Source organism: Streptomyces sp. NPDC049954 (genome assembly GCF_040656295.1).
Classification (GTDB): domain Bacteria; phylum Actinomycetota; class Actinomycetes; order Streptomycetales; family Streptomycetaceae; genus Streptomyces.
Window position 1 is genome coordinate 396,456 of the sequence record NZ_JBFALS010000003.1, and the last position, 56,137, is coordinate 452,592.

The 56,137-nt window shown below is 72.1% G+C and carries 53 protein-coding genes and 2 pseudogenes; 26 read left to right on the plus strand and 29 right to left on the minus strand.

Annotated features, from left to right (window positions below; all coding sequences use genetic code 11):
• Nucleotides 1–136: 136 nt before the first annotated feature.
• From AB0J21_RS08175 to AB0J21_RS08190, 4 genes are all read left to right on the plus strand, one after another.
• Complete coding sequence (locus AB0J21_RS08175; RefSeq protein WP_363145018.1) at nt 137–619, plus strand: SRPBCC family protein; 483 nt, start codon at nt 137–139, stop codon at nt 617–619.
• 107 nt (nt 620–726) lie between these two features.
• Nucleotides 727–1,083 (plus strand): histidine triad nucleotide-binding protein, encoded by a 357-nt coding sequence (locus tag AB0J21_RS08180; RefSeq protein ID WP_363145019.1) that lies wholly within the window; start codon nt 727–729, stop codon nt 1,081–1,083.
• Nucleotides 1,084–1,090: 7 nt separating this feature from the next.
• Nucleotides 1,091–1,996: a ribonuclease Z gene (locus tag AB0J21_RS08185; RefSeq protein WP_363145020.1), complete on the plus strand. Its 906-nt coding sequence runs from the start codon at nt 1,091–1,093 to the stop codon at nt 1,994–1,996.
• A gap of 86 nt (nt 1,997–2,082) precedes the next feature.
• A complete protein-coding gene (locus AB0J21_RS08190; protein ID WP_363145021.1) occupies nt 2,083–3,087 on the plus strand; it encodes an adenosine deaminase in 1,005 nt (334 codons plus the stop codon).
• Nucleotides 3,088–3,203: 116 nt separating this feature from the next.
• On the opposite strand, the gene AB0J21_RS08195 is transcribed toward AB0J21_RS08190, so the two are convergent.
• Together AB0J21_RS08195 and AB0J21_RS08200 are read right to left on the minus strand one after the other, a co-directional pair.
• Nucleotides 3,204–4,529, minus strand: a complete 1,326-nt coding sequence (locus tag AB0J21_RS08195; RefSeq protein WP_363145022.1) for an MFS transporter — start codon at nt 4,527–4,529, stop codon at nt 3,204–3,206.
• 502 nt (nt 4,530–5,031) lie between these two features.
• Nucleotides 5,032–6,336, minus strand: coding sequence for a 6-phospho-beta-glucosidase (locus tag AB0J21_RS08200; RefSeq protein ID WP_363145023.1), 1,305 nt, complete (start codon nt 6,334–6,336; stop codon nt 5,032–5,034).
• Between the two features lie 81 nt (nt 6,337–6,417).
• Between AB0J21_RS08200 and AB0J21_RS08205 the strand changes: the two genes are divergently transcribed.
• The 6 genes from AB0J21_RS08205 (at nt 6,418) to AB0J21_RS08230 (ending at nt 12,177) form a co-directional block, all read left to right on the plus strand.
• The gene (locus tag AB0J21_RS08205; RefSeq protein WP_363145024.1) at nt 6,418–7,566 is read left to right on the plus strand and encodes a PfkB family carbohydrate kinase; all 1,149 of its coding nucleotides are present in this window, start codon (nt 6,418–6,420) and stop codon (nt 7,564–7,566) included.
• Between the two features lie 216 nt (nt 7,567–7,782).
• Nucleotides 7,783–8,574 carry an alpha/beta hydrolase gene (locus AB0J21_RS08210; protein ID WP_363145025.1) on the plus strand — a complete coding sequence of 264 codons (792 nt, stop codon included), beginning with the start codon at nt 7,783–7,785 and terminating at the stop codon, nt 8,572–8,574.
• A gap of 165 nt (nt 8,575–8,739) precedes the next feature.
• Entirely contained in the window at nt 8,740–9,810 is a 1,071-nt protein-coding gene (locus tag AB0J21_RS08215; protein WP_363145026.1) for a PhoH family protein, read from the plus strand.
• A gap of 13 nt (nt 9,811–9,823) precedes the next feature.
• On the plus strand, nt 9,824–10,321 hold the full coding sequence (gene ybeY / locus AB0J21_RS08220) for an rRNA maturation RNase YbeY (protein WP_363145027.1): 498 nt from the start codon (nt 9,824–9,826) through the stop codon (nt 10,319–10,321).
• A gap of 79 nt (nt 10,322–10,400) precedes the next feature.
• The gene (locus AB0J21_RS08225; RefSeq protein ID WP_363145028.1) at nt 10,401–11,753 is read left to right on the plus strand and encodes a hemolysin family protein; all 1,353 of its coding nucleotides are present in this window, start codon (nt 10,401–10,403) and stop codon (nt 11,751–11,753) included.
• A gap of 67 nt (nt 11,754–11,820) precedes the next feature.
• The gene (locus AB0J21_RS08230) at nt 11,821–12,177 is read left to right on the plus strand and encodes an MmcQ/YjbR family DNA-binding protein (RefSeq protein WP_363145218.1); all 357 of its coding nucleotides are present in this window, start codon (nt 11,821–11,823) and stop codon (nt 12,175–12,177) included.
• 43 nt (nt 12,178–12,220) lie between these two features.
• Here the strand turns inward: AB0J21_RS08230 and AB0J21_RS08235 are convergent.
• Nucleotides 12,221–13,705: pseudogene (locus AB0J21_RS08235) on the minus strand (MFS transporter).
• A 229-nt stretch (nt 13,706–13,934) separates the two neighbouring features.
• On the opposite strand from AB0J21_RS08235, the gene AB0J21_RS08240 reads away from it, so the two are divergent.
• The 5 genes from AB0J21_RS08240 to AB0J21_RS08260 all read left to right on the plus strand — a co-directional run bounded on the left by AB0J21_RS08240 (nt 13,935) and on the right by AB0J21_RS08260 (nt 17,141).
• Nucleotides 13,935–14,771, plus strand: coding sequence for a helix-turn-helix transcriptional regulator (locus AB0J21_RS08240; RefSeq protein ID WP_363145219.1), 837 nt, complete (start codon nt 13,935–13,937; stop codon nt 14,769–14,771).
• Between the two features lie 127 nt (nt 14,772–14,898).
• The gene (locus tag AB0J21_RS08245; RefSeq protein ID WP_363145029.1) at nt 14,899–15,312 is read left to right on the plus strand and encodes a hypothetical protein; all 414 of its coding nucleotides are present in this window, start codon (nt 14,899–14,901) and stop codon (nt 15,310–15,312) included.
• 131 nt (nt 15,313–15,443) lie between these two features.
• On the plus strand, nt 15,444–15,809 hold the full coding sequence (locus AB0J21_RS08250) for a cytidine deaminase (protein WP_363145030.1): 366 nt from the start codon (nt 15,444–15,446) through the stop codon (nt 15,807–15,809).
• 139 nt (nt 15,810–15,948) lie between these two features.
• Nucleotides 15,949–16,899 (plus strand): GTPase Era, encoded by a 951-nt coding sequence (gene era, locus AB0J21_RS08255; protein ID WP_363145031.1) that lies wholly within the window; start codon nt 15,949–15,951, stop codon nt 16,897–16,899.
• 107 nt (nt 16,900–17,006) lie between these two features.
• The gene (locus AB0J21_RS08260) at nt 17,007–17,141 is read left to right on the plus strand and encodes a hypothetical protein (protein ID WP_363145032.1); all 135 of its coding nucleotides are present in this window, start codon (nt 17,007–17,009) and stop codon (nt 17,139–17,141) included.
• A gap of 110 nt (nt 17,142–17,251) precedes the next feature.
• Here AB0J21_RS08260 and AB0J21_RS08265 read toward each other — a convergent pair whose 3' ends face one another.
• Nucleotides 17,252–17,971, minus strand: a complete 720-nt coding sequence (locus AB0J21_RS08265; protein ID WP_363145033.1) for an aldo/keto reductase — start codon at nt 17,969–17,971, stop codon at nt 17,252–17,254.
• A 1,397-nt stretch (nt 17,972–19,368) separates the two neighbouring features.
• On the opposite strand from AB0J21_RS08265, the gene AB0J21_RS08270 reads away from it, so the two are divergent.
• A complete protein-coding gene (locus AB0J21_RS08270) occupies nt 19,369–20,367 on the plus strand; it encodes a TauD/TfdA family dioxygenase (RefSeq protein ID WP_363145034.1) in 999 nt (332 codons plus the stop codon).
• Nucleotides 20,368–21,873: 1,506 nt separating this feature from the next.
• A complete protein-coding gene (locus AB0J21_RS08275; RefSeq protein WP_363145035.1) occupies nt 21,874–22,095 on the plus strand; it encodes a methyltransferase domain-containing protein in 222 nt (73 codons plus the stop codon).
• Nucleotides 22,096–22,110: 15 nt separating this feature from the next.
• Here the strand turns inward: AB0J21_RS08275 and AB0J21_RS08280 are convergent, their stop codons facing one another.
• The 4 genes from AB0J21_RS08280 to AB0J21_RS08295 all read right to left on the minus strand — a co-directional run bounded on the left by AB0J21_RS08280 (nt 22,111) and on the right by AB0J21_RS08295 (nt 25,618).
• Complete coding sequence (locus AB0J21_RS08280; protein WP_363145036.1) at nt 22,111–22,254, minus strand: hypothetical protein; 144 nt, start codon at nt 22,252–22,254, stop codon at nt 22,111–22,113.
• Between the two features lie 38 nt (nt 22,255–22,292).
• On the minus strand, nt 22,293–23,132 hold the full coding sequence (locus AB0J21_RS08285) for a hypothetical protein (RefSeq protein WP_363145037.1): 840 nt from the start codon (nt 23,130–23,132) through the stop codon (nt 22,293–22,295).
• 81 nt (nt 23,133–23,213) lie between these two features.
• Entirely contained in the window at nt 23,214–24,473 is a 1,260-nt protein-coding gene (locus AB0J21_RS08290; RefSeq protein WP_363145038.1) for a hypothetical protein, read from the minus strand.
• Nucleotides 24,474–24,484: 11 nt separating this feature from the next.
• The gene (locus tag AB0J21_RS08295) at nt 24,485–25,618 is read right to left on the minus strand and encodes an amidohydrolase family protein (protein WP_363145039.1); all 1,134 of its coding nucleotides are present in this window, start codon (nt 25,616–25,618) and stop codon (nt 24,485–24,487) included.
• Between the two features lie 242 nt (nt 25,619–25,860).
• Between AB0J21_RS08295 and AB0J21_RS08300 the strand changes: the two genes are divergently transcribed.
• Nucleotides 25,861–27,843, plus strand: a complete 1,983-nt coding sequence (locus AB0J21_RS08300) for a radical SAM protein (protein ID WP_363145040.1) — start codon at nt 25,861–25,863, stop codon at nt 27,841–27,843.
• Between the two features lie 14 nt (nt 27,844–27,857).
• On the opposite strand, the gene AB0J21_RS08305 is transcribed toward AB0J21_RS08300, so the two are convergent.
• From AB0J21_RS08305 to AB0J21_RS08320, 4 genes are all read right to left on the minus strand, one after another.
• A complete protein-coding gene (locus AB0J21_RS08305) occupies nt 27,858–28,955 on the minus strand; it encodes an amidinotransferase (RefSeq protein ID WP_363145041.1) in 1,098 nt (365 codons plus the stop codon).
• Nucleotides 28,952–29,857 carry an SDR family oxidoreductase gene (locus tag AB0J21_RS08310; protein WP_363145042.1) on the minus strand — a complete coding sequence of 302 codons (906 nt, stop codon included), beginning with the start codon at nt 29,855–29,857 and terminating at the stop codon, nt 28,952–28,954. Before AB0J21_RS08310 ends, AB0J21_RS08305 begins: the two co-directional genes overlap by 4 nt.
• Before the next feature lie 185 nt (nt 29,858–30,042).
• Nucleotides 30,043–30,996 carry a cupin-like domain-containing protein gene (locus AB0J21_RS08315; RefSeq protein WP_363145043.1) on the minus strand — a complete coding sequence of 318 codons (954 nt, stop codon included), beginning with the start codon at nt 30,994–30,996 and terminating at the stop codon, nt 30,043–30,045.
• A 617-nt stretch (nt 30,997–31,613) separates the two neighbouring features.
• A complete protein-coding gene (locus AB0J21_RS08320; protein ID WP_363145044.1) occupies nt 31,614–33,104 on the minus strand; it encodes an MFS transporter in 1,491 nt (496 codons plus the stop codon).
• Between the two features lie 158 nt (nt 33,105–33,262).
• Between AB0J21_RS08320 and AB0J21_RS08325 the strand changes: the two genes are divergently transcribed.
• Complete coding sequence (locus tag AB0J21_RS08325) at nt 33,263–33,832, plus strand: TetR family transcriptional regulator (RefSeq protein ID WP_363145045.1); 570 nt, start codon at nt 33,263–33,265, stop codon at nt 33,830–33,832.
• 502 nt (nt 33,833–34,334) lie between these two features.
• Here AB0J21_RS08325 and AB0J21_RS08330 read toward each other — a convergent pair.
• Nucleotides 34,335–34,607, minus strand: coding sequence for a protealysin inhibitor emfourin (locus AB0J21_RS08330; protein ID WP_363145046.1), 273 nt, complete (start codon nt 34,605–34,607; stop codon nt 34,335–34,337).
• A gap of 86 nt (nt 34,608–34,693) precedes the next feature.
• Complete coding sequence (locus AB0J21_RS08335; protein ID WP_363145220.1) at nt 34,694–35,725, minus strand: M4 family metallopeptidase; 1,032 nt, start codon at nt 35,723–35,725, stop codon at nt 34,694–34,696.
• Nucleotides 35,726–36,159: 434 nt separating this feature from the next.
• Between AB0J21_RS08335 and leuA the strand changes: the two genes are divergently transcribed.
• A complete protein-coding gene (gene leuA / locus AB0J21_RS08340; protein WP_363145221.1) occupies nt 36,160–37,854 on the plus strand; it encodes a 2-isopropylmalate synthase in 1,695 nt (564 codons plus the stop codon).
• Between the two features lie 499 nt (nt 37,855–38,353).
• Nucleotides 38,354–39,022, plus strand: a complete 669-nt coding sequence (locus AB0J21_RS08345; RefSeq protein ID WP_363145222.1) for a TerB family tellurite resistance protein — start codon at nt 38,354–38,356, stop codon at nt 39,020–39,022.
• An 81-nt stretch (nt 39,023–39,103) separates the two neighbouring features.
• On the opposite strand, the gene AB0J21_RS08350 is transcribed toward AB0J21_RS08345, so the two are convergent.
• Both AB0J21_RS08350 and sigJ read right to left on the minus strand, forming a co-directional pair.
• Nucleotides 39,104–39,292, minus strand: a complete 189-nt coding sequence (locus AB0J21_RS08350) for a hypothetical protein (RefSeq protein ID WP_363145047.1) — start codon at nt 39,290–39,292, stop codon at nt 39,104–39,106.
• A 4-nt stretch (nt 39,293–39,296) separates the two neighbouring features.
• Entirely contained in the window at nt 39,297–40,214 is a 918-nt protein-coding gene (gene sigJ / locus AB0J21_RS08355; RefSeq protein ID WP_363145048.1) for an RNA polymerase sigma factor SigJ, read from the minus strand.
• A gap of 104 nt (nt 40,215–40,318) precedes the next feature.
• Here sigJ and AB0J21_RS08360 point away from each other — a divergent pair, with 104 nt between their 5' ends.
• On the plus strand, nt 40,319–40,684 hold the full coding sequence (locus tag AB0J21_RS08360; RefSeq protein ID WP_363145049.1) for a hypothetical protein: 366 nt from the start codon (nt 40,319–40,321) through the stop codon (nt 40,682–40,684).
• 167 nt (nt 40,685–40,851) lie between these two features.
• On the opposite strand, the gene AB0J21_RS08365 is transcribed toward AB0J21_RS08360, so the two are convergent.
• From AB0J21_RS08365 to AB0J21_RS08415, 11 genes and pseudogenes are all read right to left on the minus strand, one after another.
• Nucleotides 40,852–42,126, minus strand: a complete 1,275-nt coding sequence (locus AB0J21_RS08365; protein WP_363145050.1) for a beta-ketoacyl-[acyl-carrier-protein] synthase family protein — start codon at nt 42,124–42,126, stop codon at nt 40,852–40,854.
• The gene (locus AB0J21_RS08370; RefSeq protein WP_363145051.1) at nt 42,119–43,327 is read right to left on the minus strand and encodes an MFS transporter; all 1,209 of its coding nucleotides are present in this window, start codon (nt 43,325–43,327) and stop codon (nt 42,119–42,121) included. The genes AB0J21_RS08365 and AB0J21_RS08370 overlap by 8 nt, the downstream gene beginning before the upstream one ends.
• A gap of 95 nt (nt 43,328–43,422) precedes the next feature.
• Nucleotides 43,423–44,634, minus strand: coding sequence for a 5-aminolevulinate synthase (hemA, locus tag AB0J21_RS08375; RefSeq protein ID WP_363145052.1), 1,212 nt, complete (start codon nt 44,632–44,634; stop codon nt 43,423–43,425).
• Between the two features lie 30 nt (nt 44,635–44,664).
• Nucleotides 44,665–46,209, minus strand: coding sequence for a 3-hydroxyacyl-CoA dehydrogenase (locus tag AB0J21_RS08380; protein ID WP_363145053.1), 1,545 nt, complete (start codon nt 46,207–46,209; stop codon nt 44,665–44,667).
• A gap of 489 nt (nt 46,210–46,698) precedes the next feature.
• Nucleotides 46,699–47,433, minus strand: a pseudogene (locus tag AB0J21_RS08385) (DinB family protein).
• Nucleotides 47,434–47,530: 97 nt separating this feature from the next.
• Nucleotides 47,531–48,451 carry a DMT family transporter gene (locus AB0J21_RS08390; protein WP_363145054.1) on the minus strand — a complete coding sequence of 307 codons (921 nt, stop codon included), beginning with the start codon at nt 48,449–48,451 and terminating at the stop codon, nt 47,531–47,533.
• 61 nt (nt 48,452–48,512) lie between these two features.
• Nucleotides 48,513–49,415, minus strand: a complete 903-nt coding sequence (locus AB0J21_RS08395; protein ID WP_363145055.1) for an NADP-dependent oxidoreductase — start codon at nt 49,413–49,415, stop codon at nt 48,513–48,515.
• Nucleotides 49,416–49,542: 127 nt separating this feature from the next.
• The gene (locus tag AB0J21_RS08400; RefSeq protein WP_363145056.1) at nt 49,543–50,016 is read right to left on the minus strand and encodes an alpha/beta hydrolase; all 474 of its coding nucleotides are present in this window, start codon (nt 50,014–50,016) and stop codon (nt 49,543–49,545) included.
• 76 nt (nt 50,017–50,092) lie between these two features.
• Nucleotides 50,093–50,293 carry a DUF397 domain-containing protein gene (locus AB0J21_RS08405; RefSeq protein WP_363145057.1) on the minus strand — a complete coding sequence of 67 codons (201 nt, stop codon included), beginning with the start codon at nt 50,291–50,293 and terminating at the stop codon, nt 50,093–50,095.
• Between the two features lie 89 nt (nt 50,294–50,382).
• Nucleotides 50,383–50,592, minus strand: coding sequence for a DUF397 domain-containing protein (locus tag AB0J21_RS08410; RefSeq protein WP_363145058.1), 210 nt, complete (start codon nt 50,590–50,592; stop codon nt 50,383–50,385).
• A complete protein-coding gene (locus tag AB0J21_RS08415; RefSeq protein ID WP_363145059.1) occupies nt 50,589–51,413 on the minus strand; it encodes a helix-turn-helix transcriptional regulator in 825 nt (274 codons plus the stop codon). Before AB0J21_RS08415 ends, AB0J21_RS08410 begins: the two co-directional genes overlap by 4 nt.
• A 116-nt stretch (nt 51,414–51,529) precedes the next feature.
• On the opposite strand from AB0J21_RS08415, the gene AB0J21_RS08420 reads away from it, so the two are divergent.
• Both AB0J21_RS08420 and AB0J21_RS08425 read left to right on the plus strand, forming a co-directional pair.
• Complete coding sequence (locus tag AB0J21_RS08420) at nt 51,530–51,760, plus strand: hypothetical protein (protein WP_363145223.1); 231 nt, start codon at nt 51,530–51,532, stop codon at nt 51,758–51,760.
• A complete protein-coding gene (locus AB0J21_RS08425) occupies nt 51,757–51,972 on the plus strand; it encodes a hypothetical protein (RefSeq protein WP_363145060.1) in 216 nt (71 codons plus the stop codon). Before AB0J21_RS08420 ends, AB0J21_RS08425 begins: the two co-directional genes overlap by 4 nt.
• Before the next feature lie 66 nt (nt 51,973–52,038).
• On the opposite strand, the gene AB0J21_RS08430 is transcribed toward AB0J21_RS08425, so the two are convergent.
• Complete coding sequence (locus AB0J21_RS08430) at nt 52,039–53,001, minus strand: aldo/keto reductase (RefSeq protein WP_363145061.1); 963 nt, start codon at nt 52,999–53,001, stop codon at nt 52,039–52,041.
• A 145-nt stretch (nt 53,002–53,146) separates the two neighbouring features.
• Here AB0J21_RS08430 and recO point away from each other — a divergent pair, with 145 nt between their 5' ends.
• The gene (recO, locus tag AB0J21_RS08435) at nt 53,147–53,893 is read left to right on the plus strand and encodes a DNA repair protein RecO (RefSeq protein ID WP_363145062.1); all 747 of its coding nucleotides are present in this window, start codon (nt 53,147–53,149) and stop codon (nt 53,891–53,893) included.
• 79 nt (nt 53,894–53,972) lie between these two features.
• Entirely contained in the window at nt 53,973–54,848 is an 876-nt protein-coding gene (locus tag AB0J21_RS08440; RefSeq protein WP_363145063.1) for an isoprenyl transferase, read from the plus strand.
• Between the two features lie 78 nt (nt 54,849–54,926).
• Here the strand turns inward: AB0J21_RS08440 and AB0J21_RS08445 are convergent, their stop codons facing one another.
• Complete coding sequence (locus tag AB0J21_RS08445) at nt 54,927–55,901, minus strand: VOC family protein (RefSeq protein WP_363145064.1); 975 nt, start codon at nt 55,899–55,901, stop codon at nt 54,927–54,929.
• Between the last annotated feature and the right edge of the window lie 236 nt (nt 55,902–56,137).

The window sequence follows — 56,137 nt, forward strand, 5'->3', positions numbered from 1 at the left end:
CCCCGGCGGGGGGGTGGTTTTTCCTCTTTTGTTGTTGGGCCCCCCCCCACACGACGTGGGGGGGCGGGCCCCGGTCCTTCTCCCGCGCCGGTCGTCCCGGCTGGCCGCTCCCGGTCCGCTGGGGAAGGCTGGGGCCATGGAGAGCGAGACGTTCACGTACACCTCGTACCTGCGTGCGAGCCCCGAGGCGCTGTGGCAGGCCCTCACCGACCCGGCCGAGACCTCCGTCTACTGGGGCGCCGAGCTGATCACCGAGGCCGAGGAGGGCGCCCCCGTCGTGTGGCAGGAGCGCGGGGTGCGCATCTCCCACCCCGAGCAGACCGTCCTCGCCGCCGTGCCCGGACGCGAGTTCGCCTACACCTGGCACACCTTCACCCCGGAATGGGCGGCGGCCGTCGGAGTGGACGAGGCGACGCGCGCCGCCCTCGCCGCCGAACCCCGCTCACGGGTGCGCTGGACGATCGAACCGCTGTACGGGCAGGTGCGGCTGCGTCTCACGCACGAGGGCCTCGCCCCCGGCGGACTGCTGCGCCCCATGATCGAGGAGGGCTGGCCGGTGATCCTCTCCAGCCTCAAGACCCTGCTGGAGACCGGCGAACCGCTCCCCGAGCCGGGCTGAGCGTCCGCACCCGGCTCCGTGCCGCGCGGGCGCGCGCGACTACGATGCACGAAGTGCCCGGGTGGGCACCGAGTGACGTCCGCGAGCCGCGAGGAGGACACCGGACCATGGCGGGTGAACCGCAGGCCGACTGCCTGTTCTGCAAGATCGTCGCCGGGGAGGTGCCCGCGGACATCGTCCTCGACACCGGCACCACCCTCGCCTTCCGCGACATAAACCCGCAGGCGCCCACGCACGTCCTGGTCGTCCCCAAGGCGCACCACCCGAACGCCGCCGCCCTCGCGGCCGACCCGCAACTGAGCGCCGACGTGCTGAGCAGCGCCGGCCAGGTCGCCCGGCAGGAGGGGATCGACGAGTCCGGCTACCGGATCGTCCTCAACACCGGCTCGGGCGCCGGGCAGACCGTGTTCCACGTCCACGCCCACGTCCTCGGGGGCCGCGGCCTCCAGTGGCCGCCCGGCTGAGCCGCCCGTGTCCTCCCGCGAACTGGTCGTGCTCGGCACCGCGAGCCAGTTGCCCACCCGCCGCCGCAACCACAACGGCTACGTCCTGCGCTGGGACGGCGAGGGCATCCTGTTCGACCCGGGCGAGGGCAGCCAGCGGCAGATGTCGTACGCCGGGATCTCCGCGACCGACCTGCACCGGATCTGCGTCACCCACTTCCACGGCGACCACTCGCTGGGCCTGGCCGGGATCATCCAGCGCATCAACCTCGACCGGGTCCCGCACCCCGTCCGCGCCCACTACCCGGCGAGCGGGGAGCGGTTCTTCCGGCGGCTGCGGTACTCCACGGCGTACTACGAGAGCGTCGGCATCACCCCCGAACCCGTCCACGGCGCGGGGGTGATCGCCACGACCGACGCGTACACCCTGGAGGCCCACGCGCTCAGCCACCCCGTCGACTCCTTCGGCTACCGGCTGACCGAACCCGACGGACGCCGCATGCTCCCCGAGGCGCTCGCCGCGCACGGGATCTCCGGGCCCGACATCGGCGTACTCCAGCGCGAGGGCGTCCTGCGCGGCGTCACCCTGGAACAGGTCAGCGAGGTGCGGCGCGGGCAGCGCTTCGCCTTCGTCATGGACACCCGGCTGTGCGAGGGCGCCGAGGCGCTGGCCGAGGGCTGCGACCTCCTGGTCATCGAGTCGACCTTCACCGACGAGGACGCCGCGCTCGCCACCGAGCACGGCCACCTCACCGCCGGGCAGGCCGCCCGCCTCGCGCGCGACGCGGGCGTACGCCACCTCGTGCTCACCCACTTCTCGCAGCGCTACCCCGACCCCGCGGTCTTCGAACGGCAGGCCCGCGCCACCGGCTACGACGGACTGCTCACCGTCGCCGAGGACCTGGAACGGGTACCGGTGCCGCCGCGCCGCTGAACCCGCCGCTCACCCCCCCCCCCCCCGGGCGCGGCACCGGCCGAGGCCCCCGGCCGTGCCGCCTCGCATTCCCGTACGATTCTGGGATGCCCTCTTCCGTACCCGTCCCCAAGGCGGAGCTCCACCTTCATATCGAAGGCACCCTCGAACCCGAGCTGGCCTTCGCCCTCGCCGCGCGCAACGGCGTGACGCTGAGCCACGACGACGAGCTGGCCCTGCGCCACGCCTACGCCTTCGAGGACCTCCAGTCCTTCCTCAACCTCTACTACGAGCTGATGGCGGTCCTGCGCACCGAGCGGGACTTCGAGGAACTGGCGGGGGCCTACCTGGAGCGGGCCGCGGCCCAGGGCGTGCGGCACGCCGAGATCTTCTTCGACCCGCAGGCCCACACCGCGCGCGGCGTGCCCTTCGCCACCGTCGTCCACGGACTGCACCGCGCCCTGGAGAGCGCCCGCGAGCGGTACGGCATGTCGAGCCGGCTCATCATGTGCTTCCTGCGCGACCAGCCCGCCGAGTCGGCGCTCGCCACCCTCGCCGAGGCCGAGCCCTTCCTCGGCCTGATCACCGGGGTCGGACTGGACTCCGCCGAGGTCGGCAACCCCCCGGCGAAGTTCCGCGAGGTCTACGAGAAGGCCGCCGCGCTCGGCCTGCGCCGCGTCGCGCACGCCGGGGAGGAGGGGCCCCCGCAGTACGTCACCGAGGCCCTCGACGTCCTGGGCGTCGAGCGGATCGACCACGGGCTGCGCGCCTTCGAGGACGCCGGGCTGACCGCCCGGCTCGTGCGCGAGGGCGTGCCGCTCACGCTGTGCCCGCTGTCCAACGTGCGGCTGCGCACCGTCGACACCCTCGCCGAGCACCCGCTGCGCGCGATGCTCGCCGCCGGGCTCAAGTGCACCGTCAACTCCGACGACCCCTCGTACTTCGGCGGCTACGTCGAGGACAACTTCCGCGCCGTGCGCGAGACGCTGGGCCTGGGCCCCGAGGAGCTGCGGACCCTGGCCCGCAACTCCTTCGAGGCCGCCTTCCTCGACGACGAGGAGGAGCTGCGGGCCCGCTACCTCGCCGAGGTCGAGGCGCACGACTTCGGCTGAGGGGCCCCGGCCCGCCGTCCGGGACGAACCCCCGGGGGAACCCGTGGCGGGGCTCGCCGGCGAGCCCCCGGCGAACTCCGGGACGAACCGTTTCTCCTGAGTCCGCGGCCGGCCGGTCAGCCGCCGGACGGCCGCGGACCGGCCGGGCCGTACGCGGTGCGCGCCGGGTCGGCGACCGGCACCGCGATCGCGGTGACCGGCTGTTCGGGCGCGCCGAGCTGCGGAACGGTCCCCGAGGGGGCGCCCGCTCCGGCCGCCACGAACGCGGCCGCGGCCCCGCCCCTGCGCCGTACCGCGCCGAACACGAGCGGACGCCCACTGGTGTGCAGCGCGACCGCCGTCAGCGGCACCGCGAGCAGCAGCAGGACCGCGCACAGCACGAGCCCCATCCCCGCGAAGCCGACCGTCTCGACCAGCACACTGCCGCTCAGCGGACCGCAGGCCACGCCCAGCGAGGAGGCCGAGCCGACCAGGACCGCCCAGCGTCCGCGCGGGTCCAGCGAGGCGGCCAGGCCGATGAGGTACGACAGCACCACCGGGTAGCCCGTGTTCCACAGGATCTCGCCGCCCGCGAAACCGCCGAGGCCGTCCGCCGAGGCGCTGACCGCGATACAGCCCGCGATGAACACCGTGCCGGCACCGATCGGCACCGCCCGGCCGAGCCGGGAGCCGAGCACGCCCGCGCCGAGTATCCCGAGCAGCCCCGAGCCGAGCGCCACGGCGAACACCGCGCCCACCGTCACCTCGTCCAGTCCGGCCTGCTCCTGGCCGATCCTGCTGCTCACGCCCCACAGCGCGTTCTGCGCCATGGACCAGCCCACGATCGCCACCGCGAGCACCAGGCCCGAGCGGCGGTAGGGGAGTGGGGCGGACGCCCTTGCGGCGGCCGGGGCCGGGGCCCGGTCCGCCGGGCCCACCGTCGGCAGGGACCGCGTCGCGGGCCAGGCCAGGGCGGCGACCAGCGCGATCGCGGCGAGCGGCAGCCGGTGTCCGCCGCCCAGGTGAGGAAGGGTCAGGTAGAGGGCGCCCGCGACCACCGAGACCGAGAGGAGTCCGGCGGTCGAGGCGCGGTGCGGATCGCGCAGCGCGGCGATCCCGGAGGCCGCGACCGTCGTCGCCGTACCGGAGCCGAAGCCGCCGACGACCGTACCGAGCACGACGAGGGGGACGTCGCTGCCGAGCGCGGCCAGCGCGTAGCCGACCGCCGCGAGCAGGAGGCCCACGCGGGCCGCTCTGCGCGCGCCGACCCGCTCCACGCGGCCCGCGAGGGTGAAACCGGCCGCGGCGGAACTGAGCAGCAGACCGCTGCCCACGACACCCGCCTCGGCCGGGTTCAGTCCGAGACCGGAACCGATGCGGCCGACGATGGTGGGGAGCAGGTACGAGGCGAGGTAGCCGGCGGTGAACAGGGCGACGAGGGGCCGGGCGGGGCGCGGGGACACGGGCTGTTCCAAGGCGTGCGGAGCGACAGGGCGGGGGGCCGGGGCGTGCGGTGCCGGAAGGCAGGGCTGTGCCCGGGAGGGGTACGCGAAAAGGCAACGCGAAGAGGGGGGTTCGCCACCGTGGGCCGGGTTCTGCGGCCGGATCGACGGGTGCGCGAGGCAATTTGTATCAAGCACGCGCCCGGCACGAGAACCCGGGGAGGTGTGATCTGGATCACGTTTTGTTTGGGTGTGAAGTGAGCGGGTAACTCGACCGTTTCCGCAGGTCGAGGACGTGTTCACGAAGTCCTGGAACGGCGGGTGTCTACGCCCTGTCTACGCCGCGCGTACGCCGGTCACGTGAACCTCGGCCACCCCGCCCCGGCGCACGCCAAGCGCACGGACGCACACGCCCGGTCACCGGGCGCACGCCGGACAGCCCCGCGCGTGAACCGGTACGCGCGGGGCTGTGATCCGACCGGAATCCGGCCGGCGGAGGGGGCGACCGCTGCCTGTCGCGGCGCTACCGGGCGACGCGCTCCAGGATGCGGTCCGCGACCGCCGGGGAGTCCACCAGGGGGTGCAGGGCCAGCGCGCGCAGCGCCGCCGTACGGTCCTTGAACACCGCGGCCTCGACCGTCGCCCGCTCCACCGCCTTCAGCTGGAGCATCAGGCCCAGTTCCGCCTCGCCCAGCGGCGCGCACGGCACCGGCCGGGCGCCGCGCGCGTCGACCTCGCACACCGTCTCGATGACCGCGTCGGCCGGCAGCTCGGGCACGGTCGTACCGTTGCGCACGTTCAGGATCAGCCGCGTGCCCCGCACGTCGCCCGCGACGGCCCGCATCAGCGCGAGCGCCACCCGGTCGTAGCCGCCGCCCGCGAGATCCTCCTCCTCGCGCTCCCAGCCCCCGCTCGCGGCACGGCTCTCCGCCATGTACGTCTCCTCGCGCTCCCGCCGGGTCCGCTCCCACAACTCGGCCGCCCGCTCGGGTTCGCGCGCCGCCGCCGCGAAGAACGCCTCCTGCTGCTCGGCCAGGAACTCCCCGCGCGTACGGTCCGCCGCCCGCACCGCGGCCAGCGCCTCCCGCCGGAAGTAGTAGTAGTGCAGGTACTCGTTGGGCAGCGAGCCCAGCGCCCGCAGCCACTCGGCGCCGAACAGCCGCCCCTCCTCGAAGGACTCCAGCGCCGCCCGGTCCGCGAGCAGCCGCGCCAGCAGGTCCGTACCGTCCGCCGCCGTCAACGACCGCAGCCAGCCGAGGTGGTTGAGCCCCACGTAGGCGTAGGCCACGGTGTCCGGATCGGCGCCCGCGGCCCGCGCCGCGCGCCGTACGAGCCCCACCGGCGAATCACAGATACCGATGACCCGGTCGCCCAGCACCTGCGCCATCGCCTCGGTCACCGTGCCGGCCGGGTTGGTGAAGTTGATGACCCAGGCCCCGGGCGCGAGCGCCTTGACGCGCTCCGCGATCCGCAGCGCGACCGGCACCGTCCGCAGCCCGTACAGGATGCCGCCCGCGCCGACCGTCTCCTGGCCCAGCACCCCCTCGTCCAGCGGGACCCGCTCGTCGGCGACCCGGCCCGCCGTACCGCCCACCCGGATCGCGGAGAACACGAAGTCCGCGCCGCGCACCGCGTCGTCGAGATCGGTGGCCGTGCGCACCGGGGGACCGCCAGGGACGGAGTCGACCACCGCGCGTACGACGGACAGCCGCACCGGGTCCGTGTCGTACAGCGTCACCTCGGTGACCTCCGCCGCACGCCCGCCCGCGAGCGCCCCGTACACCAGCGGGACCCGGAACCCACCGCCACCCAGAATCGTCAGCCTCATGCTGGTGGAACGTACCTCACCGCCCGTGCGCACGAGATGTTGCACACTGTCCGGACCCGCACCAGGCAAGGGGAGCGCACCGTGAGCACGTACGAACCGCAGCGAACCGACCGGGCGCGGCGCACCGAACGTCCGCAGTGGACGGAACGGCCCGCCGCCCTCGACCCCCTCGCCGCGATCCGCTCCGCCGACGGCCCCCTGTGCGACGTCTACCTGACCGGCACCGTCTTCCTCGACATCATCTTCACCGGCCTCGACTCGGCCCCCGTGCGCGGCACCGAGTCCTGGGCCCGGGGCATGGGCTCCAGCCCCGGCGGCGTCGCCAACATGGCCACCGCCCTCGCCCGGCTCGGCCTGCGCACCTCGCTCGCCGCCGCGTTCGGCGACGACCACTACGGCGAGTACTGCTGGGACGCGCTCGAACAGGGCGAGGGCATCGACCTGCGGCCCTCCCGCCGGGTCCCCGGCTGGCACTCCCCGGTCACCGTCTCCATGGCCTACGAGGGGGAGCGCACGATGGTCTCGCACGGCCACGTCGACTCCGCCCAGGAACCGGAGTCCGCCCGCGTACCGGACGCGCTCGCCGCCGTCGCCTCCCTCGCGCCGGGCCGCCCCGCGCCCTGGATCGCGCACGCGGCGGCCTGCGGCACCCGCGTCTTCGCCGACATCGGCTGGGACGACACGGGTCGCTGGGACCTCGCCGCCCTCACCGACCTCGCCCACTGCGAAGCGTTCCTGCCGAACGCCGAGGAGGCGATGCGCTACACCGGCACCACCTGCCCGCGCGCCGCCGCCCACGCCCTCACCGAGGTCGTCCCGCTCGCCGTCGTCACCCTCGGCCAGGACGGCGCCTACGCCGTCGACCGGCGCACCGGCGAGAGCGCCGAGGTCCCCGCGATCGAGGTGCCCGCCCTCGACCCGACCGGCGCCGGGGACGTCTTCGTGGCCGGTTTCGTCACCGGCAGCCTGGCCGGCTGGCCGCTCGCCGACCGCCTCGCCTTCGCCGGGCTCACCGCCGCCCTCTCCGTCCAGGAGTTCGGCGGCTCCCTGTCCGCCCCGGGCTGGGCCGAGATCGCGACCTGGTGGCGCCACGTCCAGTCCTACGACGACCAGGACCCGGCCGCCCTGCGCCGCTACGCCTTCCTCGACGCGCTGCTGCCGGACACCCCGGGGCAGTGGCCCAGGCGCCGGGCGGTACCGACGATCGGGTTCGGGGCACGCTCGGCGTGAGTCAGCGGCCCTCGGCGGCCGGGCGGGCGGACTGGGCGCGCAGGTCGTCGAGGCGGGACCGGAGACGAGGGAGCCGAAGAAGGCCCACGCCACATGGTCAACTCCCCCTGTCCTGAACCGGATACGTGCGCTCCCGGTACCCGCGTGCGACCCCGGCAGTGCCGCGGCGCGCGGAAATCGCGCGCGCGTCGTGCCTCCGCCTGCGAGCATCCGCCCATGCCCCTCCGCCAGGACCACCACGCCCCGCTCGTCCACTCCGTGACCGGTGCGGGCCCGCCGCTCGTGCTCGTGCACGCCGGGATCGCCGACAGCACCATGTGGGACGAGGCCGTGCCCGCGCTCGCCGCGCGGTACACCGTCCTCCGGTACGACCTGCGCGGCTTCGGGCGCTCGGCCCCGCCCACCGCCGCGTACAGCGACGTGGAGGACCTGCGGGACCTGCTCGACCACCTCGGGTACGGGCGGGTGCACCTCGTCGGTGCCTCCTGGGGCGGGCGGATCGCCCTCGACTTCGCTCTCGCGCACCCCGGGCGGGTCCGCTCGCTGGCCGCGTTCGCCCCGCCGTGGCCCGGCTGGGACTGGGGCGCCGCGATGGTCGCGTACGACGCGGCGGAGACGGCCGCGCGGGAGGCCGGTGACCTCGACGCCGCCGTCCGCGTCGACCTCGACATGTGGCTGCGCGGGCCGCGGCGCACCGAGGACGAGGTGGACGGCCGCCTCCTCGACCGGATGCGGGGCCCGGTCCGCACCGCCCTCGTCCACCAGGAGGCCTTGGAGCGGTACGCGGCCGGCCCCGGCGAGGGCGACCCCGGCGCGCTCACCGTCCCCGCCCTGATCGGCGTCGGCACGCTCGACGTACCCGACTTCCAGGACATCGCCGCCCGCTACACCCGCGAGATCCCCGGCGCCCGCCTCGTCACCTTCCCCGGCGCGGGCCACCTCCTCACCCTGGAACAGCCCGAGGCCTTCACCCGGACCCTCCTGCCCTTCCTCGCCGAAGCGGACTGACCGGGCCGAAGGAGAGGGCCGCCCGCGCCCGGCGCACAACGGTTCGGACGCGGCGTGTAAAAGCTCTACGGGACCACGCCCGCCGGGTCGTAGGCTGGTCAGCACGAGGTTTTCGACCGGCGAGGACCCGATACAGGAGGTATGCGCAGGCCACAGTGCCGGCCCATGACTCAGACACCGACTGCGAAGCCCCCTGCCGACGGGCAGGCGCGCGCCCACTTCACCGTTCCCGCGAGCCATCCCATGGTCACCGTCCTCGGTTCCGGGGACGCCCTCCTGCGGGTGATCGAGGCGGCCTTCCCCGCGGCCGACATCCATGTGCGGGGAAACGAGATCACCGCGACGGGTGAGGCGGCCGACGTCGCCCTCATCCAGCAGCTTTTCGATCAGATGATGCTGGTGCTGCGGACCGGGCAGCCCATGACGGAGGACGCGGTGGAACGTTCGATCGCCATGCTCAGGGCGAGCGGGAGCGGCGAGGGCGACGGCGAGGAGACCCCCGCCGACGTCCTGACCCAGAACATCCTGTCCAACCGGGGCCGCACCATCCGGCCGAAGACGCTCAACCAGAAGCGCTACGTCGACGCGATCGACAAGAACACGATCGTCTTCGGCATCGGCCCCGCGGGCACCGGCAAGACCTACCTCGCGATGGCGAAGGCCGTACAGGCCCTCCAGTCCAAGCAGGTCAGCCGCATCATCCTGACCCGGCCGGCGGTCGAGGCGGGGGAGCGCCTCGGCTTCCTGCCCGGCACGCTCTTCGAGAAGATCGACCCGTACCTGCGCCCGCTGTACGACGCCCTGCACGACATGCTCGATCCCGACTCCATCCCCCGCCTCATGGCGGCCGGGACCATCGAGGTCGCGCCGCTGGCCTACATGCGGGGCCGCACCCTGAATGAGGCTTTTATCATCCTGGACGAGGCGCAGAACACGAACCCCGAGCAGATGAAGATGTTCCTCACCCGGCTCGGCTTCGACTCGAAGATCGTGATCACCGGGGACGTCACCCAGGTCGACCTGCCCGGCGGCACCAAGAGCGGGCTGCGGCAGGTGCAGGACATCCTGGAGGGGCTGGATGACGTGCACTTCTCGCGGCTGACCTCGCAGGACGTCGTCCGGCACCGCCTGGTGGGCCGTATCGTCGACGCCTACGAGAAGTACGACAGCGAACACCAGCGCGACGAGGACCGCTCGCGCCAGGCCGGCCGTTCACGCGGTCGCGACGGGAAGTAGACCGGACAGCACCATGTCGATCGACGTCAACAACGAGTCCGGGACCGAGGTGGACGAGCAGGCGATCCTGGACGTCGCCCGCTACGCCCTGACCCGCATGCGCATCCACCCCCTGTCCGAGCTGTCGGTGATCGTCGTCGACACCCAGGCGATGGAGCAGCTGCACGTGCAGTGGATGGATCTGCCCGGACCCACCGATGTCATGTCCTTCCCGATGGACGAACTGCGTCCGCCGTCCAAGGACGAGGAGGAGCCCCCGCAGGGGCTGCTCGGTGACATCGTGCTGTGCCCCGAGGTCGCGAAGAAACAGGGGGAGGAGGCGCCGACCCGGCACTCCATGGACGAGGAGCTGCAACTGCTCACCGTCCACGGCGTCCTCCACCTCCTGGGCTACGACCACGAGGAGCCCGACGAGAAGGCCGAGATGTTCGGCCTCCAGCAGGCCATCGTGGACGGCTGGCGCGCCGAGCACGGACTGACGGGGCCCTCACCCGCCCCGACCGTCTCATGAGCGGCGCCCCGGCCCCGGTCCGCGGCGGCAGCCGCGCGGGGACGCCCGTCGTCCCCGCGCGGGGCGCCGGAGCGTCGTCATGAGCGCGACGCTCGTCCTCGGCGCGGTCGCCCTCGTCGTCGTGGCCTGGCTCGCGGCCTGCGCCGAGGCCGGGCTCGCGCGCGTCTCCGGCTTCCGCGCCGAGGAGGCCGCGCGTTCGGGCCGGCGCGGCGGCGCGAAGCTCGCGCAGGTCGCCGCCGACCCGACCCGCTACCTGAACGTCGCGCTCCTGGTGCGGGTGGCCTGCGAGATGGCCGCCGCCGCCCTCGTGACGTACGCCTGCCTCCAGGAGTTCTCCTCGACCTGGGCCGCGCTGCTCGTCGCGATCGGCGTGATGGTGCTGGTCAGCTATGTGGCGGTCGGGGTCTCCCCGCGCACCATCGGCCGTCAGCACCCGCTGAACACGGCGACGGCGGCCGCGTACGTCCTGGTGCCGCTCGCCAAGGTCATGGGCCCCGTCCCGCCGCTGCTCATCCTCATCGGCAACGCCCTCACCCCCGGCAAGGGCTTCCGGCGCGGGCCGTTCGCGAGCGAGGCGGAGCTGCGGGCCCTCGTCGACATCGCGGAACAGCAGTCCCTCATCGAGGACGAGGAGCGCCGCATGGTGCACTCCGTCTTCGAACTCGGCGACACCCTGGTGCGCGAGGTCATGGTGCCGCGCACCGACCTCGTCGTCATCGAGCGGTTCAAGACCGTCCGGCAGGCGCTGACCCTCGCGCTGCGCTCCGGTTTCTCGCGCATCCCGGTGACCGGGGAGAACGAGGACGACGTGGTCGGGATCGTCTACCTCAAGGACCTCGCGCGCAAGACGCACGTCAACCGTGAGGCCGAGTCGGACCTCGTGTCCACCACGATGCGGCCCGCGACCTTCGTGCCCGACACGAAGAACGCGGGGGACCTGCTGCGCGAGATGCAGCAGGAGCGCACGCACTGCGCCGTCGTCATCGACGAGTACGGCGGGACCGCCGGGATAGTCACCATCGAGGACATCCTGGAGGAGATCGTCGGCGAGATCACCGACGAGTACGACCGTGAACTGCCGCCCGTCGAGAAGCTCGACGGCGAGCGCCACCGCGTCACCGCCCGGCTCGACATCGGCGACCTCGGCGAGCTGTACGGCATCGAGGAGTACGACGACGAGGACGTCGAGACCGTCGGCGGGCTGCTCGCCAAGGCGCTGGGCCGGGTCCCGATCGCGGACGCCTCGGCCGTGGTGGAACTGCCCGACGGCCGGGAGCTGCGGCTGACGGCGGAGTCCTCGGCGGGGCGCCGCAACAAGATCGTCACCGTCCTGGTGGAGCCGGTCGGCGCGAGCGCCGGGCACCGTTCCGGGGACGGGACCTCCGCGACGGGCGCGCAGGCCGCCGAGCGGGAGAGCGAGAGGGCGGGCTGACATGGGCACGCACGAGCGCGGGGCGCGGGCCGGCGGCGCGGACGCCGGTACGGGGGCCGGGCGGCCCCTGGACGCGGCCGGGCTGCGCGCCTTCTGCCTGTCCTTCAACGCCTCCGTCGAGGAGTTCCCCTTCAACCCGACGACCTCCGTCTTCAAGGTCCTCGGCAAGGTCTTCGCACTGAGCGAGCTGGACGCGGAGCCGCTCAAGGTCTCGCTCAAGTGCGAACCGGAGGACGCGCTGCGGCTGCGCGCCGCCCACCCGGAGGCCGTCCTGCCCGGCTGGCACCTCAACAAGCGGCACTGGAACACGGTGACGGCCGGGCTGCTGCCCGGCCGCCAGGTGCGCGACATGATCGAGGACTCCTACGACCTCGTGGTCGCCGGACTGCCGAAAGCCGAACGGCTCAGGCTCGACCGGCCCTGAGAGCGGCCCTGGGGCCCGCCCCGGAGTCGGGCCCCGGGGACTCTCACGCCCGTACGCGAGTCGCCCGCCGGCCCCCGCGCAGCCCGGTCCCCACCAGGACGGCGGCGGCCACGACCACCAGCGCGTCGACGAGCAGCACCAGGTGCACCCCGTGCGCGAGGCCGCCCGTCGTCGTCGCGACCACGCCCAGCAGCGGGATGCCGACCGTCAGCCCGATCTGCTGGGTGCTCGTCACGAGCCCCGTCGCGAGACCCTGCTCCCCGTCCGGCACGCCCGAGGTCGCGGTCAGCCCGTACGAGACGATCGCGCCGAGGTGGCCCATGCTCGCCACCGAGACCCCGGCCGTCGCGAGCCACACCGAGCCCGTCCCGGTGCCCAGGGCGAGCAGCGAGAGCACCGACAGCCCCTGGAGCAGCAGTGAGCCCACCAGGACGGAACGCGAACCGAAGCGGCTGACCAGCCGGCCCGCGCCGACCCCGGCCACGACCGACAGGACGCCCTGCGCCCCGAAGACCAGCCCGGTGCGGAACGGGGACAGGCCCAGCACCTCCTGGAGGTACAGCGTCAGCACGAACACCACGGTGCTCATCATCGAGAAGGTCACGAGACCTCCCAGGTTGCTCCAGGCCACCGTGGGACGGCGCAGCATCGGCAGCGACACGAGCGGCTGGGCGGCGCGGGACTCGACGCGGACGAACAGCGCGAGCAGCGCCAGACCGGCGAGCAGCGTCACCAGGACGTCGGCGCGGCCGAAGCCGTGGTCGGCGGCGGTCGAGAGCGCGTAGATCACCGCGAGCAGCCCGCCGGTCACCGTGACCGCGCCCGGGACGTCGAGCCGGGGCCGCTCAGGGGTCCTCGACTCGGTGAGCAGGACCGGGGCCAGCGGCAGCACCAGCACGGAGAACAGGGTCAGCAGGCCCATCGTGGAGCGCCAGCCCAGCGTGTCGGTCAGCACCCCGCCGGCGACCATGCCGACGGTGAAGCCGAGGGACAGCAGGGTCCCGCTGATGCCGAGGGCGCGGTCCCGCTGCGGTCCCTCCGGGAAGGTCGTGGTCAGCAGGGACATGCCGGTCGGGACGATCGCGGCGGCGCCCAGCCCCTGGAGCGCGCGGCCCGCCAGGAAGGAGGCCGGGTCCCAGGCGAGCGTCGCGAGCAGCGAGGCGGCGCCGAACAGGGCGAGCCCGGTGAGGAACAGCCGCCGTCTGCCGTACAGGTCGCCCAGGCGCCCCGACAGGAGCAGGAAGCCGCCCGAGGGCAGCGCGAACGCCGTGATCCCCTACTGGAGCCCGGACTCGCCCATCCCGAGGTCCCGGCCGAGCACGGGCAGCGCCACGTTCAGTACGGAGAAGTCGAGGGCCACCATGAACTGCGCGGCGCACAGCACGAACAGGACGAGCGCGGCGCGCACGCCGAGGCCGGGCCGGCCCGGACCGGGACCGGGCGGGGAGGGCGACGGGGGAGCGGGCGCCGGCGTGACGGTCACGGGGCGCACGGCGGTCGTGGCGGGCGGGCCCGCCGGGGAGGGCATCGCGGGTTCGACGACGGTCTCGGTGATCCTTGCTTCGGTCATGGCAAAGAGCTTCCGATGACGGGAACAAGCGTGGGGAGCGCCTCCTTATGCTGGTGGCGGTACCACCAGACAGGCGGGCAGGGGGGCTTCAGCGGTGACGACCACACGGACCGGTGCCCGGGCGGCGGACTCGGGGGCGCCCGCGGGAGCGGACTCCCGCCCCGGCAGATCGCGGCGCCACAGTGAGCTGCGCGCGTTCCTGATGAGCCGTCGTGCCCGGGTCAGTCCCGCCGAGGCGGGCCTGCCCGACGGGGGCGCGCGCCGCCGCACCCCTGGCCTGCGGCGCGAGGAGGTCGCGGTCCTCGCCGGGGTCGGCGCCTCCTGGTACCAGTGGCTGGAGCAGGGCCGGGACATCTCGGTGTCCCCGCAGGTGCTCGACGCCGTAGGCCGGGTGCTGCGGCTCACGAGCGCCGAACGCCGCCACCTCTACGTCCTCGCGGGCCTCAACCCGCCCCCGCCGCAGGTGGACCCGGGCGACGCGGACATGTGCCAGGGGCTGCAACGGCTGCTCGACCACTGGCTGCCGTACCCGGCGCACATCATGGACGCGTACTGGAACACCGTGCTGTACAACGACTCGGCCGCCGCCGTCCTCGGGATGCATCCCGGGCAGCGGCAGAACTGCCTCATCACCTTCTTCACCGATCCCGTCTACCGCTCCCGGGCCACGGACTGGGCGGCGATCGCCCCGAGAGTCGTCGCGCAGTTCCGCGCGGCCTGCTCCGAGTGCCCCGACGACGACGGCTTCCAGCTCATCGTCGAGGAGGCCCTGGACAGCAGCCCCGAGTTCGCCGAGCTCTGGGCCCGCAGGGACGTCGCCCCCGGCGGGCAACTGCGCAAGGAGCTGGAGCATCCGCAGGCGGGCCGCCTGTCGCTGGAGGCCACCCAGTTGCGCGTTCCGGCCAGGCCCGATCTGACGATCGTCATGCACTCCCCGTGGCCCGGGACCGACACGGCCGCGAAGCTGGAGTGGCTCGTCTCCCCGGAGGGCCGCCGCCGGCAGATGCACGGGATCGCGGGCTGAGACCCCGCGCCCCGGCCGGAGCGCGGGGCGACACCGGTCGCGGCCGGGCGGCGGTGCCCCGCGCCTCCTTCGAGTGGTGCGGCCCCGCGCCCGTGGTGCCGGACCGCCGCCGGGGCAGAGCAGACACATGGGTGACTACGACAACTCGATCCTGGTCGCGGTGGGAACCGAGCGGCTCTTCTCCTACCTCGCCGACGTGGCGAACCTGCCCGCCTACCTGCCCCGGCTGACCTCCGCCCGCCCGCACGACGACGACAAGGTGACGGTCACCGCCCACATCGACCCGCCGGACGCTCCCGAGAAGGACGTCACCAGCGAGGCGTGGATCCACGTCGTCGAGGAGGGCAAGAGCCTCGAATGGGGAGCACCCGGACCCCACGACTACCGGGGCCGCCTGCACGTCGGCCCCGGCAACGGGCCGGACAGCTCCCGGCTCACCGTCCAGCTCCACACGCAGAGCACCGAGGGCGCCCACGTCGACCACGGGCTCGAAGAAGCCCTGCACGGCATCAAGGCCGCCGTCGAGAGCGCCGAGCGGTAAGCGGCGGGCCACCGCCGGTGGCCTCGCCGGGGCGGGCGGGCAGGGCGCGCAGGACGTGGCCGGGTGCCCGGCGTCGGCGGGCGGTCGGCCCGGGCGTGGGGCCGGGCCCCGCCGGTTCGTATGCTCGGATCATGAGCGAGAGCACCCAGCCGCCCGCCGCGCTGGACCCCGAGGACAGCAAGATCGTCACCCTGGCCCGTTCGGCCCGCGCCCGTAACGAGGTGCCGGAGGGCGCCGCCGTACGCGACGAGACCGGCCGCACCTACGTCGCGGGCAGCGTGGGCCTGCCCAGCCTGGAGCTGAGCGCGCTGCGCACGGCCGTCGCGATGGCGGTCGCGAGCGGGGCCCGGTCCCTGGAGGCCGCCGCCGTCGTCTCGGCCGCCGCCGAGCTGCCGCAGGCGGACCGCGCCGCCGTCGCCGACCTCGGTGGCCCCGCCACCCCGGTGTTCCTCGCCGCCCCGGACGGCACGGTACGGGAGCGGCTGACGGCGGGCTGAGCACCTGCCGGGAGCCGCGCGGGAAGCGCGAGGGAGCCGGTGCGAGGGCGCGCGGAGGGCCGGGCGGAGAGCCGGCCGGTGTCCCCGCGCGGCCCCGTACGGGCGGCCCCGGTCTGCCGCGCGCCCCGGATCGGGGACAATGGGCCGCATGAGCGAACCCTCCCCCTCCTCCTCCGCCCCGCACCGCGCGGGCTTCGCGTGCTTCGTCGGCCGCCCCAACGCGGGCAAGTCGACCCTGACCAACGCACTGGTGGGCCAGAAGGTCGCCATCACGTCCAACCGGCCGCAGACCACCCGGCACACCGTGCGCGGCATCGTGCACCGCGAGGACGCGCAGCTGATCCTGGTCGACACCCCCGGACTGCACAAACCGCGCACCCTCCTCGGCGAGCGGCTCAACGACGTGGTCCGCGCCACGTGGGCCGAGGTCGACGTGATCGGCTTCTGCCTGCCCGCCGACCAGAAGATCGGCCCCGGCGACCGCTTCATCGCCAAGGAACTCGCCGGGATCAGGAAGACCCCGAAGATCGCGATCGTCACCAAGACCGACCTCGTCGAGGGCAAGGCGCTCGCCGAGCAGCTCATCGCGGTCGACCAGCTCGCGCGGGAACTCGGCTTCGAATGGGCCGAGATCATCCCGGTCTCCGCCGTCTCCGGCGCCCAGGTCGGCCTGCTCGCCGACCTCATCGTCCCGTTCCTCCCCGAGAGCCCGCCGCTCTACCCCGAGGGCGATCTGACCGACGAGCCCGAGCAGGTCATGGTGGCCGAGCTGATCCGCGAGGCCGCGCTCGAAGGCGTACGCGACGAGCTGCCGCACTCCATCGCCGTCGTGGTCGAGGAGATGCTGCCGCGCGAGGGCCGCCCCGCCGACAAGCCGATGCTCGACATCCACGCCAACCTGTTCATCGAGCGCCCCAGCCAGAAGGGCATCGTGATCGGCCCCAAGGGCCAGCGGCTGCGCGACGTCGGCACCAAGTCCCGCAAGCACATCGAGGCGCTGCTCGGCACCCCCGTCTTCCTCGATCTGCACGTCAAGGTCGCCAAGGACTGGCAGCGCGACCCGAAGCAACTGCGCCGCCTGGGGTTCTGAGGCCGGGGGCTCCCGCGCGCGGCCTCAGGGAGGGCCCGGCCCCCGGGAGGGCCCTGGAAGTCGCCCGAGCCCTCAGCGCCTGGAACCGGACCGACGAGGCCCTGGCCATGCTGCTGGACGCCGAGCGAGCCGCACCCGAGCAGGTGCGCCACCACTACCTGAGCCGCGAACTGGTCATCGGCTGGATCCGGGCACCCGAGGCCGCCCGTTTCAGCCGGTGGCCGACCTGGCCCGCTGGCTGAATATCACCTCTGTAGCAGCCGTACCAGTTCCTCGCGTTCCTCGTCGGTGGGAATCCACTGCCCTGCGGACGCGTTGGCCCTCACTTGTTCCGGCTTCTTGGCACCCGCGATCACCGAAGAGCAGCCCGGGAGGCGGCGAGGCCCCCTACGGCGATGTCCAGCAGGGTGAGCGAGCGCTTCGCGCCCCACGCGATCAGTGACTCCACGGTGTCGAGCCGTGCCTCGGTGACCTGGTATGCGCTCTGCGCGATACGGGTCCCTTCCGGAAAGGCCGCTCCTCGGCGCACCTCGCCGGTCAGCAAGCCGTTCGCGAGCGGGAAGTACGGGAGGACTCCTAGGCCGGAATGACGTGCCGCTGGGACGACTTCGTCCTCAAGGTCGCGATGGAGCAGTGACCAGTGGTTCTGCGCGGATACGAAGGGCTCGTATCCCGAGAAGCGCGCGACGCAGGCTGCCTCGGTGATCTGCCAGGCGGCGAAATTGGAGTTCCCGATGTAGCGCACTTCGCCCTCTCGGACCAGCTCGGTCAGGGCGGCGAGCGTCTCCTCGATGGGGGGGCGACGGATCGGGCGTATGGATCTGGTAGAGATCGATGTAGTCCGTGCGGAGGCGACGCAGGGACGACTCGACGGCACGGCGGATATGGGCACGTCCCCCCTTCGCCCCTGCCGCGGGCCCGTATCCCCTGTCCATTGTGCGGTGGCCGAATCCGTCGCCAGGATGACGCGGTCGCGCTGCCCGCGAGGGCATTCACCGAGCACCGGCTCGGAGTCCCCGTAGACGTCCGCCGTGTCGAAGAGCGTGATTCCGGCATCGAGCGCCGCGCTCACCACGGGGTGAGCCCCCTCAAGGCCCACGGACCGCCCGAGTTCGTTGCACCCAGTCCGACCACGGAAACCTTCAGACCTGGATTACCCAGGTGCACATAGCGCATGGAAGCAGTTTCCACCGCCACGCGGCGGTTGGGAAAGGGGGCCGCCGCCCCTCCGCTAAAGAGGCGGAAGGGGCGTGCGGGGAAAGGGGGACGGGAAACATGCCGTCCTGAACTGTCCGGATTCGGAAGACCGCGAGCCGGGTGCTCTTGACGCTCACGGATGACCACCGAAAATCGGATGGGCCGGGCGTTTGTCCCGCCCGGTTCCGCGCCAAGAATCACGACGGCGGGTGAAGCGCCTGAGCGCCTTCCGGGGCACCGGCTGCTCGTCTCGAATGTTCATGAGACGACAGGGGCGGCGATGGAATATCGAAAAGGCGAGCGAAATGCAGGGGGGCCGCCGACCACGGCCGCGCCGTTCACCGCCGGCCGATCCACTCAGTCCCGGAGAGGAAATTCCGCAATGGCGAATGGTGCCGCGCCCGTCAGGCTGACGGGCGACGTGAGCCCGGGCGACTATTTTCGTTTCGAGGAACGCGAAGCGCTCGACTGGCAGGTGTGGACGGACATCCTGCGAGGGCGTGTCGTGGGCGCCGTCTTCCGGGGGCCCTGCCGGCCGAGGCATGCGCGAGCCTTGAGGAGAACTTCTGGGGCAGCCCGCTCCTCAAGAGGTCGAGCGACGGAGTACCCCTCGCCGGGAACGCGTGCGGCGCTCTCCTCGTGGGCAACTCCAGCCTGGACGCTTACCTGGACGAGGTGGAACGCGACAGGTCCGCCATGGCGGCGCTCTTCGCGGGACCCGGCCGCGCCGTACCGGACCTGGTCGACGCCTCCGCGCGCCATCTGGCCGCGGAAGGCGTCCGGCTGCGGGTGGCGGAACACCGCGGCCGGCGGGCGGGCGAGTTCAAGCTGCGGAGCCGGGGGAGGGAGGCGCGTACACGCTGGAACCGCATACGGACGCCTCCGCCTTCCGCTCCATGCCGCACCTGAGCGGTTTCGAGATCCAGGGGGTTTCCCGCTGCTACTCGGCGATCGCGTGCGTGAAGAACGACGCGGGCGGCGAGCTGGTGTGCTGGAACATCACGCCCGACGAGGAGAGCAGCCGGAGCATGCGCTCCGGTCCCGATCCCCCGGTACCCGGAGGAAGCCCCCGCCGACTTCGACCGGATCACGATTTCCGTCCGTACCGGGGACGTCTACCTGTTCGACGTGGGCAAGGTCCACGCCGTCGGGCAACGGCACGACGAGGAAGGCACACGTCTGGTGGCCCAGTGGAACATGGGCGTACTGGACGACACGACCATTCTGCGCTGGGCATGACCGAAGGGGCCGACTGTGACCGTGGAACCGTCCATGACCGAGATACGCCGCGTCGCCGGAAAGGTCGGGGCCGAGATGCAGGGGATCGACCTGAGCGACCCGGAGAAGCTGGCGCCCGGGGCGGTGGCGGAGATCCGCGCCGCGCTGCTTCTCCACAAAGTGGTGTTCTTTCCGGGCCAGCACCTGGACCACGCCGCACACGTGGCCTTCGCCCGTCTCTTCGGAGAGACGACCCGCCTTCCGGGTGCGCAGCACGGCACGCACCCGGAGGGGTTCCCCGAGATCCTCGTAGTCGACCCCGACATCGAGGACACCCGGCACGGCGCGAGGTTCGAGGAGCGCCTGTACCGCAAATCGCCGCGCCACGACTCCGGTTGGCACGTCGACGTCGCCTCCGTCGTCAACCCGCCGGCCCTCTCGGTACTGCGGTGCGAGGTGGCCACGGAGTTCGGCGGCGACACGCAGTGGACAAACCTCGTCGCCGCGTACGAGGGTCTCTCGCGCCCCCTCCAGCGGCTGGCTGACGGCCTGCGCGCCGAGCACGCCGTGCACGCGGGCGTACGGCTGCTCTTCTCCGACGAGGAGGACCTGGAGATCATCCGCAAGCGGGCGAAGGCGACCACGGCGTCCCTGCACCCCGTCGTCCGCGTGCACCCGGAAACCGGCGAGAAGGCGCTCTTCCTGCCACCTGCCTCCGTCTCCCACATCGCCGAGTTGCTCCCCTGGGAGAGTGACGGCGTCCTCGACGTCCTCTTCGCGCACCTCAGCCGCACCGAGTACACCGTGCGCCACCGCTGGACGCCCGGTGACGTCGCCGTCTGGGACAACCGCGCGGTCGCCCACCTCCAGCCCGCCGATCTGCACTACACCGACTACCGGCGCAGGATGTACCGCGTACTGGTCCTGGGCGACCGGCCCGCCGGACCGGACGGATTCGTCTCGGAGGCCGTGCGGGGCGAACCGCTCGCGCCCTTCCCCGGCCCGGAAGCGGGCTGGCCGGCCCCCGGCCCTGCCGGCCCCGGCGGAACGTGACCTCGGTACTCCGCGCCCGAAGGGCCGCCCTTCCCGGGGTACGGGGACGGCGAGCAGACGCGCGACTTCACCTACGTGCGGGACGTCGTGGCGATGCGGGACGCCGCCCGCTCGGCCTTCACCGGGGTCGCCGACCTCGGCGGCGGTCGGCCCGTCTCGATGCGGCAGGCCGTCACCACCGTCGAGCGGCTCGCGGGCCCGGTCGTCCTCGACCGGCTTCCCGTCAGCCCTCCCGCAACGGCCGTACGGCGCGCCGCGCATGTGCCACCAGGTGGCCTGGGACCTCCGCTTCGCCCTCGTCCCAGGCGACGGGCACGACCTGGACGCCCAGGTGTGCAGGTCGATCGCGGTCGGCGCGGGACCGAGGCCGGGCTCTTCCTCCGGACCGGGTGTCCCGCGCCGGGTGAGCGTATAGGCCGGGGTCAGTCTCACCTCTCCCTTCTCACCCCACACCTGGGTCCGCGTCCCCCCGCCACCGGCCACACTGGCGCTGCCCACGAGGGTGGCGACGACCGTACCGAAGCGCAGGACGACGCTGACCACGTCCTCGATACCAGGGGCCGCGACCGCCGCGGAGAGGGCGACCGCCGGACCGGGACCGCTGTCGGTGCCGTCGATGACGAGGGGGGTGCCGCCGCCCAGCCGACCGGGTTCCTCGAAAGCCGTGGTGGGTTCGTTCCTGATCGTCCAGGAACGGGCGCGGGAGGCGGCGACGGCCCGCACGCGGGGGCTCCGAGGGCGGTGGCCAGGCGCCGGGTGATGACGCCGAGCAAGCCCTGGCCGACGACCGTGACCGGCTCACCGGCCGTCGCCTCGCCGGTCCGAAGGCCGTGCAGCGCGGTGAGGGCGAGCTGCCAGACGGCCGCGTCGGCCGGGCGGACGCCCTCGGGCAGGGCACGCACATGGCGGGGCGGTACGGCGGCCACCCGGGCATGGCGCGCCCTGCGCACGGCGACCTGCGTCCCGGCCGGGAACCCGGGGCCGCGCCGTACCGTACCGGCGGCCATGTGTCCCGGGAACTCCGGATCGCGGGACCCCGCGGTCGGCAGGTCCAGCAGGACCGCGCGTTCCGTGCCGGGGGACAGCACGCTCACCCCGATGTCGACCACGACGTCCCCGGCACCGCCCGGCGGCTCGTCCCGTTCGACGAGCTCACAGCGGCCGGGCGCGGTCAAGGACACCTGGCGCATGACGCCTCCATAGGGAGTTCGGTGAATTCGGCCGGGTTTCGGTCCCGACCACGGAATGTGTGCGCAAATAACCTGTCAGGGCGCATGGTTGACCAGGCGTCGCCATTCGGGCACGGTGAAGCACGTGATGGCTTCCCTCTTGCGAGAAATGAACTTCGATCCCCCCACCGTCGCACTCGTCGAACATGACTTCTCCCGTTTCCGGGCGCGGTTCGGTCAACGCCGTGGGGCACGAAAGGTGGCAGGACTGCCGCGATCCCGCAGAATCCATCTGGGGTGCGGGGACCGCCGCGTTCCCGGCTGGCTCAACTGCGATGTGTCCGGTGCGGAACTCGATCTCGATCTGGCTTCCGGCAGGCTGCCCTTCCCGGACGGTTCGGGGACGGCCGTCGTGATGCAGCACGTCGTCGAGCACCTGGAACTGCACGGGCAGTTGATCCCGTTGCTCCGGGAGTTGCGGCGGGTCTGCGCGGACGACGCCGTGCTGTGGTTCTCCTGCCCAGGACCTGGCCAAGATCTGCGCGGGCTACGTGACTGACAGGGGGGCGGGCGCTCACGGCGGACCGCTGTCTGCGGTACCCGGGCGCGCGGCCGGCATCGCAACCTCTTCGACCTCGAACTGCTCGACTGGGCGCTCGGCCAGGCCGGTCTGCCCTGCGGCGAGCGGGTCCTGGAGGCCGACCTGCTCACCGCGCATCCCGAGTTCCCGCCCCGGAACGACGACGCGCAGTCCCTTTACGTGCGGGTGTGCATGTCCCGGTAGTGGCACCACAGCTCGTAGAGGGGAATGTCCGCCGGGTCCGCCTGGGTCGGCTTGACCGGCTCCGTCCAGTGGACCAGCAGAGGTGGCGGGACGGAGGGGTGCGTCACCCCTCCGTCCTTCGCCCGGACGCCGGGGGACCACGCGAAGACCTCCGCCGGGATGCCGTCGTCGCCGCTGAGGGTGCGCAGTCGGTGCAGGCTGGTGAAAGGCCGTCCCGAGGTGACCATCAGGTAGTTCAGGAACGGCTGTTCGTAGCCGAGTTTCATATGGGGTTTCAGTTCGCGGGCCGCGGGGAGCGCGGCGGTGATTCCCGCTTGCGTGAGGGCCCCTTTCCTGGAGGCCACGAAACCGGTGTTGGCAGCGTATTCGTACTGTGCCGGCGCGAGTTTTCCGGAGGTTTTGACGCTTTCCAGCCAGGCACGTCCCGGAAGGTGGGACGTGGCGGTCACGAAATCGTGGTCGGCGAGGTGGTCGAAGACGACATCGATGCTCCGCAGGACGGCCGTGTCGCTGTCGATATAGAGAAATTCGTCGAACTCCCCTTGCCAAGCAGCCAGTTTCCTGAAGTGCCCCTTCCGTCGTTCGTGGAAGGAGAGGCTGATCTCGTCGCACCATGCCAGCAGTGGCGCGTCCTCCCAGACCGTGAACCCGTAGCGCTCGCCGAGCGCGGCGATCCGTCCGTAGGTCTCGTCGAAGGGGATCAGGCGGAGCGGGATGTCGGGGTTGGTGCGGCGGAAGCTGTTGAGGAACACGGTGACCAGCTCCGCCACACGGTCGTTGGCCACGAAGTACACGCCGCGGTTGCCGGACATGGCGTCTCGCTCCTTCTCGTCCGAAGTGCCGGGGGTTGAGGCCGGGGGGACGGGAACGCGCTCCCGGCCCCCCGGGACTTCTCAGTGCACGACGCTCACGACCGTCTGGGGAGAGCCGTGCACCTTCTGGGCGCGTTCCTGCATCGCCATCACCCCGGCGAGCCCCTCCGGGGTGTAGAAGGCGCTCAACTTGGTGTACCCGTCGAACTTGACCTCTTCGCCGGTGCGGGAGACCGCGGCGGCGGGTTCCGGGAGGAGCGCCGCGTCCTGGGCGACCCAGAGATGACCGGCGGTGGTGTCGGCGCAGACGCGGTCGAAGAGGCCGCGCAGGGCCGGGCCGGAGAAGCTGCCGGTGTGGTAGACGGCACGGCTTCCCCAGTTAAGCGTCGGGTGGTGGCTGCCGAACTTGACGTAGTAGCGGCGCTTGCTCTGGCCCATCCGGCAGTACTCGTCCAGACTGATCCACCTGCCGTCGGGGAGGTGGAACCCCTCGGGCGTGATGATCTCGGTGTGCGGGAAGATCGCGCGGACCTCGTCGGGGTAGAACCCGCTGGACTTCGACCAGAAGGGCCACGCCATGGTCACCTTGGCGTCGTACAGCGGCGTCGGAGGGTGGTCGAAGACGAGTTCGCCCTCGGCGCACGCCTCCATCCACTGGTCGAAGAAGCCGTTGTACCTGAGGTCGTAGAACTCGTGTGCCCGGACGAATCCGCAGTCCTTCCAGTGCACGGCGTCCCAGCCGAAGTGCCGGATGCCGGCCTCGCGTAGACGCTGCACGGTGTAGTGGACGCCGTGCGGCCGGGAAGCGTTTCCGGTGAGGTGGTGGATGACGAGGTCGTCGCTGAACCGGGCACGCAGGGAGGCCGCGAGGGTGTCGATGAGCGGCGCGAACCGCTGTTCCCCGAGATCGAAGTCCTCGGGGAAGGCGCGATAGAGAGCGTGCACCTGGTCCGTTATCTCCCAGCCGGAGGCGGGGCACTGCACTTCGGCGAGCGCACCGGGCGCGGGCTCGTCGGTACGGAAGTAGAGCGGGAGCGCCAAGTGGCGCTCCGTCAGTTTCAGGTGGTACTCGCGGCCACGCTCCGGCGGCTGTCCGGCCAGTACCGTCTCCGCGATGGCGGGATCGGCCTCGCCGTGGAGGCTCGCCAGGAAGACGTCACGTGTGATCCGCTGGAACTCGCGGATCACCGCGTTGCGGTCCTCGAAGCCTCGCAGGGTCTCGGCATCGAGCGTGTAGGGGCGGGTGGAGATCAGGTTGGTGAAACCGACGTCCATCCTGGCCCTGGCCTCGATGTCGTCGTCGATGAAGCGGTACCACGGGTTGCTCGTCTGCTCCGCCATGCGGGGCTCCTTCACTCGGCGGACAGGGCCGTGGGATCGAATCCGTACAGGCGGGCACAGTTGCCCGAAGTGACCAGCTCACGGGCCTTCTCCCCGGCATCGGCCAGCCCCCGGTCGAGCACTTCCCGCGAATGCGGCCAGCTGCCCTCGTAGTGGGGGTAGTCGCTGCCCCAGAGGAAGTTGTCCGCGCCCAGCAGGCGCATGGTCACCACGCCCACCTCGTCCTCGGTGAAGGTGGCGTGCACCTGGCGGCGGAAGTAGGCGCTCGGCGGCATCGTCAGGTCGGTGCGCAGGGCCGGGCCGAGCTTGTCGTAGATCCGGTCGGCGTGCAGCAGGTGGTAGGCGATCCAGCCGATGTCGTTCTCGGCCATGACGATCTGGAGAGCGGGGAAGCGCTGGAGGACACCGGAGAAGGTCAGGTCTGTCAGCGTGTGCATCAGCTCCTCGGGGTAGCCCATGTTGCGCTGGATGCGGCCCATCGGCGTCGTGTAGTCGAAGAGCAGCGGGCTGTCCCTGTAACCGGTGAGGCAGTGCATGGAGACGGGCATGCCCAGCTCCTCGGCCTCCCGCCAGAAGGGGTCGTTGGCGGTTCCCGCGAAGTCGCGCTCCTCGGGGGCCGAGGCCCAGATGGCGGCGCCCTTGAGGCCGAGTTCGCGGCAGCGGCGCAGTTCGCGCACGGCCTCCTCGGCGTCCCAGAGCGAGATGAGCCCGAGACCGGCCAGGCGGTCCGGCGCGTGGCGGACGTACTCGGCGAGCCAGTCGTTGTAGGCCCGGAAACAGGCGCGCTGGAAGTCGCCGTCCGAGAGCCAGAAGAGGTGCAGGGCGAGGCTCGGGTACAGCACCTCGCCGACGACCCCGTCCAGCGCCATGTCCTTGAGCCGCGCGGCGGGATCGCTCCCGCCGGCGCGCGCGGCTTCGACGACGGCCTGCGCGCCGTCGACGAAGTTCTCGGGCGTGGTGTCGGTGGCGTAGAGGCTGTTGACCAGGGCCGGCCTCAGATCGTCGCAGGTGAAGTACCACCCGCGGCGTTCGGCGTCCCAGGAGACGCGGGGGGCGCGCTCGCGGTATCGGCGTTCCAGTCCCTCGGTCCACAGGCGTACGGGCTCGACGACGTGGGAGTCTGCTGACAGCACAGGGGCGGTCACAGGCCCACTCCTCCCCATGAGTGAGAGTGGCAGGCACAGCGGGGCCGTGGCCTGCGGCGATGGCGGAAAGTGGTGGGGGTGCTTTCGCGTACGGCCGCCGGACGCATACGGCAGCGGTGTGCTCTCCCATCCTCCGTACCGGGCCCGCTCCGTCAAGAGCACCTGCTACCGAACGCGCCGAATCGGACACCAGGTGTAGTGGCCCACTGGTGCGCCCGGCGCGCGCGTGCCACCCTTCCGGCATGCTGGTCGACGACACGACCGCCGGGGCGCGACAGGGCGTGGACATTCTCCTGCTCAACGCCTCCAACTACCCGGCGCTGCCGATCTATCCATACTCCTTCGTGCAGGTCTCGGCACTCGCGGCGAGGAACGGCCTCTCGACCGCCCGGCTCGATCTGCTGAACACACCGCAAGCCGCGTGGCGCGCGACGCTGCGGGCGACGCTGGAACGCACCACGCCCCGGCTCATCGGCGTCCACCTGCGCCAGCTCGATTCCATCTTCATCTGGAACTACGCCGACTACGACCTGCCGGGCGCCCCGCCCGTGCGCAGGAACAGCTACTGGCCATTCCATGACACCGAGCAACTCATGAATTTATTGAGGGAGTTGACGACCTGTCCGATAATGCTCGGTGGCTTCGGGTTCACCACACGCACCCCTGACCTCCTCGCGCGACTCCAGCCGGACTTCGGTGTGACCGGTGAGCCGGACGAGGTCCTGGAGCACCTCGACGACGTACTCGCGCACCGTGACGTGACGGGCATCGCCAACCTCGCCCACCGTTTAGGCGAGGGCTACACCCTCAACCCCCGGGTCTTCCTTCCCCCCGCCGACCACACCGAGTACACCGAAGCCGTCCTGCGTGACCTCCTCGACTTCTACGGGCCGGGGCGCGTCATCGGCCCGGCCGCGGACGTCCACGTCGCGGTGGAGGTGCAACGCGGCTGCCCGTATCGCTGCTACTTCTGCACCGAGCCGATGGTCAAGGGGCGCAAGCACCGCGTCCGGGACCTGGACGCGGTGATGGCCGACATCACCTTCCTCGCCGACCGGGGTGTCTCCCGCGTGTGGCTGGTCTGTTCCGAGATCAACGTCGGGAGCAATGAGCTGCTGTTCGAGATGGCCGCGCGGATGCGACGGCTGAACGACGGCCGCGCGCAACCGGTGAGCTGGACGTGTTACCTCCTGCCCAACCCCCCGCTGGAACGCGGCGAGATCCGGGCGCTGCTGGAGTCGCGCTTCGAGCCGAGCTGGAACCAGTTCGGCTCGTACCACGACGAGAACCTCAAACGCACCCGGGTTCCCTACCGCGCCCGGCACGCGATACGGGCGCAGGTCGACTGGCTGGAGGAGGACCAGACGTACCGCAGGGAGCACGGGCTGCCCGAGCCGCCGCGGCGGCTCGACATGTTCCTCGGCAACACCTACGCCACCCCTGAGACCGTCTCGGCTTCCTTGCGCACCGTGAGCGAGTTGCGGTTGGCCGAACGTTTCGACGACTCGCTCATCACCCGTGCCACCCGGGTCTTCGACCTCGGGGACGGGCTGATCGGGGACACCTCCGCCGGCGCGTACTCGGTCGGCCCGCACGGCCTCCTCGACGAGGTCGACCTGGTGCACCCCACGTTCAGCTATCCGGCGGCGCTCGTGGAGGCCCTCGGCAGTGCCCGAGCGGTGGACGAGGTGTTCGCGTACGCGGAGCGGACGTTCCTGTCCCGCGCTCACCTGTCCCGCCTCGACTGGCCCGCCTTCCTCGCCCGCCACGCCGGGGAGGAAAGGCGTGCGCTGTGGCGCGAGCGACTGCGGCACTCCCGGCCGCGTCCCGGCGAGGACGAGGCGGCGGCGAGGGTCCGTGCCCTCCTCGCGGCGGACGGGCGGCAACCAGGGGACGCGCCCGGGCGGGAGGACGGCAAGGACGCCGCCCGGCTCGCCCGCGCGTTCGTCGAGCTGGTGGTCGGCACCGAACCGGAGCAGACCGAAGTGGTTCTCACCGCGATCGGCCTGCCGGGCCACTGGGAGGACCGCGCGGCCTGGACGGCCTACGACGTGTGCGCCGCGCTCGCCGCCCGCTTCGCCACCGTCGATTCCGTGCGCGAGGCCGCGCGCACAGCGGCGGGACCGGGCGATCCGGCGGTACCGCTGCTGGCCGTGGAGTACTGCTTGTACGTCAACAATGTCGTACTGAGCCCGCGGTGGTCACGTGTCCTGTTCGGCACGTGACCACCGCGACGGCGCTACTCGCCCGGTGCCAAGTACCGTCCGGTCCCGCCCTCCCGCACCGTGTCCAGGGTGACGCAATGGAAGGAACCGCCGAAGGTGTACACGTGCCGGAAGTCGACTGGCACGCAGTGGAAGCCCCAGGCGGTCAGGGCGTCGATGAGGGGCCGCTCCTGACGCTCGACCACCACGGTCTCCGGGTCGAGTGAGAGCACGTTCATGCTCACCCACGGACTGCAGAAGTACATCGGCCAGTCGGCCGGCAGGGTGGGCGCCGGTGCGGGCAGGATCTCCCAGCCCTCGAAGAGAGGATGGGGCACGTACCTCTCCGGGTGGACGAGAAGCTTGCCCGGCGCCAGCGGGGCCATCGTGGCGTCGATGTGCATCGCGTGCGGATCGTCGGTGTCGACCACTGTCACGCGGAACTCCGGGCCAAGGGAACGCCGCAGCCAGTCGATGCCGAAGGCATTGGTGACATGGCTGCGCTGGACCACGAGGTCGCGGCCGAAGCGCAGGAAGTCGGCGGCGTCGAAGACAGGCTCGAACTCGGTGACCGCCCACTCCCCCGCCGCCTCGCCGGTACGGAACAGCTCGTCGGTCAGCTGGGGGCGTGGGGCCGGGAGCCAGCGGGCGCCGCGCCGGAAGTAGGACTTGATGAGGGACCGGAAGGCGTCCCCCTCGTAGTACCGCGAGCGCCAGGACATCGGGGCCTCGACGATGGCGTCGCCGACGACCATGAGCAGGTCCCTGGGCATCCCGGCGTAGAGCCCGCCGGGGGAACTCCAGTGCGGGGTGGCGAACGGCGTCCGGTGCTGGACCGGCTCCGGCCGGACCACCGTGACGCCGCGCCCCTTCAACACCTCCGCGAACCCCTCCAGTTCCTCCTCCGCCGCCTTGACGAGGTCGGCGGGCAGCGGGGCGCCGCCCAGTTCGCGGAAGAGGGGCTGTGCGGAGTCCGGGACGACTTGTGACATGGACTCCTGCCAGCCGGGGAAGACCCCGTTCTGGAGGCTCCCCACCACGACCTCGCGCAGCGGGTCCCACTCCGTGTACGAGTTGACCGCCGGGCGGGTGTTCCCGCTCCGCCCCTCGGGCCGCCTCACTTCGTCGCTCATGCTCCCCCACTCCGCTCCGGTAGTTCCGTCGTCTTCCCCCGGGCGTCAGGTGCGGCGCCCGCCCCGGGCTCGACGCCCCCCGGTGGGACAGCACCGCTCCCGGCCGCACGGCGGCCCTCGTGCGCGACCTCGTCCCTGTCGCGCCAGGCGGCGCTGGCCAGTCCCCCAGCGGTCTCGCCCCCGTCGATCACGAAGGTCTGCCCCGTGACGAAGGCGGCCTCCGGGGAGGCCAGGTAGGCGGCCAGAGCGGCGATCTCCTCCGGGAACCCGAGTCGTTTCAGCGGCAGGGTGTCCGCCTGCCCGGCGAGCTGCCGCTCGGTGTACTCGGCCTGTTGCATGGGGGTGAGCACGTAGCCGGGAGAGATGGCGTTGACCCGCACCCTGGGGGCCAGTTCCAGGGCCAGGGTCTTGGTGAGCTCGATCAGCCCGGCCTTGCTGGAGTTGTAGGCAGCGTAGCCGGGCATGCCCACCATCCCGCTGACGGACGCCGTGTTGAGGAGGACGCCCCCGTTCCCCGTCATCCGGCGGGCCGCCTCCCTGGCCACCAGGAACGCGCCCGTCAGGTTGACCCGCAGAGTCCGCTCCCACTCCGCGAGCGGAGTGTCGATGAAGGACCGCCGGATACTGATCCCGGCGTTGTTGCACACGACGTCCACGCCGTCCCAGGCCGCGTCCATCGCGGCGAAGGCGGTCCGCACGGAGTCCTCGTCGCCCACGTCGGCGTGGAGCGGCAGCGTGGCGGGAAGCTCCTTCGCGCAGCGTGCGAGGGCATCGTGGTCGAGGTCCAGGACCGCCACGCGCGCTCCGTCCCGTGCGAAGCGCCGCACGAGGGCGGCGCCGATTCCGGAAGCGCCACCCGTGACGAGCACCCGTCGCGGTCGCGGTTCAGCCTGCTCAGTCAAAACAGGTCTCCTGAGGTCGTGGGGACCGCCCGAGAGGCGGGCGGCCGGGGGATGAGGAGGTCGTGCGCCGGTCCGGAGACGACGGACAGCGGCAGCGGCACGCGCGAGACGCCGGGCGTCCCTCCGCACCGTCAGGTACGTCACGCCCGTCCGTATCGCCTCACGCGCGTCCGCGCGGGCAACGACTACGGGGCACTGGGGTCGTTGCCGCGAGAGAAATCACCGGAGCGCAGAGCGTCGTAGAGCCGCTTGCCGGTGGACGGAGGGCTGAAGAAGAAGCGTGTCGACTCCTCGCGGCGCAGCAGCCCGTGTGCGAGGAAGTCCCGCGCGGTGGCCTTCCAGTAGGCCGGTCCGAGGGCCCCGAGCAGGGGCAGGTACTGCGCGAGACCGAGCGGCTTGCCGAACCAGTGGTTGACCGAGACGGAGGCCGACTCGGCGCGTATGTCGTGCCACCAGCCGCGCGGGATGTAGAGCAGGTCGCCCGGCTTCATCCGCACGTGGTGGAGCACCGCTCCCCGTAGCCGTGGGAAGCGCTGGAAGTCCGGTGCGGCGAGGTCCACTTGGCTGTTCACCAGGTTGTCCGGAAAGGGGTAGGCGGACCTGCTCTCCCGCCAGGACAGCAGGGTCACGCTCTTCTCGCCCCACAGCTGGCAGAAAAAGTTGTCCTTGAGGTCCGAGTGCAGCATCGAGCGAGTCCCGGCGGAGCCGATCCACACGCGGGTGTCCGTGGGATGCCCGTCGGGCGGGAGAAGAGAGCCGAAATCCGAGTCTGCCGGATCGAAGATCTCGTCCGCCCGCTTGTAGGCGAGGTAGCAGGGCGCGGCCGACCCCGTGGTGTTCATCAGCTCGACGAAGGCGGCGAGGCTCAGCTCCCGCTCGTAATGTTTCTGGTCCTTGGGGAACAGGACACCACTACCGGGAAGATCGACCAGAGCCGTCACCCTCCGGGAGCCGTGACGTTCCACAAGAGCCGCCGGAGTCCACGCGGTGCGTGCGGGCCAGGAGTCGAGCAGACCGGAACAGAGCAGGGGACCTGATCGTCGGCCGACGACACGGCGCAGGAAGGGTAGGCCGGACCCGGTGGAGCGCGGGACCCGGCGGACCGTCAGCCCTTCGCCGAGCAGACCCAGTGCCGTCATGGCCGTCGGCTCTCCCGCCTCCCTGGACGCCTCCCGGCCCTCTCCGAGCTCTCGTCTTCCGGATCGTTCGATTCGGCTCATGGCAACTCACTGTGCGGGCTCGCTCGCTCCTTGACCAGACCGCCCTGGGCGGGCTCTGCTGAGGAGCGCCGACATTTGGCCAGCGCTTGAGCCCATCTGACCAGCCGCCGCCGCGTGCACGCCGGGCCGCGCCGCGGCTCGGCGTGCAGCTCCGCCTCTGGGACGCACGCGCACGCCCACTCGTGCCGAGGCACCGTACGCGATTCCTCGCCGATACAGCGGGTGACCACTCCACTGCGACAGGCCGTTCACGATGCGCGGCGCCGCTGGCACTGACCAGCAGGAATGGCGGACCACGGGCACGACGTCAGCCGGTGCCTGTGCCATCGCTCGAAGAGAATCAGCCCATCTACCGCGAGGACGACGGTGAGGGGGATGGCAGCGGACGCTCGAAGGGCTCGGCCCACGAGTGCAGAAGGAGGACCTCAGACGTTCCTGCCTGCCCACGAAGTCCACTCCACGTAGGGCTGCCCCCGCAAAGTGCGCCAGGAACCGGCCGCTGCGAATCTACGGAACACGGGGCAGCCCAGAAACGCTCACGCCTTGGCGGTGGGCCGGGGGACGCGGATCACCAGCAGGGCGACGGCCAGGGCGCAGCCGACGAAGACGATGCTGCCGGCGAAGGCGCTGCGAACCCCTTCGGTGACCACGTGGTGCACCGCGTTGGTACCCGTGCCGGCGTGCTTGGCGGCGTTGTCGGCGGACGTGCCGTACACGGTGACCAGGATGGCCAGCCCCAGCGCCCCACCCAACTGCATCATCGTCTGCAGCACGCCTGAGGCCGCGCCGGCGAGCTGCTGGGGGACGCCGCTGAGCACTGTCACGTTGGTCGGCATCAGGCAGCAGCCGGCTCCGATGCCGAAGAGCAGCATCGGACCGACCACGCCCGTGAGGTAGCTGTCGGAGGCCGAGATCGTGCTGAGCCAGATCGCCGTGACGGTCATCAGCAGCGCGCCGGCGACCATGAACCGCTTGGCGCCGTGCTTGGGCAGCATCTTCGGCACCGCCCGGGCCACGACGAACATGCCCAGGGTCATCGGGAGGAAGGCGAGACCGGCCTGGATCGGGGTGAACCCCAGGACGTTCTGGATGAACTGGCTGAGGAAGTAGAAGAGGCTGAGGATGGTCGCCGTGAACAGCAGCATGTTCGTGTAGGCGGCCGTACGGGTGCGCTCCGAGAACAGCCGGAGCGGGACGAGCGGTTGAGCGGCCCGGCGCTCGGCCACCAGAAACGAGACGAGCAGCACCACGGCGGCCACGAAGCAGGCCGGCGACACCGTGTTGCCCCAGCCCTCGGACGGCACCCGGATGAGGCCGTACACCAGGGCGGTGATGCCGGCGGTGCCGGTGATCGTCCCGACGAAGTCGAAGCGGCCCGCCTGCGAGGGGGTCTCCCGGATGCACATCGGGGCGAGCACGGCCACCGCCAGGCCGATGGGCACGTTGACGAACTGGATCCACCGCCAGGACGCCAGGGAGGTGAGGATGCCGCCGAGGATCAGACCGAGCGAGGTACCTGTGGCGGCGGTGGCGGAGTAGATGCTCAGCGCCCGGTTGCGGGGCGCGCCCTCCTCGAAGTTGTTGGCGATCAGGGCGAGGGTGCCCGGTGCCGCCATCGCCGCGCCCACGCCCTGTAGCACTCGGGCCGTGATCAGTACCCAGGGAGCACCGGCGAGGCCGCCGAGCAGCGACGAGATGGTGAAGACCACGGTGCCGATCATCAGCACCCGGCGCCGGCCGAACATGTCACCCATCCGGCCGCCGAGCAGCAGCAGGCCGCCGAAGGCGAGCAGGTAGGCGTTGATCACCCACGACAGGCCGACGGGAGAGAAGCCCAGGGCCTTCTGGATGCTGGGCAGTGCGATGTTCACGATGGTGGAGTCGATGGCCACCATCAGGTAGCAGGTCACGATGACCGTGAGGGCGAGGGCAGGCCGGTTCGGCCGCGACGGCACGGGTGCCGACTGCCCCGAAGTGCTCGGATCGTCCTTCGCGGGTGGCGAGCCGAGGGTGTTCTGCTGGGACATGCTGCTCCTTCGAGGACCAGGGCGATGGCGCTGCGCGCTGTCGACGACGCCGAAGTGCCGGAGCAGGAGACTGCCGGCCGGGGCGTTCGCTCAACGAACGTAGAGCGAACCGCAAGCCTGGGTCAACTACCGTTGAGCGAAGCGGGTAGAGTCGTTGTGTGAGTACCGAAGAGCCCCCGCTCTCGCGAGCCGAGCGACGCCGCCTGACGGAGCAGCGCATCCTGGAAGCCGCGCGCCGGCTGTTCGGCGAACTCGGCTACGACCGGACGACGATCCGGAGCATCGCCAAAGAGGCCAAGGTCGACCCCGCGCTGGTCATGCAGTACTTCGGCAACAAGGAGAACCTGTTCCGGCAGGTGGTCCGGCTCGATGCCGCGGGTTCCACCGCGGAGTCCGGGGACCCGCTCATCGCGCAGCTCATGTCCGGCCTCGGCGTGAAGCTGGCGGGAATGCCCGCTCCCTCGCTGGCCATGCTGCGCTCCATGCTCACCCACCCGGACACGGCCGCGAAGATGCGCGAGACGTTCGACCACCAGATCAAGCAGGTGTCCGCGGTCGTGGAGGGGGAGGACGCCGACCTGCGCGCCGCGCTCCTGATGATGGCTTACCTGGGTGTGGTCGTCGGCAAGCACCTGCTCGAACTGGAACCGCTGCGCGACACCCGCCCGGAACGGATCGTCGAACTGCTCGACCCCTGCTTCCGGACCCTGACCGATCCCGCGCCGTAAGGGCGCGCGGCCGTCCGTGACCTTCCTCCTTCTCGGAGCGCCACAGCTTCCGGGCGCCGCGCCCCTCACCCTCGGAGGGCGACGTCGCGGCAGTGGTGATCAGGGTCACGAGGGGGAGCGTGGTGACCAGGGTCACGAGGGGGAGCTTGGTGACCAAGTGTCCCCGGTGACCACGCCGAGGTCCGAGCCGAGGTGCGGCGTGATGGGTTCGGTCGGGCTGATGCGTTCCCGGGGAGTGACGCCCGGGGGAGGGGTCTGCGCGAGGTCGCCAAGGCCGGTGTTCCGGCCCCTTGTCACCTGCGGCGCCCTCCCGGTGGCCGACCCCGCGCCCTGTCCGTCAGCAGGGTCACGCCGGCGCCTGCCGCGATGCCCAGGGCGACCGGCAGTCCCACCCGCCACCGCCTCATGACGGGTGGACACCCCTGGCGCGCGGTGCAGTGTCGCCGGCCCTCGGTTCCGCTTCGCGGCAAAGGAGGACCGCCAAGAAGCCCTCCCCGGCCCCTCAGGGTCCTTCCCGCAACACCCGGCCGAACAGCTCCCGTTGGGCATCGCTGAGGTGCGGGTCGGCGCAGTGGACCGTGCGCTCGCCCACCTTCAGGTCGTAGTGGAAGCCGTCCGGGACCCCGGACGGGGCGGTGCCCGCGGCCCCGGCGTCGGCGAGGGCGTGCTCGGCGAGCTCGTGCCACTCCTCGGCGTCCGGCAGGTCCTCCGTGTCCACGCTGCCCTGCCGCCGCAGACCGGCGAAGCCTCCCGTACGTGTCACCTGGATGCGCATGTACTGCTGCCTACCCGCTCGCCCTCGCCGGCTATCCACCGCCGGACCCCCGTTCTCCGTCCCGGTCCGCCACGCCGAACCCGCCCTCAGGACAGGTCCACGCCCACCTCCGACCAGGCCTTGGTGACCGCCTCCTGCTCGTCCCGGCCGTCGGCGGCGGCCTTGGTGAGGCGGGCGAAGTCGGCGAACTGGGCGCGGGAGGACAGCTCGCCGCCGGTCAGCACGTCGTACCAGATGCGCCCGGCGCGCTCCCAGGCGAAGCCGCCGAGGCCCGTCGCGAGGAGGTAGAACGCGCGGTTGGGGATGCCCGAGTTGATGTGCACCCCGCCGTTGTCCTCCTGGGTGTCGACGTAGTCGTCCATCGAGCCCGGCTGCGGGTCCTTGCCGAGGACGTCGTCGTCGTACGCCGTGCCCGGGGCCTTCATGGAGCGCAGCGCCTGGCCCTCGACGCGCGGGGCGAGCAGGCCGTCGCCGATCAGCCAGTCGGCGTCCTCGGCGCGCTGCTGCTTCGCGTGCTGCTTGATGAGGGAGCCGAAGACGTCGGAGACCGACTCGTTGAGCGCCCCGGACTGGCCCGAGTACTCCAGGTTCGCCGTGTACTGCGTGACGCCGTGCGTGAGTTCGTGGCCGATGACGTCCACGGGGAGGGTGAAGTCGAGGAAGATCTCCCCGTCCCCGTCCCCGAAGACCATCTGCTTGCCGTCCCAGAACGCGTTGTTGTACTCGCGGTCGTAGTGCACGCTCGCGTGCAGGGGCAGGCCCCGGCCGTCGATCGAGTTGCGCGCGTAGACCTGGTGGAACAGGTCGAAGGTCGCGCCGAGACCCGCGTACGCGCGGTTGACGCTCGCGTCCTTGCCGGGCTTCTCGCCCTCCGCGCGCACCTGGGTGCCCGGCAGCCGCGTGCGGTGCTGCGCGTCGTAGATCGTGCGGTCGGGCTTCGCCTCGGCGGCCGCCCGCGGAGCGGCGGCGGCCCGCACGGTGGCGAGCGCGGCCTCGTGGCGGACCTGGCGGCGCTGGTGGTCGCCGTCCAGCGTGCGGCGCGCGGGCCCGGCCAGGACCGGGTCCGCGTGGGCGGCGAGGTGGTTCAGCAGGTGGGGCGGGATGATCGAGCAGAACATGGGGCGGCCCTCCGGGTGTCGTGTCTGGTCGCTTCGCGTGACGCTCACGACACCCACCGTGACACCTCTCCTCCCTCCTGTCGCTACCTGTGATCGATATTCGTGCGATAGAGGGATAGATCACCCGCTGATGTTTACCGAGGGCGAGAGCGGATCCCGCATACTGATACACGGACACGCACCGCGCACGACTCGGCTAAGGTGCGGAGCATCATGCGTTTCGGGCTGCTTCTTCTTAGCTGCCGCGGCGAGGGTCTGTAGTCGTAGGCCGACCCCCTCCCCGCGGAGTGAGGTGTTGCGGTTTTTCCGCACCGTCGGCCGCTTCGGCGGACCCAAGAGGAGCCCACGCAATGAGCATCAGCCAGCCTGTCGACCCCGGAACCTCCGCGCGCACCCCCCTCGGCAACACCACGCACCTCCAGCGCCCCTCCGGGATGCCGGTCCACAAGTACGGCCGGTACGAGCAGGTCGCGATCCCCGACCGCACCTGGCCCGAGAAGCGGATCACGAAGGCCCCCCGCTGGCTCTCCACGGACCTGCGCGACGGCAACCAGGCCCTGATCGACCCGATGTCCCCGGCCCGCAAGCGCGAGATGTTCGACCTGCTCGTACGCATGGGCTACAAGGAGATCGAGGTCGGCTTCCCGTCCTCCGGGCAGACCGACTTCGACTTCGTGCGGTCCATCATCGAGGACCCCGAGGCGATCCCCGAGGACGTGACGATCTCCGTCCTGACCCAGGCCCGCGAGGAGCTGATCGAGCGGACCGTCGAGTCCCTGGTCGGCGCCCGGCGCGCCAACGTCCACCTGTACAACGCGACCGCGCCGGTCTTCCGCGAGGTCGTCTTCCGGGGCTCGCGCGAGGACGTCAAGCGCATCGCCGTGGACGGCACCCGGCACGTCGTGGAGTACGCCCGGAAGCTGCTCGGCGAGGAGACCGTCTTCGGCTACCAGTACTCGCCGGAGATCTTCACCGACACCGAGCTGGACTTCGCGCTGGAGGTCTGCGAGGCCGTCATGGACGTCTGGCAGCCCGGTCCGGGCCGCGAGATCATCCTCAACCTGCCCGCGACCGTGGAGCGTTCGGCGCCCTCGACCTACGCGGACCGCTTCGAGTGGATGTCCCGCAACCTCTCGCGCCGCGAGTACGTCGCGCTGTCCGCGCACCCGCACAACGACCGGGGCACCGCCGTCGCCGCCGCCGAACTGTCCGTCATGGCCGGCGCCGACCGCGTCGAGGGCTGCCTGTTCGGCCAAGGCGAGCGCACCGGCAACGTCGACCTGGTGACCCTCGGGATGAACCTGTTCTCGCAGGGCATCGACCCGCAGATCGACTTCTCGGACATCGACGAGATCCGTCGCACCGCCGAGTACTGCAACCAGATGGAGATCCACCCGCGCCACCCCTACGCGGGCGACCTCGTCTACACCGCCTTCTCCGGCTCCCACCAGGACGCCATCAAGAAGGGCTTCGAGGCGATGGGCGTACGCGCCCAGCAGGCCGGGAAGACCGTCGACGACATCGAGTGGGCCGTCCCGTACCTGCCGATCGACCCGAAGGACGTCGGCCGCTCCTACGAGGCCGTGATCCGCGTCAACTCCCAGTCCGGCAAGGGCGGGATCGCGTACGTCCTGAAGAACGACCACAAGCTCGAACTGCCGCGCCGTATGCAGATCGAGTTCTCGAAGATCATCCAGGCCCGCACCGACGCGCAGGGCGGGGAGGTCACCCCGGCCGACATCTGGGCCGCCTTCCAGGACGAGTACCTGCCGAACCCGGACAACCCCTGGGGCCGCGTCCAGGTCAGGCACGGGCAGACCACGACCGACACCGACGGCATCGACACGCTGACGGTGGAAGCCGAGGTCGACGGCGCCGAGCAGACCCTCGTCGGCTCGGGCAACGGTCCGATCTCGGCCTTCTTCCACGCCCTGACGGGCATCGGGATCGACGCCAGGCTGCTGGACTACCAGGAGCACACGATGAGCGAGGGCGCCTCCGCCGTCGCCGCCTCGTACATCGAGGTCGCCATCGGCGACAAGGTCCTGTGGGGCATCGGCATCGACGCCAACACGACGCGGGCCTCCCTGAAGGCCGTCGTCTCCGCCGTCAACCGCGCCACCCGCTGACGCCCGCCCGGCGCGGCGGGGGAGGGGCGCCGCTCCTGCGCCGCGCCCGGGGCGCCGGACCTTTTCGCAGTCCCTGAACCCCTGTTCGCCTCGTGGGCCCCGCCGGTTTCCGACCGGCGGGGCCCACGTCATATCCCGGCCATGTCTCAGCCGAGTAACACGTGGGTACTGACGACACCACGCGGATGTGGCTAACATCACGCCAATGCGGTTCCTCGCCCGGCTGGTTCGGGTGAGCGCCGCCCGCAGCCCCGGGCCGGCCGGGCGCCGCCGTCCCGTACGGCGGCGCCCGCCGGGCAGGGACGGGGGCGCGGAACGGGAAAGCGCAGCGCAAGGAAGCGCTGCCGCTGAAGGGAGGTGCCTCGTGGTACGAGCCGGAGGCCAGGGCCGGGACCACAGCGGCGACCGGGTTCGGGACGGGCGTACGGGGTACGTCCGCCGGGTGCGTGGGGGAGGCGTCCGCGCCCTTCTGCGCTGGGCTGCCCGCACGGGCGCGCGGATCGCCCACGTCCGCACGAGCTGGACGACCGTCGGTGACGGCGAGTTCTTCTGCCCCGACTGCGGCGGGGACCGCAACTACCTGCGCCGCACCGGGCGTCGCCGGCTCACCTTCCTCGGTGTCCCGGTCCTCGGGCGCGGCGGTACCGGTCCCGTCGTCGAATGCGGCTCCTGCGAGGGCCGGTTCGGGCCGGAGGTCCTCGACCACCCCACCACCCACCGCTTCGGCGCGCTGCTGCGCGACGCCGTGCACACCGTCGTCGTCGCCGTCCTCGCGGCGGGCGGCACGGCCTCCCGTACGACGATGGAGACGGCCGCCGCGACCGTGCGCGCCGCCGGGTTCGAGGACTGCGGCGAGGACCAGCTCTACATGCTGATGCGGGCCCTGTCGGAGGACCCCGGCTCGGCCGCCTGCCCCGACGACCCGGCGGAGGCGGAGACGGCGGCGCTCACGCTGGCCATAGAGCTGCACGAGTCCATCGACCCGCTCGCCCCGCACCTCGCCCCGGTCGGCCGCGAAACGATCCTGCTCCAGGGCGCCCGCGTCGCCCTCGCGGACGGCCCCTACACGGCGGCCGAACGCGACGCCCTCGAACTCGTCGGCACGGCGCTGACTTTGGAGGCGCACGAGGTGACGCGGCTGCTGGAGGAGGCGCGGATGCCGTCCTGAGCGGCCGGGCGGACATACGGGCGGGCAGGCCGGCCGGTCGTGCTTCCCGGGGTGGCCGAGGCGGGTTCCCGGGCGTCTTCCTCACCAGGGAATGACCGCCGGGCCGGTGGAGAGCGAGAGCACGATCCAGAGGGCGAGGGGCAGGAGGACGAGGAGCACGACGGCGGCGAACACCTTCGCCCAGGTCGCGTAGTGCCCGCGTGGCTCGGTCCCGTCCGCCCGGGGCGCGTCGCGTCGCCCGCCCGTGGCCTTCCGCCGCTCCCGTGTCACGGCCTCAGTCCTCCCGCGCCCACGGCCGGAGCTTCTCCGGGTTGCGGACGACCCAGATCCGGGTGACGCGGCCGTCGGCGACCTCGAAGGCGGCCACGGTCATGACGGCGCCGGCCCGCCGCGCCACCAGGCCGGGCAGCCCGTTGACGGACCGCTCCAGGAGTTCGAGCCCCGGCGCCCGGTCGGCGACGGCCACCATGTACCGGGCGATGGCCGCACCGCCCTCGACCGGGCGCAGGGCCGCGCCGGCCAGGCCGCCGCCGTCGGCGGTCATCACGGCGGCCGGGTCGAGGAGGCCGACGAGGGCCGCGATGTTCTTCGTCTCCCACGCCTCCTTGACCTGCCGCACGGCCTCGGCCTGCCCCGCCCCCGTCACCGGGGTCCGCGCCTCGCGCACCCGCCGCCGCGCCGAGGCCGCGAGCTGCTTGCAGGCCGCAGGGGTCCGGCCGACGACGGCGGCGATCTCGGCGAAGGGGTACCGGAAGACGTCGTGCAGGACGAACGCCACCCGCTCGGCGGGCGTCATCGACTCCAGGACGACGAGGAAGGCCATGGTCACCGACTCGTCCAGGACCAACTGGTCGGCGGGGTCGCCGTCGCGGCCCTCGCCCCACCCGGCGCGGCCGGGCAGCGGATCGGGCAGCCACGCGCCCACGTAGCGCTCCCGCCGGGCCCGCGCCGAGCCGAGCAGGTCCAGGCAGATACGGCCGGTCACCGTCGTCAGCCAGGCGCCGGGGGAGGCGATCTCCTCCCGCCCCTCCGGCGGCAGCGCGTACCAGCGCGCGTACGCCTCCTGCACGGCGTCCTCGGCCTCCGCGAGTGAACCGAGCAACCGGTAGGCCACGTTGATCAGTTGACGCCGCTCGCCAGCTATTCCGCCGGCGCTCTCCCCGGCCGGCCCGGCCGCCTCCGCTGCCCTCATACTTCCGTCGCCCCCGTCGCCTTACCTTCCGGCGGCCCGTTTCGTCGGGCTGGTGAGACCTTATCGATCCACTGCCCGCACGGGGCGGAAAAGGGGACGGCAGCATGACCACCCAGGCGACGGCACCGCACCGCTTCTCGTTCCTCCAGGTCGCGATCGCCCTGCAGACACTGACCATCTTCGTCCAGGCGATCTCGGCCGGACTGCTGCTGACCTCGCACTACGGGGAGACGATCCACGGCGTCGGGGCCCGCGTCATGTACGGCGCCTCGATGCTCTACGTGCTCGCCGCCGTCCTCGCGTGGAAGCCGGGCGGCGGCTCGCCCCGGCCGATAGGGCACGCGACCGGCTTCCTCGTCCTCGCCTCGGTCCAGGTCGTGCTCGGCATCGCGCACGTGCCCTCGGTCCATCTCCCGCTGGGCGTCCTGATGTTCGGGCTGAGCCTGGTGGCGCTGGTGCGGCGGCGCTGACGTCCGGCGCACGGACGGACGGGTGGGCGGCTGGACGGCTGGACCGGTGGACGGCCGGTGACACCTTGTCATGAACTGCCCACCGTCCAGCGGGAGTCCGGACGGCCGCCGCCGTACGGGTGCTCGCGCGGCAGGAAGCGGCTGGAGGACCGCACGATGCTCGCTTCTCAGGCCGCCGCCCCCAGCGCCAGCACCGACGTCTGGCTCCCGAAGGCGAACGACAGGGACACCGCGAGATCGAACGAGGTGTCGCGGGCGCCCTCCGCCACGTGGTCGTGGTCGCACTCCGGGTCGGGCATCGTCAGATTGATGGTCGGCGCCAGCCGCTGGTGGTGCAGCATCAGAGCGGTGGAGGCCGCGTTGATGATCCCGGCCAGGCCGAAGGTGTGCCCGTAGATCGGCTTGTTGGAGCTGATCGGGGGCAGCGCCCCGGGGCCGCGGCCGGGATACAGCGCACGCAGGGCCCGGCTCTCGGCGAGATCGTTGTAGCGGGTCGCGGTCCCGTGGCCGCAGAAGTAGCCCACCTCGTCCGGGCGGCGCCCGGCCTCCTCCAGGGCCTCGACCACCAGACCGGCGGTGACCTCGCCGGTCAGGTCCATGGTGGTGGGGTGGTCGGCCTCGTTCATCGAGGCGTGGGCGAGGACACGGGCGTACACCCGGGCCCCGCGCCGCAGGGCGGTCGACTCCCGCTCCAGGCACAGCACCACGGAGCCCTCGCCGAGGGCGAACCCCTCCCGGTCGGCGCTGTAGGGGCGCACCGCGCGGGAGGGGTCCGCGGACTCCGTGGAGAGCACGCCGTCGCCCAGCGCCCGGTAGCAGTGCGCCACCTCGGGCAGGATGGGGAACTCGTGGCCGCCGACCAGGACGGCGTCGCTGCTGCCCGCCCGCAGCTCCCGCAGGGCCAGGCCGATCGCCTGGTGGCCGCCGACGCAGGCGTTGCTGACGGTCGTGACGAGGCCCTTCGCCCCGGTGTGGATGGCGGCCAGGCTGGCCGGGGTGCCGGGCAGCCCGCGGAACATGGCGCCCTTGTCGTCGTACGCCGTCGGGTCCTCGCCGCGCAGCACCGGCTGCCACCAGGAGAGCGGGCCGCGTGACGAGGAGAAGATCACGCTGAGCCGCCGGGGATCGACGTCCCCCTGGCCGAGGCCCGCGTCGTCGCGGGCCTGGACGAGCGCGGACACCGCGATCAGGATCTCGCGGCTGTACTTGCGGGCGTGGGAGGGGTCCAGGCCCGGCAGGCGGGCGGCGTGGTCGAAGTCGCGTATCTCGGCCGCCGCGTGCACGGGCAGCCCCTCGGCGGGGCCGTCGAACCGGGTGAGGGCCCCGATCTGGGACCGCCCGCCCGATACGTGCCGCCAGAACTCCGCGGCCGATCCGGTGCCGGGCAGCAGGGTGCCTATCCCGGTGACGACGACGGGGTCGTCGGCAGGTCGGTCAGTCATCGTCGAGAACTCCTTGCCGCGCGGGATCAGCGCGTGTCTCCCGCGCCGGGCCGGTGGGGGTGGGACGTCCGTAGGTGAGGGCCGCGACGGTCACGGCGACGGCCGCGAGGACGAAGGCGGGCACGGCGGTCGACCCAGGGCCCCAGGTGTTGACGAGGAGCCCGCCGACCACGCCGCCGATGGCGATGCCCAGGTACAGGGCGGAGCTGTTGAGCGCCACGGTGAAGGGGCCGCTCGCCTCGCTGAGCGAGAGCAGCCGGTGCTGCTGGGGCACGAGGTACATCCACCCCGTGGCACCCCAGACGAACAACGCGACGCCCGCCCCGGTCAGGGACCCGGACCACAGCGGGAGCAGGGCCAGGTCCACCGCCATGCCGCCGACGGCGAGCAGGAGCACCGCCCGGTTGCCCAGCCGGTCGGTGGCGGTCCCGGCGACGGCGTTGCCCGCGACGGCACCGACGCCGAAGACGAACAGCAGCACCGACAGCGCCCGCCCACCGTGGGTGGCGTCCTGGAGCACCGGGCCGATGTACGTGTAGACCACGTGCTCTGAGGTGACGGCCAGCAGGGTGACCGACAGGGTGATCAGGACGGCCGGGTCGCGCAGGCCCGAGAGCCGTTCGGCCAGCGGGTGCCTGCCCGCGGGCGCCAGTCTCGGCAGCACCAGGCTCCCCAGCAGCGCGACCGCGCCCAGCGCGGCGACCGCCCACAGCGTGGCCCGCCAGCCCGCCACGCCGCCGATCCAGGTGCCGATCGGCACCCCCAGCGCGGTGGCCACGGTCAGGCCGCCGATGACGATGCCCAGTGCCCGGCCCCTGCGCTCCTCGGGGACCAGGGACGCGGCGGCGGCGGAGGCCTGGGGCGTGTACGAGGCGGCGCCGAGCGCGGCGACGAACCGGCCCGCCGCGACCCAGCCGTAGGAGTCGCCCAGTGCGGAGATGACGTTGCCGACGACGAACGTGCCCAGCCCGCAGGCCAGTACGGTCCGGCGGGACAGTGAGCCGGTGATCGTGGCGCTGACCGGGGCGAACAGCGCGTACGTCAGGGAGAACACGGTGATCAGCTGACCGGCGGCACCGGGGGAGACACGGAGGTCGTGCGCGATCTCCGGCAGCACACCGGCGATCACGAACGCGTCCGTGCCGATGGCGAAGGCGCCCACCGCGAGCAGCCAGAGCACAGGTGGGGTGGCGTTTTTCACGAGAATCCTTGATCTTGGGTGCGGTTTCGGCCGCGGCCCCGGCACGAGCGCGGCTTCGGAACCCGTGCCGGGGCGACGGCCTGCGGCCGGTGCGGTCAGCGGCTGCGGGGAAGACCGGCCGCCGACCACACGGCGTCGAGCGCCTGGACGAACGCCTCGACGTCCTCGGCCGTGTGACGGGAGGTGGGTGTGACGCGCAGCCGCTCGCTGCCCTCGGGCACGGTCGGCGCGTTCACCGGCTGGACGTAGATGCCGTGGTCGCCCAGGAGCAGCGCGCTGACCTCCTTGTTGCGGTGCGGGTCGCCGACGAGCACCGGGACCACGTGGCTGTCCCGCGATATGACCGGGATGCCCCGCGCGGCCAGTGCCTCCTTCAGTTCCGACGCACGCGCCCGCAGCAGGTCCCGCTGGGTGGAGTCGTGGCGGACCAGACGCAGCGCGGACAGCGCGCCGGCCACCAGCGGTGCCGGGGCGGACGTGCTGAAGACGAACGGGGCCGCGAAGGTCCGCACGCTGTCGATGACGGAGGCGGGCCCGGCGATGTAGCCGCCGGCCCCGCCGAGCCCCTTGCCGAAACCGCCCTGGAAGACGGTGACCCGGTCACGGACGCCCTGCTCCTCCGCGTAGCCGGAGCCCTCCTCGCCGTAGATGCCGACCGAGTGGATCTCGTCCAGGTAGGTCAGGGCCCCTAACTCCTCGGCGAGGTCCACGATCTCCCGGACCGGGGAGAAGTCGCCCTCCATGGAGTACAGGGACTCGAAGGCGACCAGCTTGGGCGCGTCGGGGCCCGTCTCCTCCAGCAGCTTGCGCAGGTGGCCCGTGTCGTTGTGGCGGAAGATCCTCTTCTGCGCACCGCTGTTGCGGACCCCCTGGATGATCGACGCGTGGTTCAGCTCGTCGGAGAAGATCACCAGCCCCGGTATGCGCCGGCCCAGCACCGACAGGGTGGCGTCGTTGGCCGCGAAGCCGGTGCTGAACAGCAGCGCCCGCTCCTTGCGGTAGAGCGAGGCGAGTTCGGCCTCCAGGTCCTCGTGGAAGGTGCTGGTGCCCGAGATGCTGCGCGCGCCGCCGGTGCCCAGGCCCACACCGCGCACCGTGTCGGCGACCGCGTCGACGACCGCCGGGTGGTGGCTCAGCGAGAGGTAGTCGTTGGAGCACCAGACGGTGATCTCGCGCGGGCCCTCGGCGGCGTGGAGCACAGCCCGCGGGGCCGTCGCGGCGCGGCGCTCCAGGTTCAGGTACGTCCGGTAGCGCCCCTGCTCCTTGGCCGACGCGACGTCCCGGGCGAGGTGTGACAGAGCCTGCATGGGTGGTGTCTCCGTTTCTGGAAGAGGAGGTCAGACCGCGAGTGGGCCGGTGCGCAGCGCTCCGCGGCGCAGCGCGGGGGAGGGGCGGTAGTGCCCGTCCCGGTGTTCGTCGTCGAGGTTCTCCAGCAGGGCGAGGACCGAGGGCAGCCCGATCCGCTCGCCCCAGGCGACCGGCCCCAGCGGGTAGTTGGTGCCCAGGCGCATGGCGGTGTCGACGTCGTGGGCGCTCGCCAGGCCGTCGGCCACCGCGTCCAGCGCGAGGTTGACGAGCATGGCGACGGTACGGAACACCAGCAGCCCCGGGATGTCGTCCACCGTGCTGACGGCCTTGCCCAGCAGCTGGAACAGGCCCACCGCGGCGTCCCGCGAGGCATCGGGCACCCCGCCGCTCACCGCCAGGGCGGTACGGGAGGAGGTGGCGAAGTCCGGGCTCAGGTCGAACAGGACGACCGGACGTCCCGTACACCGGGCGTGCCGGTCGGCTGTCCGCCCGTCGGTCAGACGCAGCAGCGTCCCGTCGGGCAGCTCGAACATCCCGTCCAGCGCGCTGCCGGCGGCCGCCGCCACCCGTTCGACGGGGATTCCGGCCGCGACGAGCACGTCCACGAGTCCTCCGGCGGGCCCGGCGTCACCGTGCAGACGCACCAGACGCGGCGGCGGTACGGAGACCGGGGCGCGGGTGCCCGGAGCGGGCGGGGCACCGCCGGGCCCGTGGCCGTAGAACCCCCGGCCCGCCTTGCGCCCGAGGTACCCGGCCTCCACCAGCTTGCGCTGGACGAGGGAGGGGGCGAAACGCGTGTCGTGGTGGAAGGCGCTCCACACCCCCCGGGTGACCGCTTCGTTGACGTCGTGGCCGATGAGGTCCATCAGCGCGCAGGGGCCCATGGCGAAGCCCCCCGAGCCCGTGAGGACCGCGTCGATGGTGGCCGGTGAGGCCGCTCGCTGTTCCCGGGTGCGCAGCGCCTCCCCGTAGAACGGGCGTGCCACCCGGTTGACGATGAATCCGGGCAGGTCGGCGGAGAGCACCGGGGTCTTTCCCCAGCGTTCCGCGGTCCTGTGCAGGAAACGGGTGGTGCGCTCGGCCGTGGCCGTCGCGGAAACCACTTCGACCAGCCTCATCAGGGGAGCCGGATTGAAGAAGTGCAGTCCCGCGAACCGGGCCGGGTTCTCCAGGCCGGCGGCGAGAGCGGTCACGGACAGGGAAGAAGTGTTGGTGGCGATAATGGTTTCCTCGCCCACGTGCTTCTCGATGCTCGCCAGAACCGCGGACTTGGCCGCCATGTCCTCGCGCACGGACTCTATGACGAGGCCGGCCGAGGCCGCTTCCGGTAATTCCTCCGAGGTGGTCAGCCGGTCCAGAGCGGCGAGCGCTTCCTCTTTGCCCAGCCGCCCCTTGCCGACCAGCCGGAGAATGCGGCTCTTAATTTCCTCCCGGCCTCGCCGGGAACTCTCCACACGGCGGCTCAGCAGGAGCACCCGGTGGCCGGCGAGGAGCGCGACCTGGGATATCCCGGTTCCCATGGCGCCGGCTCCGACAACGGCCACAAGGTCGTCCGGTTGCTTGTGCAACTTCACAGGAATCCTAGGGGAATAGGCTTATGGGCTGAGGCGTCCGAGCTTCTGAGGCAGCGCCTTCGGTCAACGTAATCCACCCGCTCGGCCTTGGCCGGGGCGTGCAACACGCCCTTCATGGAAGGTTCATGGGGGCTATGCGCAGGGTGTTGTCGAGTGGCGTCCTCGGCAGAGAATCGCTGGGCGGGCCGGTATTTTCCACGGGTGTTCTATTCGGCGCCTCGGCGCGACGGCACGACGGCGGTGGGGCGGCCGTCCGGAGAGGGGCCGTCCTGGGCGGCGCGACCGGCCGGCCGCGAGGCGGCTCGCCGCCGGTGACCGGACGCCCACGGTCGCAGGACCCGTCGGAATACCCGGGAACAGCCCCGGGTGTTCCGCGCCGTAGCGGGCTCGTGGAGTCCAGGGCATTCGAGCCCGGTGCCGTCGTGCGTAAGCCGGATACTCAGGCCGTGCTCGTGGGCGTCCCGGCGGCGAGCGGTGCCGCCGGTCGGGTCAGCCTGCCCGCCCGGCCCGGGACGTGGGGAATCCGGCCCGCCACAGGTCGCGGAGCAGCGCGATCTCGGCCATGTGGTGGATGAGTTCGAGGTTCTCCCCGGCCACCACGGCGGCGAACGGGTCACCGGGGTCGGAGTCGTACGGGTACTGCGAGAGGCCGACCGTGTCGAGCTGCTCGTCGGTGACGGAGGCGAGGCTCGCGCGCCGGCGGTCGAGCAGCGCCCAGAAGCCTTCGAGCGCCGGGGCGGCGGACGGGGAGAAGCCGACCAACTCGTGCGGGTCTCGCCGCCGTTCGCCGAAAGTCCACTCCCAGCGGCCCGCGAGGCCGGAGTGCAGGTGGCCGAGGCGCCAGGCGATGGTGGTGACGTGCGTCTCGTCGGGCTTAGGCGTACCGGTGTGGGCGAGGACCTGCTCGACGCGCTCGACGCTCACGCTCCAGTCCTCGGCGATCCTGTCGACCGTCATGCCGTCGGCCGCCTGCCGGGCGGCCTCGGCGTACTCGCTCGCCGGGATGTCGGGGGCGCCCTTGTCGAGCACCCACTCGCCAGGCCCGTACGCCCTCGGGGTCGCCGCCTAGGCCCGGCGCCGGACCGACCAGCACCCCGGTACGGGCTTCCACAGGTACTCCTCGTCGCCGAGCCCCGCCAGCCGCGCCCGGGCCGTCTCCCTGGCCTGGTCGAACTGTCCGAGCAGGAGACCCAGTCCGTCGTTCCGTACGGTGCCCGGCCCCATGGCGGCCCCCTTCGTCGCGGCGTCCACCCGTGTCGCGGCACGCTCAGAGGGAAGGTAACGGCCCGGCCCGGGGACGGCGACCCGTTTCGGTGCCGGTTCAGTCGGCCGGACCGGTGCCCCGCGTGGCGCCCACGGACGCGGCCACCACGCACAGCACCGCGATCCACTGCGACAGGTGCAGCGACTCGCGGAGCACGACGAAGCCGATGAGGGCCGCCATCGCCGGTTCGAGGCTCATCAGGATGCCGAACACGCGTGGCGGAATCCTGCGCAGCGCCTCCAGGTCCAGCGTGTACGGGATCACCGAGGACAGCAGCGCCACACCGAGCCCCGCGATCAGGACCCACGGCTGGATCAGCGCCGTCCCGCTCTCGGCCACACCGAACGGCACGGCCACCAGCGCCGCGACCGCCATGCCGAGCGCCAGCCCACCGCCCTCCGTGGTGTGCCGGCCCAGCGCCGCGCCGACGAGGATGTACAGGCCCCAGGCCGCGCCCGCCGCGAGGCCGAACAGCAGGCCCACCAGGTCGAGTTCGCCGCCCCCTTCCATCAGCAGGACCACCCCGCCCGTCGCGAGCAGCGCCCAGAAGGCGTCCAGCCACCGCCTCGACCCGGCCAGGGCCACCGTCAGCGGCCCGAGGAACTCGACGGTCACCGCGATCCCCAGCGGAAGGCGGGACAGCGCCTGGTAGAAGCACAGGTTCATCCCGCCGAGCACGACGCCGTACGCGAGCACCACGGCCCACGTGCGACGGCTCACGCGTGGCGACGGCCGCCACACCAGCAGCAGCACCGCCGCCGCGAAGAACAGCCGCAGCGCGACCGTCCCGAAGCTGCCGACCGCGCCGAACAGGTGCTTGGCCACCGCCGAGCCCAGCTGGACGCTGACGATGCCGAGCAGGACCAGCGCCGTCGGCGGGACCGCGTCGAAGGTGCGTCCCGCGAGCGCGGTCAGCGAAAGGGACCGGGCGCGGGGAAAGGGGCCGCGCCCGGTCCCGTCGACGTTCATGGTGGCCATGCGGGCATTCTTCAACGACCGGGCGCGGCACGGCACATGCTTTTCGTCCCGGAGGCGGGTGTCAGCCGATCAGCAGGACGAGTTTCCCGCGCGGGCGACCGTCCTCACCGGCGCGGTGCGCCGCCGCGATCTCGGCGAGCGGGAAGGTGTGGACGGCCGGGAGCGCGAAGCGCCCCGACTCGATCAGTTCACCGATCCCGGTGAGCGCGTGGAGGGCGCGACCGTCGTCGCCCCGGCTGAACCTCACCCCGTGCTCCCGCGCGCCGGGGAAGTCGGCGACGGTCACGACGTGCTCCGGACCGCCCGCCAGGCCGATGAGTTCGGGCAGTACCCCGCTCCCGGCGACGTCGAGCGCCAGGTCCACGCCTTCGGGAGCGAGCGCGCGCACCCGCTCTACCAGGCCCGCGCCGTACGTGACGGGCTCGGCGCCCAGCGAGCGCAGGTAGTCGTGGTTCGCGGGGCTCGTCGTGCCGATCACCCGCGCGCCGCGTGCCACGGCGAGCTGGACGGCGGCGGCGCCGACGCTCCCGGAGGCGCCGTTGACGAGGAGCGTGCCGCCGCTTCCGACACCGAGCTGGTCGAGCGCGCGGGTCGCCGTCTCGACGGCGGCCGGCAGCGCGGCGGCCTCGGCGAAGCCGAGCGAGGGCGGGAGGGGCGCGTAGTGGGGCAGCACCGCCAGTTCGGCCTGCGCCGCCCCCTCGGTGCAGAAGCCGAACACCCGGTCGCCGACGGCGACGTCCGCGACGCCCTCGCCGAGCCGGTCCACGACCCCGGCCGCCTCGTAGCCCATGGTCTGCGGGAGTTCCTCGTCCATCAGCCCCGCGCGCTTCTTCCAGTCGCTCGCGTTGACCCCGGCCGCGCGCACCGCGATCCGCACCTCACCGGGCCCCGGAAGCGGATCGGGAAGCTCCACGATCTCCAGGACCTCCGGGCCCCCGAAGCGGCTGAACTGGGCTGCCTTCATGGCGCGTTCCGATCTCGGGTCCGGGGCGTCACCCGTGCCGGGTTCGACCGTGTACGTGCTTCGCTCCGCACACCCTAGGTGTACGTCCCCGCAGGTGGACGGCCGGGCGCGCCCGGGAGGCGAGCGCTCAGCCCAGGAAGGCCGCCGTCGCCCTGACGAACAGGCCCGCGTCGTCCAGCCACGGGTAGTGGCCCGTCCCCGGCTGTACGAGGAAGACGGCCTCCCCGAACAGCTTCGCGAAGGCCGCGACCGCCGGGGGCGGGCTGTTCAGGTCGTACTCCCCGGCCAGCAGCAGCGCCCGGACGCCGCCCGCGCTGTGCGCCAGCAGGTCCATCCGGTCCAGCCCGAGGTGCGCCCGCAACGCCTCGACGTCCTCCGCCATCCGGTCGCAACGGTAGGAACCGGTGTCCTCGGGAACGTCGGAGGCGCCGGTGCCGCGCAGGTCCAGCACGCACAGCCGACGCCGGGCCGACAGCCCGCCGAGATCCCCGAGGTACGCCGAGCCGGTGGGGCCCCCGGGGACACAGACGACGGGGTCCCCCTCGGTCCCGTGGACGCGGTAGGAGAGCGGGGTGCCGTCGAAGGCGGGGAAGGTGGGCATGACGGGGAGGCTGGCACTGCTCACCCCGTCCCGCAACGAGGTTGTGTGACGGGCGGCCGTGTCGCGGGGTGTGCGGTCAGCGGGGCGCGGTCACGTCCTCGATGAAGCGGGACCAGGCGGGGCCTTGGAAGAGGAGGACGGGGCCGGTGGGGTTCTTGCTGTCGCGGACCGGGACGGGGCCGACTGGGGGGTCGGCGACTTCGAGGCAGTTGTCCGCATTGCCGCCGCTGTAGCTGCTCTTGCGCCACACCGTGACTGTTGAGTCGCTTTCGCGCATCGCCGGTACCTCCTCGGCTGCCGTTGTGAGCAGAAGCGCGGGTCATGCGTGAGCGGCGCTGGCTCTGAGTCGGTCGTAGGGCGTATCGGTCAGCGTGGAAGGGCGCCTGCCATGCTCTCGATGAACTGCGACCAGGCGGGGCCTTGGAAGAGGAGGACGGGGCCGGTGGGGTTCTTGCTGTCGCGGACCGGGACGGGGCCGACTGGGGGGTCGGCGACTTCGAGGCATTCGGCGCCTTCGCCGTTGCTGTAGGTGCTCTTGCGCCATCTCGCGGCGGACAGTACGGGGGCAGGCATCATTGGTAGCTTTCGGCTGCGGATTCGAGCATGTGCATGGAAGCGGCAAGCGGGAGCGCGGCCGTCCTGAGCTGAGCGTAGACCTCCTGCGCCTTCCGGTAGACATGAGAGTCGTCGAGCATGGCGCTGCTGGACAGGGCCTCTGTGTAGAGCACGGACGGAGTGTCCTCGAACTCCATCAGGCGGATGGGGCCGATCATGACTCCCGGTGCCCCGGCGGCAAACGGCAGTACCTGTACGGCCACTTCGTGGCGACGTGCGCGACTCAGGACGTACTCCAGTTGTTCGCGCATCGCAGCTCGGCCACCCACGGGTGTCAGGAGGGCGGCCTCATGGAGGATGAGCCAGTACTTGGGGCGGGTGGTGTCCGCAAGAATCCGCGCCCGTTTCATGCGAGCTTCCACCAGGCTGTTGACGAACACATCCTCGGCGAGGGGGTACATGGCTCTGGTGATCGCGTACGCATAGGCTGAGGTTTGCAGGAGCCCCGGAATCCGAAGGTCCTGGAACTCGTAAATAGCGGTCGCCAGTGGTTCTGCCTCGTGCATAGGCAGGAAGTGGTCGGCCAACCCCTGTCTCGTGTGGATAAGTTTGCGCACCATGCGCCTGAAGGTGCCGCCGGTTTCGAGTACCGCGTCGATGCGCTCGGCCACATCCAACTGCGGCTTGCGTTGACCGATTTCGAACTGGGCGATGTAACTGGCCGACACGTAGACGCGTGCCGCCAGCTCCGACTGCGTCAACCCCGCCGCCATCCTCGCCCGTTTCAACTCCTCCCCGAAGTACTCCCAGGTCAGGATCTTGAACTCTTCGTCAAGCCTCAACGCCCGCTCCTCACAGTGCTGGTGTACACCCGCAAAGGCTTCTCACTGTAGGGAGTAACGCCCATGGTCATGGTGAGGTTGAGGCAACTCACCACTTCTGATGAAGGGCGACCATGATGTCGAACAAGCGGACGCACGCCACGATTTGTGTGGACGAGGCCAAGGACACGGTCGAGGAATTGCGCGCGGCGCTTTCCGCCGTGGGGATCAAACTGCCGTCCCTCGGGCTCGATCTCTCTTCCGTGGCCCGGGAGAAGCCGTGCCCGCACATTCAGCTCGGCGGGTGCGCGCCGGAACTCGCCGCGCGGCTCGCCGCCGTTCTGCGCCGGAAGGCGGCCGCCGCGTGAGCGTGCTCGTCGGGACGTACGCCGTCGACACGGTCAACGGGCGGGTCGGTCTCGTCGTGACCGCCGACGAGAGCGCCGTACGGCTCAGGCCGATCGGCGTCGGCGCCGTCTGGGACGCCGCCCCCGCCACCGTACGGACCGCGACCGTCCTCGAACGGGTCCGGGCCTGCACGGCGTACGTCAACGCCCGCAGCCGGGGCGAAGTGCCCTGAGCGGTGGCGGCAGGGGAGGGGGCCGGGCCCCCGCCCCCGCCCCTGCCCGCGAGGTGACAGAGGTTTCTAGCCCTCCGACCCGTCCGCCGTCCCGCCCGCCGTCTCCAGCCGCTCCAGCTCCGCCGCGCTCAGTCGCAGCGCGCCCGCCGCCAGGTTCTCGTCCAGGTGGGCCGGGTCGCCGGTGCCGGGGATGCCGAGGACGTGCGGGCCCTGGTGCAGGGTCCAGGCCAGGCGGACCTGCGCGGGGGTCGCGTCGTGCGCCCGCGCGACCTCGGCCACCGCCCGTACGGTGTCGTCCCTGTCCTCGCCGGGACGGCCCGACTCCTTGTGCTGCCCGGCGATCGCGAAGAACGGGACGAAGGCGATGCCGAGTTCGCCGCAGCGGCGCAGCACCTCGGCCGAGTCGCCGCGCCGGGAGTCCAGCGAGAAGCGGTTCTGCACGGCGACCACCGGGGCGATCGCGCGGGCCTGCGCCAGTTGCTCCGTGGTCACGTTCGACACGCCCAGGTGCCTGATCAGGCCGGCCTGACGCAACTCGGCGAGCGCGCCGAAGAGTTCGTCCACCGGGCGCGGGCCGTTCATACGGAGGTTGACCAGGTCCAGATGGTCGCGGCCGAGCTGGCGCAGGTTCTCCTCGACCTCCCCGCGCAACTCCTCGGGCCGGGCCCAGTCCCGCCACCCGCCGGAGGCGTCACGGCGCGGGCCGACCTTCGTCGCGATGACCAGGTTCTCCGGGTACGGCGCGAGCGCGCTGTTGATCAGCTCGTTCGCGGAGCGCAGCGGCGAGAAGTAGAAGGCGGCCGTGTCGATGTGGTCGACCCCGCGCTCCACGGCCCGCCGCAGCACCGCGAGCGACTGCTCACGACCGCGCGAGTCCCGCCCGGAGAACGCCTCCCGCGAAGCGAGCCGCATCGCCCCGAACCCGATCCGGTTGACGGTCGGCCCGTCCCCGCCGAAGGTCCAGGTGCCGGCCGAGGAGGCGTGCGGGGTGTCCGTGGCTGTCGTCGTGCGCTGGGTGTCCTGAGGCATGGGCGGAGTGTGCCACGCGGGTGGGGGAGGGGAGCGGGCCCGGGCCGCGTCCTGCGGTCGCCGGCCCCGCGCGCGGCCGAACCGTGGCGTCGCGCCCTCTCGCCCCTCCCCCCGCCCCACCCCCTCCGTACGCGACAATGGCCCCATGAGTCTGTTCCGCGACGACGGCATCGTGCTGCGCACCCAGAAGCTCGGGGAGGCGGACCGGATCATCACGCTGCTGACCCGGGGGCAGGGGCGGGTGCGGGCCGTGGCGCGGGGGGTGCGGCGGACCAAGTCGAAGTTCGGGGCGCGGCTGGAGCCGTTCTCCCATGTCGACGTGCAGTTCTTCGCGCGCGGCAGCGAGCTGCTGGGGCGCGGGCTGCCGCTGTGCACGCAGAGCGAGACCATCGCCCCGTACGGGCGGCACATCGTGACCGACTACGGGCGGTACACGGCCGGTACCGCGATGCTGGAGACCGCCGAGCGGTTCACCAACAACGAGGGGGAGCCCGCCGTGCAGCAGTACCTGCTGCTCGTCGGCGGACTGCGCACCCTCGCGCAGGGCGAGCACACGCCCTCCCTCGTCCTCGACGCCTTCCTGCTGCGCTCGCTCGCCGTCAACGGCTACGCGCCGAGCTTCACGGACTGCGCCCGGTGCGGACTTCCCGGGCCGAACCGGCACTTCTCCGTCTCCTCGGGGGGCGCGGTCTGCGGGAACTGCCGGGTGCCCGGTAGCGTCGTACCCTCCTCGGAGGCCCTCGCCCTGCTCGGCGCCCTGCTGACCGGTGACTGGGCCACCGCGGACGCGTGTGAACCGCGTCACGCCAGGGAGGGCAGCGGGCTCGTGTCCGCCTACCTGTCCTGGCATCTGGAGCGCGGTCTGCGGTCCATGCGCTACGTCGAGAAGTAGGACGGGCGGCGAGCGCGGGCAAGGGGGGCGGCCAGGAGCCGGCCGTACGAGTACGTCAACACCGGGAGATGTGAGACCCATGGCAGGACGCGGGATTCTGGGACGGCAGCGCCGCGAGTACAAGGCCCCCGAGCCGCACCCCTCCGGAGCGACCGCGCCCAAGCTGCCCGGTGAACTGCTCCCGAACCACGTCGCCTGCGTCATGGACGGCAACGGCCGCTGGGCCAAGCAGCGCGGACTGCCCCGCACCGAGGGCCACCGGGTCGGCGAGGGCGTCGTCCTCGACGTGCTCAAGGGCTGCATCGAGGTCGGCGTGAAGAACCTGTCGCTGTACGCCTTCTCCACCGAGAACTGGAAGCGCTCCCCCGAGGAGGTCCGCTTCCTCATGAACTTCAACCGCGACGTGATCCGCCGCCGCCGCGACGAGATGGACGAACTCGGCATCCGCATCCGCTGGGTGGGCCGGATGCCCAAGCTGTGGAAGTCCGTCGTCCAGGAACTCCAGGTCGCCCAGGAGCAGACCAAGGACAACGACCTGCTCACGCTGTACTTCTGCGTCAACTACGGCGGCCGCGCCGAACTCGCCGACGCCGCCCGGCGGATGGCCGAGGAGGTCGCCGCCGGGCGGCTCGACCCGGGCAAGGTCAACGAGAAGACCATCCAGAAGTACCTGTACTACCCGGACATGCCGGACGTCGACCTGTTCCTGCGCCCCAGCGGTGAGCAGCGCATCTCCAACTACCTGATCTGGCAGAGCAGTTACGCCGAGATGGTGTTCCAGGACGTGCTGTGGCCCGACTTCGACCGCCGTGACCTGTGGCGCGCCTGCGTCGAGTACGCCTCCCGCGACCGCCGTTTCGGCGGGGCCGTGCCCAACGAGGAACTGATCAAGATGGAGGCCGCGATGCGCGGCGGCCCGCAGCCCGGGGCGGCCGGGGCGGTCAGCGGGAGCTGACCGCGCGCCGGGGCCGGTGACACCGGCGGCAGGCGGTGGCGACGCCGCGGGGCCCGGAGCGCCGGGCCCCGGCGGCGCTCACGCCTGGGCCAGGGCGAACACCGTGGAGTCCGGGGCGCGCAGCAGACCGCGTCCGCGCACCGCCCGCGCCGCGTCCTCCACCAGCAGCGAGGCGCCCGCCGCGAGCGCCGAGGCCACCGCCGCCTCCACGTCCGGCACCAGGAACTCCGGCTGCCAGCGGGCCCGCGAGGCCACCGGACGGCCCGCCCCACGCCGTACCCGGGGCGCCGGGGCCACCGACAGCAGCCGCTCCGGGCCGCGCAGCAGCACCGACTCCGAGGGCAGCCGGCGCGCGTCCGCCGCCAGGACCGAGCGGTAGAACGCGACCGCGTCCACCGCGTCCGGGCTGTACAGGCGGTGCCGGGCGACCGGAGCGCCCTTGACCACGTCACGGCCCGGCTCCCACAGCGTGAAGCCCGCGCCCTGCCGGTCGGCGGCCAGCAGTCCGCGTCCGCCCTCCAGGGGCAACGGGCCCACCGCGACCGTCCCGCAGCTCTCCCGGACCCGTGCGGCCGCCGCCCGCGCGTCGGGCACCGTGAAGCACGGCGCCCACACGCCCGCTGCGGGCTTACCGGAGTACGAGCGGCCCAGGGTGAGCACCTGCGCCCCGGAGGCGTCCAGACCGCGCCACAGCGCCCCGGGGCCGTCGCCCGGCTCGAAGGTCCAGCCCAGCACCCGGCCGTAGAAGGAACGCGCGCTCTCCGGATCGCCGCACTGAAGGCCGATCCACGCGACCCGGCCCGCTCCGGGCGCCGTCGGCGCGGCCCCGGGCCCGGCCGGGCCCACCACTCGGAGCGACGCGCCCTCGCGCGAGGGCACGGACTTCTCGGACTTCGCGGTCCTGGCGGCCCGCGTGGCTTTCGCGGTTTTCTCGGCCTTCTCGGCCTTCTCGGAGAAAGCCTCCGCCGCCCCGGACGTGGCACCCCTCGCCCCGGACACCTGGTCCCTCGTCTCGGACACGGCGCCCGCCGCCTCGGTCACGGTCTCGGTCACCACAACCTCCGGGAATCCGTCACGCACAACCTCCGGGAATCACCCAGGGCGCGACGCGTACGTCACCTCGTGCGACGTGCGCACACCCACCATGTTTTTGCCCGTCTACCCGCGATCCGCCGGAAAATCCGCGCCCGATCCATGATCTTCCGGACGGAGTGGCGGAATGTGCCGGGGGCAACGCGAAGGGAGGGCGCGAAGCGATCCGCTCCACGCCCTCCCTCAGGCCGAGTTCC

What these genes read in the sequence shown, in the direction of transcription:
- AB0J21_RS08175 (WP_363145018.1), top strand. Translation starts at nt 137, where the DNA reads ATGGAGAGCGAGACGTTCACGTACACCTCGTACCTGCGTGCGAGCCCC.
- AB0J21_RS08180 (WP_363145019.1), top strand. Translation starts at nt 727, where the DNA reads ATGGCGGGTGAACCGCAGGCCGACTGCCTGTTCTGCAAGATCGTCGCC.
- AB0J21_RS08190 (WP_363145021.1), top strand. Translation starts at nt 2,083, where the DNA reads ATGCCCTCTTCCGTACCCGTCCCCAAGGCGGAGCTCCACCTTCATATC.
- AB0J21_RS08200 (WP_363145023.1), bottom strand. Translation starts at nt 6,336, where the DNA reads ATGAGGCTGACGATTCTGGGTGGCGGTGGGTTCCGGGTCCCGCTGGTG.
- AB0J21_RS08210 (WP_363145025.1), top strand. Translation starts at nt 7,783, where the DNA reads ATGCCCCTCCGCCAGGACCACCACGCCCCGCTCGTCCACTCCGTGACC.
- AB0J21_RS08215 (WP_363145026.1), top strand. Translation starts at nt 8,740, where the DNA reads ATGACTCAGACACCGACTGCGAAGCCCCCTGCCGACGGGCAGGCGCGC.
- ybeY (WP_363145027.1), top strand. Translation starts at nt 9,824, where the DNA reads ATGTCGATCGACGTCAACAACGAGTCCGGGACCGAGGTGGACGAGCAG.
- AB0J21_RS08225 (WP_363145028.1), top strand. Translation starts at nt 10,401, where the DNA reads ATGAGCGCGACGCTCGTCCTCGGCGCGGTCGCCCTCGTCGTCGTGGCC.
- AB0J21_RS08245 (WP_363145029.1), top strand. Translation starts at nt 14,899, where the DNA reads ATGGGTGACTACGACAACTCGATCCTGGTCGCGGTGGGAACCGAGCGG.
- AB0J21_RS08250 (WP_363145030.1), top strand. Translation starts at nt 15,444, where the DNA reads ATGAGCGAGAGCACCCAGCCGCCCGCCGCGCTGGACCCCGAGGACAGC.
- era (WP_363145031.1), top strand. Translation starts at nt 15,949, where the DNA reads ATGGGCCGCATGAGCGAACCCTCCCCCTCCTCCTCCGCCCCGCACCGC.
- AB0J21_RS08260 (WP_363145032.1), top strand. Translation starts at nt 17,007, where the DNA reads ATGCTGCTGGACGCCGAGCGAGCCGCACCCGAGCAGGTGCGCCACCAC.
- AB0J21_RS08270 (WP_363145034.1), top strand. Translation starts at nt 19,369, where the DNA reads ATGACCGAGATACGCCGCGTCGCCGGAAAGGTCGGGGCCGAGATGCAG.
- AB0J21_RS08280 (WP_363145036.1), bottom strand. Translation starts at nt 22,254, where the DNA reads ATGCGCGGTGAGCAGGTCGGCCTCCAGGACCCGCTCGCCGCAGGGCAG.
- AB0J21_RS08285 (WP_363145037.1), bottom strand. Translation starts at nt 23,132, where the DNA reads ATGTCCGGCAACCGCGGCGTGTACTTCGTGGCCAACGACCGTGTGGCG.
- AB0J21_RS08290 (WP_363145038.1), bottom strand. Translation starts at nt 24,473, where the DNA reads ATGGCGGAGCAGACGAGCAACCCGTGGTACCGCTTCATCGACGACGAC.
- AB0J21_RS08300 (WP_363145040.1), top strand. Translation starts at nt 25,861, where the DNA reads ATGCTGGTCGACGACACGACCGCCGGGGCGCGACAGGGCGTGGACATT.
- AB0J21_RS08305 (WP_363145041.1), bottom strand. Translation starts at nt 28,955, where the DNA reads ATGAGCGACGAAGTGAGGCGGCCCGAGGGGCGGAGCGGGAACACCCGC.
- AB0J21_RS08315 (WP_363145043.1), bottom strand. Translation starts at nt 30,996, where the DNA reads ATGACGGCACTGGGTCTGCTCGGCGAAGGGCTGACGGTCCGCCGGGTC.
- AB0J21_RS08320 (WP_363145044.1), bottom strand. Translation starts at nt 33,104, where the DNA reads ATGTCCCAGCAGAACACCCTCGGCTCGCCACCCGCGAAGGACGATCCG.
- AB0J21_RS08330 (WP_363145046.1), bottom strand. Translation starts at nt 34,607, where the DNA reads ATGCGCATCCAGGTGACACGTACGGGAGGCTTCGCCGGTCTGCGGCGG.
- AB0J21_RS08335 (WP_363145220.1), bottom strand. Translation starts at nt 35,725, where the DNA reads ATGTTCTGCTCGATCATCCCGCCCCACCTGCTGAACCACCTCGCCGCC.
- leuA (WP_363145221.1), top strand. Translation starts at nt 36,160, where the DNA reads ATGCCGGTCCACAAGTACGGCCGGTACGAGCAGGTCGCGATCCCCGAC.
- sigJ (WP_363145048.1), bottom strand. Translation starts at nt 40,214, where the DNA reads ATGAGGGCAGCGGAGGCGGCCGGGCCGGCCGGGGAGAGCGCCGGCGGA.
- AB0J21_RS08360 (WP_363145049.1), top strand. Translation starts at nt 40,319, where the DNA reads ATGACCACCCAGGCGACGGCACCGCACCGCTTCTCGTTCCTCCAGGTC.
- AB0J21_RS08365 (WP_363145050.1), bottom strand. Translation starts at nt 42,126, where the DNA reads ATGACTGACCGACCTGCCGACGACCCCGTCGTCGTCACCGGGATAGGC.
- hemA (WP_363145052.1), bottom strand. Translation starts at nt 44,634, where the DNA reads ATGCAGGCTCTGTCACACCTCGCCCGGGACGTCGCGTCGGCCAAGGAG.
- AB0J21_RS08390 (WP_363145054.1), bottom strand. Translation starts at nt 48,451, where the DNA reads ATGGCCACCATGAACGTCGACGGGACCGGGCGCGGCCCCTTTCCCCGC.
- AB0J21_RS08395 (WP_363145055.1), bottom strand. Translation starts at nt 49,415, where the DNA reads ATGAAGGCAGCCCAGTTCAGCCGCTTCGGGGGCCCGGAGGTCCTGGAG.
- AB0J21_RS08400 (WP_363145056.1), bottom strand. Translation starts at nt 50,016, where the DNA reads ATGCCCACCTTCCCCGCCTTCGACGGCACCCCGCTCTCCTACCGCGTC.
- AB0J21_RS08405 (WP_363145057.1), bottom strand. Translation starts at nt 50,293, where the DNA reads ATGCGCGAAAGCGACTCAACAGTCACGGTGTGGCGCAAGAGCAGCTAC.
- AB0J21_RS08410 (WP_363145058.1), bottom strand. Translation starts at nt 50,592, where the DNA reads ATGATGCCTGCCCCCGTACTGTCCGCCGCGAGATGGCGCAAGAGCACC.
- AB0J21_RS08420 (WP_363145223.1), top strand. Translation starts at nt 51,530, where the DNA reads ATGTCGAACAAGCGGACGCACGCCACGATTTGTGTGGACGAGGCCAAG.
- AB0J21_RS08430 (WP_363145061.1), bottom strand. Translation starts at nt 53,001, where the DNA reads ATGCCTCAGGACACCCAGCGCACGACGACAGCCACGGACACCCCGCAC.
- recO (WP_363145062.1), top strand. Translation starts at nt 53,147, where the DNA reads ATGAGTCTGTTCCGCGACGACGGCATCGTGCTGCGCACCCAGAAGCTC.
- AB0J21_RS08440 (WP_363145063.1), top strand. Translation starts at nt 53,973, where the DNA reads ATGGCAGGACGCGGGATTCTGGGACGGCAGCGCCGCGAGTACAAGGCC.